General features: G+C 43.6%; 45 protein-coding genes and 1 tRNA gene (1 of these 46 running past the window's edge). 35 read left to right on the top strand and 11 right to left on the bottom strand.

Features of this window, described 5'->3' with window-relative positions:
• On the top strand, positions 1–2,201 hold the 3' portion of the coding sequence (locus tag NL646_RS19470; protein WP_253664589.1) for a hypothetical protein. Its footprint begins 586 nt before the window's first position; 2,201 of the gene's 2,787 nt are visible here — the last part of the coding sequence; its start codon lies beyond the left edge, outside the window; the stop codon is at positions 2,199–2,201.
• On the top strand, positions 2,198–2,722 hold the full coding sequence (locus tag NL646_RS19465; protein WP_253664588.1) for a hypothetical protein: 525 nt from the start codon (positions 2,198–2,200) through the stop codon (positions 2,720–2,722). The genes NL646_RS19470 and NL646_RS19465 overlap by 4 nt, the downstream gene beginning before the upstream one ends.
• 76 nt (positions 2,723–2,798) lie before the next feature.
• Here the strand turns inward: NL646_RS19465 and NL646_RS19460 are convergent, their stop codons facing one another.
• Together NL646_RS19460 and NL646_RS19455 are read right to left on the bottom strand one after the other, a co-directional pair.
• On the bottom strand, positions 2,799–3,134 hold the full coding sequence (locus NL646_RS19460; protein ID WP_253664587.1) for a helix-turn-helix transcriptional regulator: 336 nt from the start codon (positions 3,132–3,134) through the stop codon (positions 2,799–2,801).
• Between the two features lie 85 nt (positions 3,135–3,219).
• Positions 3,220–3,918, bottom strand: coding sequence for a hypothetical protein (locus NL646_RS19455; protein ID WP_253664586.1), 699 nt, complete (start codon positions 3,916–3,918; stop codon positions 3,220–3,222).
• Positions 3,919–4,179: 261 nt separating this feature from the next.
• On the opposite strand from NL646_RS19455, the gene NL646_RS19450 reads away from it, so the two are divergent.
• The 6 genes from NL646_RS19450 to NL646_RS19425 all read left to right on the top strand — a co-directional run bounded on the left by NL646_RS19450 (position 4,180) and on the right by NL646_RS19425 (position 14,403).
• Entirely contained in the window at positions 4,180–4,431 is a 252-nt protein-coding gene (locus NL646_RS19450; protein WP_253664585.1) for a hypothetical protein, read from the top strand.
• A 688-nt stretch (positions 4,432–5,119) separates the two neighbouring features.
• Positions 5,120–6,043: a DUF4007 family protein gene (locus NL646_RS19445; protein WP_253664584.1), complete on the top strand. Its 924-nt coding sequence runs from the start codon at positions 5,120–5,122 to the stop codon at positions 6,041–6,043.
• On the top strand, positions 6,033–9,302 hold the full coding sequence (locus NL646_RS19440; RefSeq protein ID WP_253664583.1) for a hypothetical protein: 3,270 nt from the start codon (positions 6,033–6,035) through the stop codon (positions 9,300–9,302). The genes NL646_RS19445 and NL646_RS19440 overlap by 11 nt, the downstream gene beginning before the upstream one ends.
• Positions 9,289–10,125, top strand: coding sequence for a phosphoadenosine phosphosulfate reductase family protein (locus NL646_RS19435; RefSeq protein WP_253664582.1), 837 nt, complete (start codon positions 9,289–9,291; stop codon positions 10,123–10,125). The genes NL646_RS19440 and NL646_RS19435 overlap by 14 nt, the downstream gene beginning before the upstream one ends.
• A gap of 27 nt (positions 10,126–10,152) precedes the next feature.
• Positions 10,153–12,489, top strand: a complete 2,337-nt coding sequence (locus tag NL646_RS19430; protein ID WP_253664581.1) for a sensor histidine kinase — start codon at positions 10,153–10,155, stop codon at positions 12,487–12,489.
• 12 nt (positions 12,490–12,501) lie between these two features.
• The gene (locus NL646_RS19425) at positions 12,502–14,403 is read left to right on the top strand and encodes a hypothetical protein (RefSeq protein WP_253664580.1); all 1,902 of its coding nucleotides are present in this window, start codon (positions 12,502–12,504) and stop codon (positions 14,401–14,403) included.
• A 115-nt stretch (positions 14,404–14,518) separates the two neighbouring features.
• On the opposite strand, the gene NL646_RS19420 is transcribed toward NL646_RS19425, so the two are convergent.
• On the bottom strand, positions 14,519–15,406 hold the full coding sequence (locus tag NL646_RS19420) for a LysR family transcriptional regulator (protein ID WP_253664579.1): 888 nt from the start codon (positions 15,404–15,406) through the stop codon (positions 14,519–14,521).
• Between the two features lie 125 nt (positions 15,407–15,531).
• On the opposite strand from NL646_RS19420, the gene NL646_RS19415 reads away from it, so the two are divergent.
• From NL646_RS19415 to NL646_RS19390, 6 genes are read left to right on the top strand one after another with little or no spacing between them, the layout of a single operon-like run.
• On the top strand, positions 15,532–16,332 hold the full coding sequence (locus NL646_RS19415) for a TIGR01459 family HAD-type hydrolase (RefSeq protein WP_253664578.1): 801 nt from the start codon (positions 15,532–15,534) through the stop codon (positions 16,330–16,332).
• Complete coding sequence (locus NL646_RS19410) at positions 16,329–17,456, top strand: hypothetical protein (RefSeq protein WP_253664577.1); 1,128 nt, start codon at positions 16,329–16,331, stop codon at positions 17,454–17,456. The genes NL646_RS19415 and NL646_RS19410 overlap by 4 nt, the downstream gene beginning before the upstream one ends.
• Complete coding sequence (locus NL646_RS19405) at positions 17,449–18,825, top strand: pyridoxal phosphate-dependent aminotransferase (RefSeq protein ID WP_253664576.1); 1,377 nt, start codon at positions 17,449–17,451, stop codon at positions 18,823–18,825. Before NL646_RS19410 ends, NL646_RS19405 begins: the two co-directional genes overlap by 8 nt.
• Positions 18,826–18,830: 5 nt before the next feature.
• Positions 18,831–20,039, top strand: coding sequence for an acetyl-CoA carboxylase biotin carboxylase subunit family protein (locus NL646_RS19400; protein ID WP_253664575.1), 1,209 nt, complete (start codon positions 18,831–18,833; stop codon positions 20,037–20,039).
• Positions 20,032–21,186: an ATP-grasp domain-containing protein gene (locus tag NL646_RS19395; protein ID WP_253664574.1), complete on the top strand. Its 1,155-nt coding sequence runs from the start codon at positions 20,032–20,034 to the stop codon at positions 21,184–21,186. Before NL646_RS19400 ends, NL646_RS19395 begins: the two co-directional genes overlap by 8 nt.
• Before the next feature lie 15 nt (positions 21,187–21,201).
• Complete coding sequence (locus NL646_RS19390) at positions 21,202–22,440, top strand: MFS transporter (protein WP_367618108.1); 1,239 nt, start codon at positions 21,202–21,204, stop codon at positions 22,438–22,440.
• 241 nt (positions 22,441–22,681) lie between these two features.
• Here NL646_RS19390 and NL646_RS19385 read toward each other — a convergent pair whose 3' ends face one another.
• Positions 22,682–23,146 (bottom strand): tRNA (cytidine(34)-2'-O)-methyltransferase, encoded by a 465-nt coding sequence (locus tag NL646_RS19385; protein ID WP_253664572.1) that lies wholly within the window; start codon positions 23,144–23,146, stop codon positions 22,682–22,684.
• 174 nt (positions 23,147–23,320) lie between these two features.
• Between NL646_RS19385 and NL646_RS19380 the strand changes: the two genes are divergently transcribed.
• On the top strand, positions 23,321–23,761 hold the full coding sequence (locus NL646_RS19380; protein ID WP_253664600.1) for a tRNA (cytidine(34)-2'-O)-methyltransferase: 441 nt from the start codon (positions 23,321–23,323) through the stop codon (positions 23,759–23,761).
• 69 nt (positions 23,762–23,830) lie between these two features.
• Here the strand turns inward: NL646_RS19380 and NL646_RS19375 are convergent, their stop codons facing one another.
• Positions 23,831–24,349 (bottom strand): FxsA family protein, encoded by a 519-nt coding sequence (locus tag NL646_RS19375; RefSeq protein ID WP_140130261.1) that lies wholly within the window; start codon positions 24,347–24,349, stop codon positions 23,831–23,833.
• Positions 24,350–24,808: 459 nt separating this feature from the next.
• On the opposite strand from NL646_RS19375, the gene aspA reads away from it, so the two are divergent.
• The 4 genes from aspA to NL646_RS19355 all read left to right on the top strand — a co-directional run bounded on the left by aspA (position 24,809) and on the right by NL646_RS19355 (position 30,569).
• Positions 24,809–26,260, top strand: a complete 1,452-nt coding sequence (aspA, locus tag NL646_RS19370; RefSeq protein ID WP_005460458.1) for an aspartate ammonia-lyase — start codon at positions 24,809–24,811, stop codon at positions 26,258–26,260.
• A gap of 175 nt (positions 26,261–26,435) precedes the next feature.
• The gene (locus NL646_RS19365; RefSeq protein WP_005457503.1) at positions 26,436–27,743 is read left to right on the top strand and encodes an anaerobic C4-dicarboxylate transporter; all 1,308 of its coding nucleotides are present in this window, start codon (positions 26,436–26,438) and stop codon (positions 27,741–27,743) included.
• Positions 27,744–27,903: 160 nt separating this feature from the next.
• Entirely contained in the window at positions 27,904–29,745 is a 1,842-nt protein-coding gene (locus NL646_RS19360; protein WP_030000089.1) for a protein-disulfide reductase DsbD, read from the top strand.
• A gap of 194 nt (positions 29,746–29,939) precedes the next feature.
• Positions 29,940–30,569, top strand: coding sequence for a response regulator transcription factor (locus tag NL646_RS19355; protein ID WP_017449376.1), 630 nt, complete (start codon positions 29,940–29,942; stop codon positions 30,567–30,569).
• 3 nt (positions 30,570–30,572) lie between these two features.
• Here NL646_RS19355 and NL646_RS19350 read toward each other — a convergent pair whose 3' ends face one another.
• The gene (locus NL646_RS19350; protein ID WP_169608549.1) at positions 30,573–32,318 is read right to left on the bottom strand and encodes a potassium/proton antiporter; all 1,746 of its coding nucleotides are present in this window, start codon (positions 32,316–32,318) and stop codon (positions 30,573–30,575) included.
• Between the two features lie 446 nt (positions 32,319–32,764).
• On the opposite strand from NL646_RS19350, the gene NL646_RS19345 reads away from it, so the two are divergent.
• The 5 genes from NL646_RS19345 (at position 32,765) to NL646_RS19325 (ending at position 37,316) form a co-directional block, all read left to right on the top strand.
• Positions 32,765–33,028: a DUF4212 domain-containing protein gene (locus NL646_RS19345; protein ID WP_005458022.1), complete on the top strand. Its 264-nt coding sequence runs from the start codon at positions 32,765–32,767 to the stop codon at positions 33,026–33,028.
• Between the two features lie 12 nt (positions 33,029–33,040).
• Entirely contained in the window at positions 33,041–34,768 is a 1,728-nt protein-coding gene (locus tag NL646_RS19340) for a sodium:solute symporter family protein (protein WP_140170231.1), read from the top strand.
• 107 nt (positions 34,769–34,875) lie between these two features.
• Positions 34,876–35,358 carry a hypothetical protein gene (locus tag NL646_RS19335; RefSeq protein ID WP_005458018.1) on the top strand — a complete coding sequence of 161 codons (483 nt, stop codon included), beginning with the start codon at positions 34,876–34,878 and terminating at the stop codon, positions 35,356–35,358.
• 177 nt (positions 35,359–35,535) lie between these two features.
• Positions 35,536–35,913, top strand: coding sequence for a hypothetical protein (locus tag NL646_RS19330; protein WP_005458016.1), 378 nt, complete (start codon positions 35,536–35,538; stop codon positions 35,911–35,913).
• A 17-nt stretch (positions 35,914–35,930) separates the two neighbouring features.
• Complete coding sequence (locus tag NL646_RS19325; RefSeq protein WP_021449804.1) at positions 35,931–37,316, top strand: lyase family protein; 1,386 nt, start codon at positions 35,931–35,933, stop codon at positions 37,314–37,316.
• Between the two features lie 87 nt (positions 37,317–37,403).
• Here NL646_RS19325 and NL646_RS19320 read toward each other — a convergent pair whose 3' ends face one another.
• Together NL646_RS19320 and NL646_RS19315 are read right to left on the bottom strand one after the other, a co-directional pair.
• The gene (locus NL646_RS19320; RefSeq protein ID WP_193263389.1) at positions 37,404–40,835 is read right to left on the bottom strand and encodes a PAS domain-containing hybrid sensor histidine kinase/response regulator; all 3,432 of its coding nucleotides are present in this window, start codon (positions 40,833–40,835) and stop codon (positions 37,404–37,406) included.
• A gap of 121 nt (positions 40,836–40,956) precedes the next feature.
• A complete protein-coding gene (locus NL646_RS19315; protein ID WP_253664571.1) occupies positions 40,957–42,147 on the bottom strand; it encodes a 3-phenylpropionate MFS transporter in 1,191 nt (396 codons plus the stop codon).
• 229 nt (positions 42,148–42,376) lie between these two features.
• Here NL646_RS19315 and NL646_RS19310 point away from each other — a divergent pair, with 229 nt between their 5' ends.
• The 9 genes from NL646_RS19310 to fis all read left to right on the top strand — a co-directional run bounded on the left by NL646_RS19310 (position 42,377) and on the right by fis (position 52,133).
• Positions 42,377–44,203, top strand: coding sequence for a DUF294 nucleotidyltransferase-like domain-containing protein (locus NL646_RS19310; protein WP_253664570.1), 1,827 nt, complete (start codon positions 42,377–42,379; stop codon positions 44,201–44,203).
• A 32-nt stretch (positions 44,204–44,235) separates the two neighbouring features.
• On the top strand, positions 44,236–44,865 hold the full coding sequence (locus tag NL646_RS19305) for a 3'-5' exonuclease (protein WP_021449808.1): 630 nt from the start codon (positions 44,236–44,238) through the stop codon (positions 44,863–44,865).
• Positions 44,866–45,102: 237 nt separating this feature from the next.
• Positions 45,103–47,055: an acetate--CoA ligase gene (gene acs / locus NL646_RS19300; protein WP_005458005.1), complete on the top strand. Its 1,953-nt coding sequence runs from the start codon at positions 45,103–45,105 to the stop codon at positions 47,053–47,055.
• Positions 47,056–47,359: 304 nt separating this feature from the next.
• Positions 47,360–47,809, top strand: coding sequence for a type II 3-dehydroquinate dehydratase (gene aroQ, locus NL646_RS19295; protein ID WP_253664569.1), 450 nt, complete (start codon positions 47,360–47,362; stop codon positions 47,807–47,809).
• A gap of 61 nt (positions 47,810–47,870) precedes the next feature.
• Positions 47,871–48,329, top strand: a complete 459-nt coding sequence (gene accB / locus NL646_RS19290) for an acetyl-CoA carboxylase biotin carboxyl carrier protein (protein WP_005459553.1) — start codon at positions 47,871–47,873, stop codon at positions 48,327–48,329.
• A 14-nt stretch (positions 48,330–48,343) separates the two neighbouring features.
• Positions 48,344–49,687 carry an acetyl-CoA carboxylase biotin carboxylase subunit gene (gene accC / locus NL646_RS19285; protein WP_005459551.1) on the top strand — a complete coding sequence of 448 codons (1,344 nt, stop codon included), beginning with the start codon at positions 48,344–48,346 and terminating at the stop codon, positions 49,685–49,687.
• Between the two features lie 130 nt (positions 49,688–49,817).
• A complete protein-coding gene (gene prmA, locus NL646_RS19280; RefSeq protein WP_005459549.1) occupies positions 49,818–50,705 on the top strand; it encodes a 50S ribosomal protein L11 methyltransferase in 888 nt (295 codons plus the stop codon).
• Positions 50,706–50,844: 139 nt separating this feature from the next.
• The gene (dusB, locus tag NL646_RS19275; protein WP_005496441.1) at positions 50,845–51,813 is read left to right on the top strand and encodes a tRNA dihydrouridine synthase DusB; all 969 of its coding nucleotides are present in this window, start codon (positions 50,845–50,847) and stop codon (positions 51,811–51,813) included.
• Between the two features lie 23 nt (positions 51,814–51,836).
• Positions 51,837–52,133, top strand: a complete 297-nt coding sequence (gene fis, locus NL646_RS19270; RefSeq protein ID WP_000462885.1) for a DNA-binding transcriptional regulator Fis — start codon at positions 51,837–51,839, stop codon at positions 52,131–52,133.
• A gap of 127 nt (positions 52,134–52,260) precedes the next feature.
• On the opposite strand, the gene NL646_RS19265 is transcribed toward fis, so the two are convergent.
• Positions 52,261–53,418 carry an MFS transporter gene (locus tag NL646_RS19265; RefSeq protein ID WP_029833000.1) on the bottom strand — a complete coding sequence of 386 codons (1,158 nt, stop codon included), beginning with the start codon at positions 53,416–53,418 and terminating at the stop codon, positions 52,261–52,263.
• On the bottom strand, positions 53,415–54,980 hold the full coding sequence (locus NL646_RS19260; RefSeq protein WP_253664568.1) for an ABC-F family ATP-binding cassette domain-containing protein: 1,566 nt from the start codon (positions 54,978–54,980) through the stop codon (positions 53,415–53,417). The genes NL646_RS19265 and NL646_RS19260 overlap by 4 nt, the downstream gene beginning before the upstream one ends.
• Before the next feature lie 490 nt (positions 54,981–55,470).
• Between NL646_RS19260 and NL646_RS19255 the strand changes: the two genes are divergently transcribed.
• Entirely contained in the window at positions 55,471–56,460 is a 990-nt protein-coding gene (locus NL646_RS19255) for a sensor domain-containing diguanylate cyclase (RefSeq protein ID WP_021453592.1), read from the top strand.
• Between the two features lie 701 nt (positions 56,461–57,161).
• Positions 57,162–57,317: a transposase gene (locus tag NL646_RS19250; RefSeq protein WP_140254110.1), complete on the top strand. Its 156-nt coding sequence runs from the start codon at positions 57,162–57,164 to the stop codon at positions 57,315–57,317.
• A 239-nt stretch (positions 57,318–57,556) separates the two neighbouring features.
• On the opposite strand, the gene NL646_RS19245 is transcribed toward NL646_RS19250, so the two are convergent.
• Positions 57,557–57,633: transfer RNA gene (locus NL646_RS19245), tRNA-Asp, on the bottom strand.
• Positions 57,634–57,671: the final 38 nt, after the last annotated feature.

Here is a 57,671-nt window from a genome sequence, read left to right as displayed (position 1 = left end):
GCTGGAAAGAAACAATTAATACAATGTCTGATGGTGAGTTAACATATGCTGATTGGAAACAGGGAGGGACTCTAAACCGCTTAACACTCGATTATGGTCGTTACTACATTGACCATTGCTATACATTTTTCTCTCAACATATTTCCTTGGCAACAGCACTTAAACTCACCTTAGACGACATGGAAACCATAGCCCACTTAGCTAATGTCAGTTTAGAATCTGCAAAGCTAACCGTTCATCATTTTCTACAGAATAAAAAAATCCATCAAATTCCGCGTGGAATAACCCACAAAAGCAACTCAAGGCGTCACCTCGGAGATGAAACTCTACTTCGAATTCAAGCTGCTACGAAAAAAGTTTTTGCTCAACACCTTAGGCCATTAAAAGCCAAAGAAGCATTATTAAAAACTTCCGAAATCCAAGCACTAGCAAAACATCTAAGACTCGATATAACCAACGAAAATGAAATGGACTGGTTACGACACGTTGTAGCGATATACTTAACTGACTTAGATAAGAAACACAACTATTATTCAGATGAGCTTAGGTTATTGCATCAAAAATGGTTGTCTAGCGTAGTAGCTCCCCGTCTTGGTTTAGAGGAAAATCTCTATCCTCTGCAAGAATGGATAAACAACCGGTGGGAAAAACACAACAAAGAGGTTAATGTTGAACCACCTTCGATTGATTGGTTTATCCGTCTAGGCTTGACAATAAAAGAAGCTTACAAGTCTACGTATCTAAACAAGTTTATTCGATTGGTTGGAGATGCTGGCTTAACTTACGTTGTAGCCCTAACAGGTTGGCGAGAGTCAGAATTCGGCTGGTCGCTACAAGATATCCATACAGTCCGAAATCTAGATGGACTCGATCAGCACACCTGTCCCTGGAGGCATACCGTTAAGTGGAAAGTACCTAAAGTCTATGGTGAAGCAAAGATAAATCGAGAAATTACCCAAACCACCTATAACACAGCACAACAGTTAGCATTGCTGGTAAGGGCCGATATGAATAGGCCATGTCTGTATCCAACTCGATTTAAGTTAATAAAAAAATCAGACGCTTCGGGGGATTTTGTTAAACATCGCGTAAGATCCATGTGGCATCACTTCGTCGACTACTACCCTTCGTTTATCCAGTTAGATAAGTCAGAAACCTACGAACGACTCCGAACGCGAGCACAACAATATATCTTAACCATTGAAGAACAAAAGCAATTTCAACAACTAGGAGAAGAAAGAGCACAAGAAAACTGGCGTCACCTTCAACAAGACAAGTTACTTATTGAAGCACGACGTAGAGCCCGCAGGGAACGAGATCGAGTTGTGTTCTTCTTAACTTACTCCGATCGAAAAAAAGTATTGGAACGTTATTGTGCTGGCGACTTAACAGAAGATATACACCAGTTGATAGATGAAAACCTTTCAGAAACAACCAAAGCAGACATTCTTATCAGGGGCCAAACGGACAAATTCTCAGCGTTGTACACAAAGGAGGTAATAAACGAGATAATAGATGGCTGCCTGTACCCTACACCACATGCATTACGCCATATCTGGGCTGAGGCCGTGTACCGCCGATTCGATGGGGATGCAGGTTGGATGATACGTTCGCACTTCAAACATGTCAGCCAAGCCATGTGGCTTGCTTATATTCGTGATAAGGAGACTCGACGCCAACATGACACTGTGAAACGACGCGTTATAAGTTCCTTACTTCAAAACCATTTAAGTAGAGCCGGACAAGGTTTTGCAGGCAAGTTAGACACATTATTACGAAGAGTATTTGCCAAGAGCCACGTGACATCTGCGGAACACCTAGATAAATTGATTGCACGATTTTCTTTGGAAGAAATTCAAGACATCAAAGCTAATCCATGGGGCTTCTGTATTTTACTCAAGCGCAATCAGCAACGCGCAAAATGCGCTTATGAGGGAGTACCTCAACGTCACAACGCTTGCCCTGGACTTTGCCTTGGCTGTGTGAACAATCTGACTCAGGAAGGTAACATACCGGGAATCCTACTTGGTATAGCCAATGATGTTAAACTCCTACAAACACCAAGAGTTCCAAGGGCATGGCGTGAACCTGCCATACGGACCGTCAAAAATGCCCTTAGCCACCTAAAACGCTTAGACGTAGCGCCAAAAGTTATTGAATCCCTAATATGGAGCCTAAATACTGAGGAGAATGCAATATGAGCCTCGATTTACTAACACAACAATCCCAATATGAGAGCACACAAGCATCAGAAGAACTACCTCATTGGGTATCATCAGGCAATAAATCTATTAAAGCTTGGCGTGCACTACAGTCACTAAGCGCACAACGACAAGAATATATCAAAACACATAGAAAGCTATCAGATTTCGCCAAATCAAGCTTATGGCAAATTAGGGTCAGCGATGTTGCTAATATTATTGATGTAAAGCCCGCAACTCTAGACCCAACCAAAGGCTCAAAATGGGCGGCCGGCTTTCGCGATATGTTAAACGAAGTCAATAACAAATTATTGCGAGAGAAAGAAAAAAGGCTTACGAACTATCTTAATAACAAGGCCAAAGGAAACGCTAGGAAGACTCACGATGAATTACTAAAAAAATGCCAGAGGCTAGAAAAAGAGTTAGCAACTGAAAGGCGAAGGAACTTCGCACAAATATGGGCCAACCGCGTTTCTGAACTTCCCCTTTCAGTCAGACAAATATTGGGACTGAATGACTAGTACTAGAGTGCGCCCGTTAATAATACGTACGATTATTAACACTCTAGAGACGCTTAAAAGAAAACAGGACTATAGATTATCTCTTGCTGCCTTCGTTGCCTTGTAGCATTAACTGAATAACCACCTCCAGAACTCTCAACTTATCAGCGTCCGACAGCTTGTGCAAATTTATAACCAGCTCAGCTGTTATTTCATCTTCACAAAAAAAGTAGCTTAAAGGCACACCTAGCTCATCAGCGATAAGCTTGAGAGTTTTAACATCAGGAGTGTGACGAGCCTTTTCGTATTGGTTCATTCGTGCACTTGCTGAACTTTCATCCATACCTATGCGCACCCCCAAAGCTTTTTGGGAAAGGTTTGCTTTTTTACGAGCATGCTTAAGGCGTATTGGGATTGGATTATTGAATGACACTTGATGTTCATACTAAAGACTCGACTGGCTAAGATTGTCTTAGTTTTACTCTTTTCTGTATACTAAGCAATTCTTAGTTTTATTTCTAAATGCAGTTGATAGCCCTCTCGGCTTCTTCCCTCGTACAACCATCAATCTTTATGAGACAGCGAATTGCTGATTCAATATTTATGGTTTCAGTTGTATATAAGTGTGTAAAGGTCGGTGCTCTATTTGAGGTTTGTAACTTGGTTTTGAACTCTGCTTCACTCAATTTTAACTGTTGAGGTGACAGCTCATTTAAGTTTGATTGAGCCAAAACTATTTCTGCTATATCTAATTGATGATATTTAAACTCTTCAAGAAAAGCGTTATGCATCTCAAGCAAAGATTCGTAAGCCCCTATGAGAATAGCGATATCCATCAAAACTCTATAACTGTCTATGGCTGACTTTCGAGTAGATCTTGATAAAAAAGTCGATAGTTTGGAACACTCGTAACCCGAGTGAGCATAAGCGAGGGCCAATTCAAAATTATTGCTATTGAGATAAGCTCTAGCCATATGGGGGTAAATTAGTGACACCAAAGTTACGTTACATACACTCGCCTCAAAGGACTTCATTTCTGAAATAAGTTCTGAATATCTACTTTGAACATTGCCATTAGTAAACGGATTTTCTGAGCTCATATCAAAATCTGTGCTTAGATGGTCTGCTTTTTGGTAAAGCTCAAGTACTCTACGGTTTTCTACGTTAGATAGCTCCAACATGTATACGTTGAATTGATCTAACTTAAAGTCGGTCATTAGGTGGAATCTCTCTTTCGACAACTAGACAGTCAAATACTAAGATATACTTAGTATAATAAAAACCGGAGGACTAAGAAAACCTTACTCGATATAAGTACGAATAAATTAATAACTTATATAAATAACCAACAGAACACCCATTTACTTTCACAAGTCTATGAAAGTTCAAACTAGAAGCAACACTCAATGTGACTGATGATTGTCGCCATAGGATTAATTCAAACTTGTATTTAAGACTAGAGCAAAAGGAGAGCCTTGATGCGTGACCCAAAACGTATAGAAATGACGCTTTCACTGTTACGTGAGCTTTGGGGAAGCAATGCTGACCTTAGGTTCAATCAGTTGATATATAACCTTCAACGAGAGTTTTCATTTGAAAACGAGGGCAAAGGAAAAGTAACAGAAATCTCGCAAGAGGGATGTCAAAGTGTTGCTTATGATCTATTTAACGTAGAAGACGATACATTCATTCAATTTCTAGAAGCTAAACTAACAAAAAAGCAATATTAAGTTCAGGAGTAGTATATTGCTTATTGAGCGATTGGAGTCACACAGCTTCAGTCAAAACTATATGAACTAGCTCTGGATAAAACTGATGTATGAGGTAACGTTTTAGAAGATTGGAAATGAATGAAAACTACGCCTACTGCTACCAAACTAGATGAATTTCATATCATTTTTTCAAAATTTATGTAACAAGCATTTATCAAATGTAATTTTTGCACCGTTTATCACGCAGACTGCATGACGCAACTTGCGTGACAAACATTCTTACAGTGGTAACCAAGGCCGAGTGTTATTTAAGCAAAAAGGTCAACCCCAAAAGCAACCACTTATGATCAAACAGTTCTTTGTTGTATGGCTTATCCAATATTTCTGCTAGAAAAGCGCCTATGACACCCAATAGCACTAAGTTGAAGTTTATCCTGTAACTTATCATTGAGTCATGAGCGTAGCCGCAAAATCGAAAATGGCTTAGAGCTTTTTAGGTTCTAAATACGCTACAGGTAATCAGCTAGTTTTAATATTTAAAATCCTTCCTAACGAACAAGTGCTCATTCCAACTGAGGAGACGATCTAATTTTTAACTCACCTCACTCTTACTGGATACTCCTATCCAGTACTCACTTTAATGATGAATGTCTATACAGTATACTACGCCAATGCACTGGCGAATTACATCCAGTATGAGGTATTTATGTACAGCGTTCTCGACCAAAACAAATACAGCCTAACGTTCAGTGGGCACGAAACTTTTCCGTTACGACAAACATGGATAAAGAAAGTCATCGACATGTCAGTTAATGGATTGATTGAAAAGAAAAAGTTCTCAGATCCGCAGCAATTCGCTGAGTTAGGCGTGGGGAAAAACATGTTAGCTTCAATGAAGTATTGGGCTTTAGCATGTGACGTAATGACGGAATATGATAACTCTCATTTTAAATTGACTGCACTATCAGACAAAGTCTTCTCAGATAGTGGACTGGACCCGTATTCAGAGTCAGTTACGACAACATGGCTACTACATTGGGTTCTAGCAAGTACAGGATATAAAGCCACTAGTATTTACTATGTGTTTAATCGATTAAATGCAAGTAAATTTAAAAAGAGTGATGTAAGGGAAGAGCTTGTCAGGTTGATTGACTCGAAAGGTAAAAAGGTTTCTTTAAGCAGCTTGTCAAAAGATTTGGATGTAGTTTTCCGTAGTTATGCATTAAAACTAGGCGGCTCGGAACGTTATCAAGAAGACTTTGCGGAGCCTGTATTTAGTGAGTTGGGACTGATAAATCAAGATGAAGATGGCGTGTTCTCATTCAATAGAGGCCCTAAAGAATCACTGAATAATCACCTATTTACATACTCATTATTGTGTTTTTGGAACGCTTTAGAAAGTAGTTCGAATACCTTATCTTTGGACTTAATAACATATGCAGAGAGTTCTCCTGGGCGAGTGTTCAAGTTGGATGAAAATTCTGTAGCTGAACGATTGTTATCTATCGAAGAGCTAACACAAGGCCAATTAATTTGGTCAGATTCAGCTGGCATAAAGCAGATTTTGCGCACCAACGCTGACTTCGAAGAGTTAAAGGCTGCACTACTGGAGAAAGCTTATGAGTCATAATACTGTCCTAGGTCAATTTGTGAATATCGCACCCTATTATCAAAAGTCCATACGATTGACTGACGATCTAAAAAATACGGATGCATTAGGTGGGTACGTTTGCTTAGAAACTGCTAAAAAGCTTCTATTCACAATGTCTCAGCAGATTATTAACTCTAACCAGAGAGCATTTACGTGGACAGGCCCTTTTGGTAGCGGCAAGTCGAGTTTAGCTTTAGCTTTAGCGAAATTACTGGGAAGTGAAGAAGTTCACAACAACATCACCCAACTTTCGTTAGTCGATGGTTTTCAGGAAGCTTTTCCCAAAGATAAAAAGGGATGGCTAGTTATACCCGTTGTTGGAAGTCGAAACAATTCATTATCTGTAATATCTCAAGCGGTTGAAGCTCATACGGGCACTATCATTACGTCGCAAGAGAATTTATTTTCTTCACTTGAAAACCTATCAAAGTCTAACGACGGCCTCTTAATAATCATTGATGAGATGGGGAAGTTGTTAGAAGGTGCGGAGAAAAATGGGGATGATATCTATTTCTTCCAAGAGCTTGCTGAGTTCGTTTCTAGAGCCAAAGAACGCATTGTTTTAGTGGGTATATTGCATCAGTCATTTAGGCAATACGCTAAGCATCAAAACTTTTCAGAAAAAATTCAACATGAGTGGGAAAAGGTTCAAGGCAGATTTTCTGATATACCATTGGTAACAAGCTCTGATGAAACTATTGAACTGATCGGTAAGGCGATTAAATGCGATTCTTCTGTAAGTAAAGAAGCCTATCGTATCTGTTATGATGTTGCTAACTGCATAAAAACAAAGCGTTACTCAATAAGTGATGATTTCCATCAATTATTGCAAGAATGCTGGCCGATTCATCCCGTAACCGCAATGATGCTTGGACCAGCATCAAAAAAGCAATATGGACAAAATGAGCGCAGTGTATTTGGGTTCTTAAGCTCAATGGAAACCTTTGGTTTTCAGTCTTTCCTGAATCGAGCAGAAGCAACCTCATTTGAATCTTATACTCCAGATATGTATTGGGGATACCTGAAAGAGAACCTAGAACCTTCTATTATCGCCTCCATGGATAGCCAACGATGGGTATTAGCGAATAATTCTGTAGAAAGGGCGATACAAAATGGAAAAGAACTGCATGTTTCTCTGACTAAAAGTATTGCGGTTATAGACTTGTTTAAAAATGGTACCGGTCTTTGTGCTAGTACCTCAATTTTAAAAACCTTATACCCAGCCTATTCTCACGATGAAATCCACAATGCTCTCAATGAATTAGAGAGCTGGAAAGTCATTATTTTTCGACGATTTAATGATGCATGGTCTGTATTTGAAGGAAGTGACTTTGACTTCAACAAAGCCCTTAAAAGCGAGCTAGCAAAAGGTCACCTAGACCTAGATAATGCTGAAAAGCACATCCGCCTACACCCTGTAGTGGCTAAAAAACATCTTCATCTTACTGGAGCATTAAGATGGATGAAGATATCAGCTGTTGATAGTTCAGCACTTAAGGGAAAGATATCATCATTTAAACCAAACCAGAGCGAGTTTGGACAGTTTCTACTTCTCTTGGATCAAGATGAACTTCCAGAAGCAGCTATCAGCTTACTAGCGAATGATGATAGCAATAGCGTAATTGGTATTCCTCATAACAGAGCTGAAATTTACGATTTGATCCAAGAGATTTCAGCTTTGGATAAAATCGAGTCTCACCAAGAGTTAAGCGGTGACTCCATTGCGCGTAAAGAACTATTAGAAAGACGCCGAGTTTCAGTCGAAAGGATAAAGCACGCTGTATCAATTTCGGTGGTTAATGCGAAGTGGTATTACTCCAAAGCTATCAATGGAGAGTACTATAATAATATTTCTCAACTTTGTTCAAACATTGCAGACAGAGTGTATTTTCATGCACCTAGAATATCTAGTGAGTTGATCAATAGAGATATCCTATCAAGCAATAGTGTCAAGGCTCGAAAAGCGCTGTTATATAAAATGCTAGAATCAGAAACCATTGAAGACTTAGGGATAGATGGTTATCCAGCAGAGAAAGGGCTCTATTTGACCTGTTTGAAAGCTACTCAGATTCATCAGTTCGATTCTCGAAGTAACTCTTGGTCATTTTCACAGCCTGCGCCAACAGATAGCAATATTGCTTTTTTGTGGGAAGCGGCAATGAATCTTATCAACTCTGTTGAAGGAAAATTAAATATCTCCAGGATTTATGAGCTTTGGCGAACCCCCCCGTTCGGTGTAAAAGAAGGATTACTTCCATTACTATTTTGGGCATTTTACTTAGCAAATAAATCAAAGTTAGGTTTATACAAAGATCAGTACTATTTACCTAACGTAGATGAAGTCTCTCTTGATGAGAGCCTGCAAAACATATCTAGGTTTGAGCTACAAGGTGTCGAGATTACTAAGGAAAGAAAACTCTTTCTAGAAGGAGTATCTTCCGTACTAAATAGCTTAAATTTTAAAATTGCAGAACAAGCGTCTCCCCTTGAAGCTGCTAGAGTATTAGTTTCACTAGTTCGTCGTCTGCCTAGCTGGACACTGAGTTCAAGGAAGTTTGCTAAAGAAACATTGAAACTTAGGGATGAAATCAGGAGAGCATCAGACCCTCACAAAGTAATTTTTCATGATATTGCTTCTATCTATGGGACGGAAAACATAGATAAACTACTATCAAAATTGCATAACTCCTTGGATGAATTGATTAATGCCTATCCAAAACTACTGCATGAGTTATCAGATTTATTACTTAGAGAACTAGATGAGAGCAATATTAAACGCCTCAATGAAAGAGCTTTAGTTATAAAGGATAAAGCTTCAACTATGGCTGAAAACGCCTTCATTGCTCGAATGTCTAATTTCGATGGTTCTCAATTTGCCTTAAAAGATGTATTAGGTCTTATTGTGGAGAAAAAAACTGAAGATTGGACTGACTTTGATGTAACCACGGCAAAAAACCGGATTGCCGAGTTTTCCAAACAGTTTAGAAAGCTAGAGACAGTAGCTCATATCCATGGTTTAGATAATCAGCGTGAATCAGTAGCCATCATCTATACAACCCCTCGTAAAGGCCTGATAGAGACCAGCATAGAACTTGACAACAAAAGACAGTCAGAGCTAGCTGTCATGGGAACGGATATGCTAAGAAGCTTCAAAGCATCGAAGTTACATAGGCATGAACAACTGTCTGTACTTATTTCTGCATTAGAGCAACTTGACGAGGTAAATGATGGCGCATAAGTATGTCTTGGGGCTTTCTGGTGGTAAAGATAGCGCGGCATTAGCAATCTTTATGAAACATGAACATCCAGAGTTGGATATAGAATATTTCTTTACCGATACAGGGAAAGAACTTCCAGAGGTTTATGAATACCTTAATAAGTTAGAGGGTTTTTTAGGAAAACCAATCCTTCGATTGAACGAAGAACGAGGTTTCGATTTCTGGCTGGAACAATATGGCAATTACCTCCCTTCAGCTCAGACTAGATGGTGTACTCGCCAGTTAAAGTTATTGCCATTTAAAAACTGGGTGAACTCGATGCTTAGAGAGGGTCATATAGTTCACAGTTTGGTGGCTATTCGTTCTGATGAAGAGCATCGTGATGGATATAGCAGTCATCATGAGAATTTACATATACACTTCCCATTCAGAGAGGCTGGCTATACAAGAAATGATGTCTTTCAACTTTTGAATGACTCACCTCTTGGCATACCTAAGTATTATGAGTGGCGTTCAAGAAGCGGTTGTACGTTTTGCTTTTTTCAACAAAAAATTGAGTGGGTTAACCTCAAAGAGCGTCATCCTGAAGCATTTGAGGAAGCTAAACGATACGAGAAAAAAGCCAAAGAATGCAATTCACCTTTCCTCTGGTCTCAAGGCGAATCACTAGAGGATCTTGAACAGCCACAAAGAATCATTCAGATAAAATCTGATTTTGAAGCTAGAAAGCTGAGAGAAAAGAACAATAGGCCAGTCAACGCATTGCATGTCGGTTTAGAAGATATTGACGAACTGTATTTTTCCGATGAGGGAAATGGTGCCTGCAATATTTGTCATAAATAAGGTTAGGGGCTAAAGAGAGCACTTATAATGAGTAAAATTCCTGGTTTTAGAATTGCAGCTAGAGCGTTAAGACAGCTTGGAGCAGAGCTGATCACTTCTGATGAGATAGCGCTAAATGAGTTAATAAAAAATGCTTTAGATGCCAAGTCTAAACAAGTTTCTATAAAAATCTGTAACCCATTTAAGAAATCTAGAAGCAACTTTATCTTTGATATAGAGAAACTGAGCAAAGATGAGTTATTAGAAAAAGTTAAGAATAACTTTTTAGATGACTATGAATATGAAGGTATCATTGAAGCTCTCGAGAAAAAGCTTGAAAGCTGTGAGCCAGCCCAATTCTCAAATATTATTCATCAACTATATGATGAGGTGTGCTCTATTTCAATTGAAGACGATGGGGTGGGAATGGATGCTGACAAGCTACAAAACTCTTTCTTAGTGATTGGAACTCCAACAAAATGGATTGAAAAACAAGCCGAATCTGATAGTGAACTTCTTGGCGAAAAAGGGGTTGGACGGCTCTCCATGATGAGGTTAGGTAGATACTCCAGAGTGAAGTCTGCAGTAGAAGGAGATAGCCATGAAAACCAAATAGATTTTGACTGGAAGAAGTTTGATGACCCTAAACTGTTTTTAGACCAAGTAGAAATACCTGTCACCCTTGGAAGCTCAAAGATCAAAGAGGAGCATGGCACACAGATTTTAATCAAAGGTATTTACGGCCATTGGAACGAAGATAAGATATCTGACTTTATACACTCTTATATTAGACGTCTTCAAAATCCATTTGGAAAAAAGTCTAGGTTTCCTATCCTTATATACCTAAATGGAAAGCGACAGCCTGTTGAAAGGATCTATCCATGGTTTAAAAAAGCAGCGAACTTCAGTGCTAATGTAAAACTTACGATTAGTGATGAAAAACCATATTCGTTAAGATCAGAACTAATATGGAGAGGGACATCTAGCCCAGAAATCAGGGAATGGTCAGAGCAAGATTTGCTAAGATTATTAGGTGAAAATAATACACCTTTGGATATCTCAAAACTACAAGAGCTTGGTAGTATTGGGCTTGATCTACTGTGGTTTAATCGAAGCGACTTAAAAGGCCCTAATATTGACCACTCTCCAGCCCAAATTAAGGAAGAGCTAAATCTCTGGTGCGGTGGATACGCTATTTACAGGGATAACTTCAGAATAGGAATGACAGGAAGCTTAGAAGATGACTGGCTTAAGGTTGATACCGGTTCTCTAAAGTCACAGGGATTTTCATTTAACCGCTATCAAACTGTTGGGGCATTGTCTATAACTCAAAAAGAAAACCCTAAGTTACTCGACTCTGCAAACCGTGAAAAACTCATAAATTGTGAACATCTAGATTTATTGAAGAAACTATTAACAAACGTTGTAAACCCAGAATTAAAATCACATATAGGCGTCTTTAAAGATAACAAAACCAAGACATTGGCCCAAGAGGCGACTGCCGAAGAGACAATGAAAGACGCTAAAGCTAGACTAAAGAAAGCTCAGAAAAGAGCAGCGGAGCTGAAAAAGGTTGTCCCTAAAGACAAACATAATATAGTGTCTGAAATTGATCATACTCTAAAAACACAATATGAAAATCTGAGAAATTATGAAAGAGCTATAAAGTTAGCTACAGATCAACGCATCGAAGTCCTCGAGTTAGCAGGGCTAGGTATGGTCGTAGAAAAAGTAGTACATGAACTCTCTCGCTTAACAGAAAAAACTGTAGACAACTTAAAAGTTTTGGAAAAGAACAGTCCTGATCAGGATATGTCGGGTGTGATTTCTATTATTCGTGAACAAATTAATGTCACAAATAAAAGAATCAGAACTGTTGATGCGTTGAGTCCATCAGGAAGAAATAGAAAGGAAATATTTAATTTATCCAGAGCGATACAAGATGTTATCGATGGCTTCTCTGGTAGGTTAAAACGTCATAATATCAATATTTACTTTACTGTAGATGATGAATATGAGAACAAAGATTTCAAAGTCCATATGGTAAAAGGGCTAGTTGCGCTAGTATTAGAAAACCTATTGGCTAACTCTATTTACTGGCTTCAACAAGGGCTTGTTTCTGGTGAAAAAGATAGAAATATATTTATCAACCTAGACACAAAATCATATGTTCTTTCTGTCAAAGATAATGGCCCAGGAATAGAACCCTCTGTTAAAAAGGATATCTTTAGAGCCTATTACTCAAACCGACCTGAGGGCAAAGGCTTGGGATTATTCATCTGCAATGAAGTTGCAGAGTATCATGAGTGTTCTGTGTACCTTGACCCCCAGGAAGATGTTGATGGAAGGCTAAGACGCTTTATTTTAGAGCTACCAGAAAAATAGAAACATACTAGTATGAAAAATATAATAATTATTGATGATGATATTTTTACAAAATTCTCCGATTTACCTCATTGTGAGTTTTTTAAGTTACTTTCAGATGAAGACAGCGAGGAGTTCAAAAACACTCATGAGTATTTAATTCAGACTAAGGGCAATGAATACTCAGATATAGAGAAAGCTATTGATTTCATACAATCAAACCGCTTTATAGAAGAAACTTTCTTAGATACAGGTTACGCTGAACTTTTCAATACAGAAGATCATACTAAAACACTTTTTGAACAAGCTGAAATGGAAATAAAAGATAGATCTAAGGCTTTCCAACCTTTCCTAGATTGCTTTAGTGATAATCAGAAGTTCACTGTAAATAAAAGAAATGATCGCCCTGTAAATGCAAGGGATCTAAAAGGCTACGATATAATCATCATGGACATGTACATGGGTGATGATTATGACAATGACACCGAGGGATTTGCTAAATATCTAGGGGAAATTTTTTCTGAAAATAATACCCCTGGTATTTTTTTAATTTCTTCAAGAGATGAACTAGAGGACTTAAAGAAAACCTTCAGAAAAGAAGCTAAAATCAGTTCTTTAAGCTTTTCAATACTCAATAAAGAAATCGATCTAAGTAAACCAAGTGCGTCTACTCAAATCCAACTAGCATATTCACAAATGTGTAAGGTTGGTAATGCAAGTCTTGCGATTAGAGAGTTGTCAAAAGCGCTTGAAAGTGCCATATCGGACTCCACTAGTACGCTTCTCGAACAACTATGGTCTCTAGACTACCCATACATACATCAAATGCATGCATGCACTTCCAATGAGAACGTTCCCTTTACAGATCATTTGCTGTCAGTACTATCAAACAAACTACAATTTAGCTTAGAGTCAAATAAGCATCTAATTGATAAAGTGGAAAATTTAGAAAGAAATATACAAAGTAACAATGAAAAGTACTGTAGTTACTCTAAGGAATCACCTATCGCAATGCATGACTTTGAGGCTTCAAGCTACTTTACTGGAACAAGGTTTAGTCTTCAAAGTATCTCCTTACGCTTACTGAGTGAAATAAACAATAACCCAACAGAAATTCCTTACAAAATCCCTTTCGGATTGGTGTTAGTAAAAGCAAATTATAAGAATGAACAGGAGCCAATAATATTCGAAGATGGGGCAGATGTTTTACTCAACTGTACACAACAGTGTGACTTAAGCAGGAATATAATTAAGAACGGAATAAATCTAATTCTGATACAGGGTAAGTTATCGAGAACACCTTCTCAAGATCGTTACTCTTTACCACTTCCAACTGATTTAGATTCAGAAAATCAGCGTTGGTGGATAAATATTGACGAAAGAAAAATAGTGGCAAAGCCTCTTTATGAATTAATAAGATATTTAGCCTTTAACTCATATACTCCTATTTCTACTGCTCGAGAAAGTGTAGTTCGTCAAATTAGAGCTCTAGCATTTGATAACATGTCTAGAAATGAAGCTTCTGTAAAATCTGGACATAATGATCTATTTTCAGTCAAACTAATTAAGCATAAAGTCGGCAGTGAATATGAAGTTATAAAATATAAGGATTCACTTGATCAAGACAAGCCTGTATTACTGTACAAATTTCCAGATGGTACCAAGTCAAAAACATACCACTTGCTAGATCAAGAACATGTAGAGGTCATAAGTTGGGTTAACTCGCATTGCCCAGAAATTTCAAAAAAATTATCAGAAATAGAGGGTAAGGATGATCTCGAGGCAATTTTTAAAAACAAGCTACCAAGACTAGGAAAGAAATATTCTACACCTATTGCTAACTTCTACGTTTCTGACGACCCGAAAATTGTTGATAAAGCAGTTACTCAGCAAATTCCTTTTGCTATTCAATTTTCAATAATACCGGAAAAATAAATACTAATAATGCATATTTCGGAGCATCCTGAGCAACTATTCGGGATCCTCCGTTCCAATTTCAATACTGATTAAAAGTGCCTTCCCTGAGATACTTCACAATAGGCAACCGCTTTTAATCAAGCTCTCTCTTAAGCCAACCAATAAATTCATCTATTTTCTCAATTCTTGGTGAAAGTTTAGAGTAAGTAAGATAATGGTTTACACCAGGTCTTAAATCAATATCGAAAGGCTTAACGAGTAACCCACGCTGAACCAAATCCGTCGTTGATGATTCAGTTGCTAAACAAGCCCCATGCCCTGCCACCACAGTATTTACAGCCAAATCAATAGATGATACGTCAAGCCATTTGTTTGGAATGTAGATATTCTCATCATCAACTCCTGCATTTTTAAACCATCGGTGCCATTGCTCTTCACCAAGTGATGCGCTGTAAACTAACCAGCACTTAGATAAGTCTATTGGCGATTTGATGTTTAGATCACTTTGAATCATTGGAGAACAAAAAGGGTAAACTGGCTCACTAGTAATCAAAGCTTCGTGTTTATCATTTGACAGATTTGAAGATTGTGATTGCCTAATGTCAATATCAGCTTTGATAGAAGGATCACTACCTTGACTAAGCAGATGGATATGAGTCTTGGGAAACTCAACGGAAAATCTCCACAATCGAGGCATCAGCCAAATTGCAAAAGAGGGACTAGCTTGTACAAACATGGGGCTCCCTGAATTGGCCTTTTCAATGTGTTCTAGCCCCACTTCCAACGAAGAAAGGCCTTGACGAGAGTGTTCAAATAATAATCTTCCAATATCCGTTAAAGCCATCTTCCCCGATCGCTTCTCGAACAATTTGCAGTTGAGAGCTTGCTCAAGTTTACGAATCATCTGACTCACAGCCGCCTGACTTACACAAAGTTCCTCGCTTGCCTGGCTGTAACTACCTAACCTTGCTGCTGCATCGAAATAGTAAATTGCATTAATGACCCTAAACAACTTTGTCATAACTTAAACTTATACCATGGTAAATAATAATTGCTATGCTGCAAGAGTACATTGTCATAACATCGATTAACAAGGTGATTACACCAAAAAACAAATAAAAATCTTATATAAGCTAGGTCTAAAACATGACAATTAATGACGTCAAGCAAATCAAACTAGGTGGGATACCTCAATATGACACATATCTAGTGGATGTATGGGGAGTTATTTATGATGGCCACAAATTGATTGCATCTGGAATTAAATTACTCGATGAATTAATGAAATATGGAGAAGTTATACTACTCAGCAATACTTCGCGTACTGCTACTGAACTTACTCATATGTTAGAAAGTAAAGGGATGGACACATCAGATCTTAGCGGAGTAATTACTTCAGGAACACTTGCCCAAAAAGAGATAAAAGCTTTCATAAAGCAAAATGACAGCAGCTCATTTTATCATATTGGCTCTATTGAACCATCTAAATGGTTACACGAACTACCAGCAAAAATGAGTGACAATATTGACACATCTGACATTGTCATTTGCTCCAACCTCCTCACAGATACTGAAGAAAAACTTATACAATTAACCAATCAAATTAAAGAAAAGTCTCTACCTGTTTTCATAACCAATCCTGATAAAAAGGTATTTATTAGCGGAGAGATTCATATGTCAGCTGGAGTTATGACAGATTATTGCGAAAGCAACGATATAAAGGTATCTGTTTATGGAAAGCCAGAAACTAGCATATTTCTGCATGCGATAGAAAGCATTGGAGCAAAGAAGCAAACGACTTGTATGGTAGGCGACTCACTTAACACTGACATACTTGGCGCTAATCAATGCGGAATAGATTCAATTTTAGTCCAAAGTAACAGCTCTATTTCACAAACAGAACCATTAACAGATAAAAACCAACCAACATATCGAGTTTTCCTATGACAATGAAAAAAATATTAATTATTGGATCTGGCAACTTGGCATCAATGGTTGGTCAACAATTAGCATGGCGAAACAACGACCTAGAAGTCATCTTTGGTGCAAGAAATGTAGCTGAAGCGCACCTATTAGTTAATAGCATTAAATTTACATCCTCTAATTTAGGCAATACAAATCTACATGTTCGAGCGATTCATTTGGATCTTTACAATGTAGAAGAAAGCTCAGTTACGATAGATGAAATCAAACCCGATCTAATCTTCAATACTGCGACTGATCAAGCGTACTGGGTTGCATCAGAGCTTCCCTCTAAAATATTTCAGGAAATTGCGAAGGCAGGAATAGGACCATGGACCGCATGTCACGCAGCTCCCGTCGTAGCGTTGATGGAAGCTTGCAACTTATCCTTATACAAGGGACTCGTTGTTAACGCTGCATTTCCTGATGCTGTTAATCCTCTTTTGCAGCACTCTACATACGCACCAGCAATAGGTATAGGAAACGTTGCAAATATAGTTCAGCCTATTCGACATGCGGTTAGTAGTATGACTAACAACTCTATATCCGATATTGATATAAGAATGATTGCACATCATGTAGTAGGAAATACTATTCCGTCAACAGGACATACTAATGGAGCTCCTTTCCATATCGAAGTTTCTTCTAATGGTAAGGTAATTTCAAACATAAACTTTGATGCAATTTTTGCACATATCCAGACTTCATTAAAACGAAAACGCGGAAAAGAGGGTATGTGGGTTACGTCTAGTTCAGCAGTAAGCGTGCTAGAGGGACTTATATCTGATGAAGGTTACATTCAAACACACGCACCTGGGGTCAATGGTCTTGTAGGTGGTTATCCGGTAAAAATCACTAACGGGAAGGTAGAGTTAGATTTACCTGAACATATGACATTATCAGATGCTAAAGCCATTAATGAACAAGGGCAAAATTACGATGGCATCCAATCAATTGAACAAGGCTACTTGAAGGTTACAGACTTTTCACAAGACATATTTCGTAGATTCTTAAATATTGACTTACAAGGCTTCCACCTCAATGAAGCTCGTGAAGTATCGCAAGAAATACTAGCCAAATATAAAGAAGTGAAGGTCAAGTATGCATAATAACCTTTTATTTCAATATGAAAATGCTAAACGTGTACTTTCTGGTAATGATTTAAGTGGAAAAAAATCATTTTCTAGCATGTTTGATAAAGATGTTATTTCGCTGTCTCATGGAGATGGGACTCGACGTCCCCATCCTAGCATTATATGCGCGGGAGTGATGTCTCTACTCGATCATAACCACTCTCCAGATGACTATCATGTAATGACGGAGAACACCAAACTGGTGGATTGGGTAATTAATGATTTTTTGGACGATCAGATACCACCAGAGTTAGCAAGCAACGTACTATTTGCCAACGGCTCTACAAGCATATTCGATTCAATATTCACCTTATTAAGCCAAAAAAATAAGAAAGCATTAGTTCCATCATCATTTTATCATAATCTAATAAAATGGTCTGATCTCTATGGTGTACCTTTAATATGTGATTACACTTCACCTTCCAATGACTACAAAATAACGTCAGATAACATAGAAAATCAGATAAAGAATAATGATATAGATGTACTATTTCTGTTTAATCCAACACAAACAGGTGCCATATACACGGAGAAGGAGTTAAGTCAGATAGCCGAAACTTCTATTAAACACAACCTTATGGTTTTTGTTGACAGTGTTTTTGCTGGGACTGAATTTATTCCTAATACAAGAACCCCTCAATTGGGCCAGTTCTACGCAGGTTACCCAAACAATCTTGTAACGATTAAAAGCGCCTCAAAAGTGTTGAACCTTGCAAACCAAAGAGTTGGCTGGGCTTGCGGAGGAAGGGAAATCATCCAAAGGCTTAAAGATATATCTAGTTCAAAGAACCCCTCTATGAACAATGTATCTCTGGAGATGGTTCGGCATGGCTTAGAGCACTGTAGAAGCTATATAAAAGAGAACAACGCCGAATGCGCATACCGAGCATCATTGATTGAAAGTTTGATCTTTGATGTAAACAACGCATTAGGGGAGGAGTTGGTCTTTATCGGACATAAACCTGTCGCAGGACACGGGATTTTGTTGGACTTTGATAACTTAGCATCCAAGAAAGGTAACCAAGTTACTGGAGTTCAGTTTTGTGAGCATCTATTACGTGATCAAAAGCTTTCTCTATCACCTGCAGACTCTCTTGGTTTCAATGGCTGTAAGGCCAGAATTGCTTTTTCGTCAGTGGGACTCAAACAAACCTATATACATAAAGACACTGAGCTTATGTATATCATCAGCGCTCTAACAAAAGGTTCCTCCGAAGGCTTAGATTCACTATTCAAGTTACCTCCTAGCGAAAACTATTTTTCCCGAGGTAGAGAACTCTTGATAGATGCCCTAACCCAAAATCTAACTAATGGCATAAAGTCATTTATAACCAATCGAGCATAAATAATATGAACGTTATTATAGTTGAGAGTAACTTAGCTGGTAATGGAACAATTGCTTTGAAGCAAGCTAAACAGTTGGGTTACCGCACGATATTTGTCTGTAAAGATCCTGCTGAGTATAATTCAGTAGAGCTTAATCCAATTTTGGTTGCGGATGAAGTTGCTGTTATAGATACCTATGATATTACAAAGTTATTGGCATGGGTTGCGACTCAAGCCGATATCAAAGCAGTACTAGCGTTTGATGACTTCCGAGTCATTCAAGCAGGTATTATGGCTGAATATTTAGGTCTACCTTATCACCCTAGTGTAAAAAGCTTATTAACAGTACGAGATAAGAGCTTATTTAGACAAAATCTGTCGGGGACGGCATATGAAATACCTCATGAGATTTATCATTCAAATTCACCATCATTTAATTACCCTATTGTACTTAAACCAGTGGACGAAAGCGGGAGCGTTGGGGTAAAAGTCTGCTTAAATCCTGAAGAGCTATACGATGGCATCGCCCGCATTAACAACTTAAGCAAAGTTAATGGACGAGGTTTTTCAGTAACTAAATCTGTATTGCTAGAAAAATACATATCTGGTCAAGAATATAGTGCAGAGCTAACATTTGATGCAACCATAGAACAATGGATACTCATTGGGATTGTAAAAAAAATCACTACACCACCACCATTTTGTGTAGAGCTGGCCCACATATTTCCATATTCACTCAATGAACCTACTGATATTGAAGTAAAAAAACATATATGTCGTGCCCTTACCCATTTAGGCCTCACTAATACTTATGTTCATGTTGAGTTCAAAATATCTGAAGGGCAAGTCTATCTCATTGAAATTAACCCTAGACCTCCAGGCGGCATGATTTCAGATTTGATTGAGAGCATGTATGGCATTCCCCCGTCAGCACTGATGGTAGCATCTCATCTAGGGCTACCAATTCCGGAACCGACTGCTAAGAGTGATGGTGTGTGTGCCGTGGCATTTATCACATCAGCCGAACCCAAGTCGATAAAGAGTATTAAAGTAACTCACCCTTCAGAACTTATTAAGCATGCGACTGTTTACAACCTTCCTCGAACGGTTGATGGATTGCGTAGCGGAGAAGATCGACTAGGTTATATTCAACTCAAGGCAGGCTCATTAGAAGAAGTAGAAAGTGTAGTGATAGAACTATTAGAAGGTACAGGAGTAGAAATCTGTGAATAAAGCCATTTGTATTATTGGTAGCGGGAAAGAAGTAGTTGATAGAGCTAAAACACATGGGTTAAAGATCCTATTAGTTCAGTCTAATAAATTATGCCCATTAGAACCACAAAAGTTCGCAGATCTAGTTCTTATTTGCGACTTTGAATTAGACGATTCAGTAGATCAAGTTGTTAGATTGTGTAGAGATTCTGGTATTTCTAAGGCCTTAACATTATCTGAACATGCATCTTGTTTTACAGCTAAAGTGAATGACAAGCTAAATGAAACAAATACTTATTATGAACAGTATCGCTTTTTTAGTAACAAACTCAATATGCGAAGAAAACTGGAAGATACTCCACTCAACCAAGTAGCATTCATGGAGGTCAAAGATAAAAAAGATCTAATTACAGCAGCAGATAAGCTTGGCATGCCAATGATTTTAAAGCCAGCCTATGGTGTAGGAAGTCGAAATATACATCTGATTAGATCACATGAAGACGTTATGAACATACTTGATCTGGATGAAGCATACATTGCGGAGGCTTTTATTATTGGTTCTGAGTTTTCACTAGAATGCTTCTCTAAAGAAGGTATACATACGCTTCATGCAGTGACAGAGAAAGGTTTGTTCGAAGACTCTCCAAGTATGTTTGTTGAACGTAATCACCTTATAACGAAAAAGAATAATACGGGCAAGTTATACCAAGAACTACAATTGTTTGTTGACCAATTACTTAGCCATGCTGGATACAAAAATGGCCCAAGCCATATTGAAGTAAAAGTGGATGGTAATAACAGAATATCACTTATTGAAGCTCACTCTCGGGTTGGTGGAGATTCAATCCCAGAGTTAGTAGCTTTGTCGACCAATATTGACCTATATAATTTCTCGATACTAAGCCATATGGATTACGACTTTGACAATTCAAGGAAAAAAGTGGAACGTGAAAGCGCAATAGCATTTTTTCCACTCCCCCCTGTAGGCAAAGTCCTTAAAGGCATCCAGAAGTTGTATTGTAATCCATATGTCAGACATATAAAAGAACCCAATAATACTCATTCGACGTCAGATGTAATAAGAAAGTCTAGTGATCGAAATGGGTACGTAATTTATTGCATTAGAGATGGTATTGAACAAATAGACATTATGAGAGACATCCGATAGGAGAATACCTTTAAAATGAGTCGGTCCAATTATATTTTGTTAATAGTCATGTTTATATCTTGTATAACTATGTTCTCTTATTATCCATTTTTGGTGACATACTTAAATACAAGTACTTATATTGGCAGTGATAATGTTGGTTTGTTAATGATGATAGGAGTAATATCTGGAAGCTTACTGTCATTATTTAGTTTGCTGACATTAAAAGTAAAAGATCAATCTATAGGGTTGATCTTTTCACTTACGATGTTCTCTCTATCCCTTTTTATAATGGGTTTTATTAGTACATTTGATTTATATATCATTATATTGGCAGGAGTGTCTCTATCTATTTTCATTTATCGATATGCGATAGGTTTGTATTTTACTTATTCTCGTTCTCTACAGATAAACTGCCTATCAACTCAGAGCCAAAAGTCACTGTTATTTACGAGAATAAAGTTAGTAAATAGCATAGGGGGAGCGATAGGCCCATTGATAGGTCAGTACATTATTAATAATTATGGCCATGATTATCTATTCTTTACTACAAGTTCTTTATTTGCACTCTGTGCATTGATTGTACTGATCTTAAGGTTGTCAATTCCATCGAGGGAAGTTAAAAACTCAACGATAAGCAATACTCGAAAAAATCCAAAAAGCTTTCTAGCTACCGTAACAACTGAGTTAATCAATAATCCTAAGTTCCGATACTTAACGCTTGGAGCAATGTTACACTTCACATTTGAAGCTCAACTTTATACATTTATTTCGCTAAATATAGAGAGAACTGGAATACCAAATAGTATAGGACTGATATTTTCACTCAATGCAATTGTATTAATTACAATAGCTATACTCGCGGGATACTTTTTGAAAAAAATATCTACGTATGAACTTTCTAGACACTTGATATTTATTGGTTCATCTATGTCTTGCTTAGCTATAATACTTTCAATGCAAGCTACAAATATGACATGGCTTGTCATAATTGTCATACTTTTTTCAATTGGCGAGTTCATTACACCTCAAACTTGCTTAGACATAATCACAGACATTGATAAACCTGTTACTCAGCGTCTAGCGGTATATAATTTCTTCACATCATCTTTGGGCATGGGACTCGGTTTTTTTATAGGAGGGGCGTTATTTTCTCAAGCAAACGCTCTACTGTCGACTATAGTCTGGATAACAATTCTTATGGGAATAGCCACCTGTTTTTACACAAGTGGACAACATAAGGAAATAAGTGAAGTAAATACTGAGAATCAATAACGGAATTGAGAAATACAAGGTTCTATACTTTAGGAACGGTACCCACTTGTTCTGGAGCTCTTATTTAAAAGCAACAAAAAATGATCACGTGGGTAGGTCAATTCTACCTCAGTAATCATGTCTGTAAGGTTTTAAAATTTAAACTTTTTAAGCCAATGACCAATGAATGCTTAATCGAGCGAGCTATATCAACAAAAGAGGTCCCTACTGGATAGATAACAGTTAGTGCACTTTCCTAAGTCTACTTACCCTTGGTGAAGCCAACCTGGCGCCACGCTTCATAACTAACAACAGCTACAGCATTAGACAAATTCATGCTCCTAGCATCAGGTAACATGGGGATGCGAATACGTTGTTCTTCAGATATTTCATTACGAATATCATCTGGTAAACCCGACGTTTCGGAGCCAAACAAAAGGACATCACCTTCAACATAACAGGGGTTATCATGTGGGCGGGAGCCTTTCGTCGTAAGAGCAAATATACGCTTCCCCTCCATTGCTTTTTTAAAAGCAGAGTAGTTAGGGTGTACAGTCACTCTTGCAAGGTCTCTGTAGTCGAGAGCTGCACGTCGTAGTTTCTTCTCTTCAAGATCAAAACCAAGTGGTTCGATCAGGTGTAAATGGCAACCGTTATTACTAACTAACCGAATAATATTACCAGCGTTAGCAGCTATTTTTGGTGAATACAAAGCAATATGAAACATAATATTAATAATGACAATGGATTAGTGATAGCGCTTAAACTTACGCCAATTGTGTGTTCAATTATACACTTTTTTTCTTAGGTGGCTTTCTTTAGGAAATGATTAGCTACTAAAAACCTGTTCTAAAGATACTTTTTAATTTAAACCTAAAAATATTAACATATTTAGGTAGCAATAATTCCTGACATCATTCGACTTTGTGCCAACTGCGGTGCAAACCTGCATTTGATTGAACCGCTGGGTTTCGATCTGGAAGAGAAAAAAGTCCGCCGCGCAGGATTGGATTATCACGATTTGGCTCGCGTAACGCGTCATAAGAACTATCAAGCATTCTTGGAATATCTCGATAAAGAAAAGCAAGGCAATTACCGTCTGTTTGCTTGCACCACCAAAACCACAGGTCACCACGTTGATGCGCAATACCAAGCAGGTGATGTGTTGATGTTTGGTCCTGAAACTCGCGGCCTACCAGCAGAGATCATTGAAGGCTTGCCAATGGAACAGCGTATTCGCATCCCAATGATGCCAGACGCGCGCAGCCTGAACCTTTCGAATGCCGTTGCGATCATTGCTTTTGAAGCCTGGCGTCAAATGGGCTTTGAAGGGGCGTTGTAAGCTCAACGAATTCCAGACACAAAAAAGGGCGCGGAATGCGCCCTTTTTTTTCTTGATTCACTGATTCAATCAGTTGAGCTTGTTACGATCATCGTCGTCTTTACGCTCGTATTCACCTTCGAAGGTGTTGCCGTTGTCCGAGCGAGAATCGAACGGGTCACGATGAAATGGATCTTGCTCAAATGGCCCTTGGTTTGAGAAACCACCTTGGAAGCCACCACTATGCATGGTTTTGACGACCATCTTGCTCATCAAGTATTTCGCAATCGCGGCACGCGGCGCAGGCAGCAATACCACCATACCCAACGCGTCGGTCATAAAGCCGGGTGTCAGCAATAGCACACCGGCAACCGCTAGCATCACACCTTCAAAAATTTGCTGTGCTGGAATTTCGCCTTGTTCAAGACGGCCCTGAACAGACATCAAGGTTTGAATACCTTGGCTGCGCACTAATGACGCGCCGACAAATGCCGTGATCAGCACTAATGCGATGGTTGGCCAGAGACCTAAAAAGCCCCCCACCTGAATAAATAAGCCAATTTCAATGATTGGGACGAAAATAAACGCCAATAATAAGATAGGAAACACACGCCCTCCTTTGTTTAATTCAGTGTAATGGTAAAAGCCAAGTAACCTCAAACGAATCGTTGTAAAAAAGCGTGTTCATACTCATGGCTTTTTTATTCAGGCGAACACACAGGCAAACTTTGCGAAAACACGCTATACATTTATGCGTTGCATTTGTGCGCATACCGATTTTTTCGTGCTTGAAAAGTGCCAATTTCGAACTCTAAAAAACCATGTTTGTCGAGGAAAATTGAATACCCACAAAGGGTTATTAATAACCCGTTCATACTTTGCAAATTATTGACTCATGAAAAGCGAAAAAGGTGATCTAGTTACTATTTTTATGCGCTAGGTGCAGTATGATGTGCCACATAAGTCAGGACGGATTTTCCAGCCAAAAATTCTGATGAATGGATTCTAGATTGCAGAAATGGCTAATAAATAACTTTATTATCAGAATTATCATCTAAGGATCCTGCTATGGCTACCCTATCTGATGCTCCAAAAACAGCAAACCAAGCCACTCGTATTGAAGAAGATCTATTAGGTCAACGTCATGTCCCTGCTGATGCGTACTACGGCATTCATACCCTACGTGCGATCGAAAACTTCAACATCTCTAACGTAACTATTTCTGACGTACCTGAGTTCGTACGCGGCATGGTGATGACGAAGAAAGCAGCGGCGTTGGCGAACAAAGAACTTGGCGCCATTCCTAAAGAAGTTGCTAACTACATCCTAGAAGCGTGTGATTTGATCCTAGAAACAGGCAAGTGTATGGATCAGTTCCCTTCAGACGTATTCCAAGGCGGCGCGGGTACTTCCGTTAACATGAACACTAACGAAGTTATCGCGAACGTTGCACTTGAACTGATGGGCAAAGAAAAAGGCCAATACGAGTTCATCAACCCGAACGACCACGTTAACAAGAGCCAATCTACTAACTGTGCGTACCCAACTGGTTTCCGTATCGCGGTTTACAACAGCGTACACAAACTAATGGAAGCGATTGAATACCTAAAAGGCGCATTCGATCTTAAAGCAACTGAATTCAAAGACGTATTGAAGATGGGTCGTACTCAGCTTCAAGACGCAGTACCAATGACAGTTGGTCAAGAGTTCCACGCTTGGGCTGTAACGCTAAACGAAGAGATTCGTGCTCTAGATTACACATCTAAACTCCTACTAGAAATCAACCTAGGTGCAACCGCAATCGGTACTGGTCTTAACACACCAACTGGTTACCAAGCTCTAGCAGTGAAACACCTAGCGGAAGTAACTGGCCTTGACGTTGTACCTGCAGAAGACCTAATCGAAGCGACTTCTGACTGTGGTGCATACGTAATGACTCACGGCGCGCTAAAACGTCTAGCAGTGAAACTATCGAAGATCTGTAACGACCTTCGTCTACTTTCTTCTGGTCCTCGCGCAGGTCTAAACGAGTTGAACCTACCTGAAATGCAAGCAGGTTCTTCAATCATGCCAGCGAAAGTAAACCCAGTTATCCCAGAAGTAGTAAACCAAGTTTGCTTCAAAGTTCTAGGTAACGACAACACGGTTTCTTTCGCAGCAGAAGGCGGTCAGCTACAGCTAAACGTAATGGAACCGGTTATCGCACAAAGCATGTTTGAGTCTATCTCTCTACTACACAATGCGTGTGTGAACCTACGTGATAAATGTATCGACGGCATCACTGTAAACAAAGAAATCTGTGAGAACTACGTTTACAACTCAATCGGTATCGTAACTTACCTAAACCCATACATTGGCCACCACGAAGGTGACATTGTCGGTAAGATTTGTGCAGAAACTGGTAAGAGTGTTCGTGAAGTCGTACTTGAGCGCGGCCTGCTAACTGCAGAAGAACTTGATGAAATCTTAACAGTTGAAAACTTCATGCATCCTACTTACAAAGCGAAACGCTACGAGTAAGCATTGAAGCTAAGGGGGGCCATCCAGGCCCCTTTTTTAGGCTTTTTCACGGTAACCACATTTTTAATAAGCTTTTATTGCCGTAGGCCGCTGGGTTCTGATTCTCTGAACATTTACTCCTGTTCCTGAGTGTTCAAAAAATCAGAATCAAATAAAAAACTAAAGAGGTATCAATATGGTCATGGTCGAACTCTTCGTGGTTCTGCTCTTCATCTATTTGGGGGCAAGAATCGGCGGTATCGGCATTGGTTTTGCCGGTGGTGCTGGGGTCATTGCGTTGTCTTTGATCTTGGGTGTCCCGACAAGCCAAGCGTACATTCCTGTTGACGTAATTTTGATCATCATGTCTGTAATCACGGCTATCGCAGCAATGCAAGTGGCTGGTGGTTTGGATTGGATGGTACAAGTTGCGGAAGACTTTTTGCGTAAACATCCTGAGCGCATCACCTTTTATGCGCCAATCGTAACATTCCTAATGACACTAATGGCTGGTACAGGTCACACAGCATTCTCTACTCTACCGGTTATTGCAGAAGTAGCGAAAGGCCAAGGCGTTCGTCCTTCTCGTCCACTGTCTATCGCGGTTGTGGCATCGCAAATCGCTATCACAGCGTCGCCAATTTCAGCAGCAGTTGTGGCGTTTGCTGCAATGTTGCATCCGTTTGGTGTGGATTACCTAACGCTACTTGCGATCTGTATTCCAACCACGTTCATCGCTTGTATGATCGGTGCATTCGTTGCGAACTTCATGGGCTGTGAGCTAAAAGACGATCCTGAATACCAAGAGCGTCTAGAGAAAGGCCTAATCAAGCTAAACACAGAAGCAAAACGCGAAATCCTACCAACTGCGAAAAAAGCGACGTTCATCTTCCTTGGCGCTATCGCTTTCGTCGTATGCTACGCAGCGGCTATCTCTGGTTCAGTGGGTCTAATCGAGAACCCAGCACTGGGTCGTAACGAAGCAATCATGACAGTAATGCTGGCAGCAGCCGCGGCGATCGTAATGAGCTGTAAAATTGATGCTGGCAAAATCCCAGCAGCAGCGACATTCCGTTCTGGTATGACCGCGTGTGTGTGTGTTCTTGGTGTGGCATGGCTGGGCTCTACGTTCGTTAACGCGCACGTTGATGGCATCAAAGAAGTGGCTGGTGCACTACTAGCTGACTACCCATGGATGCTAGCACTTGTTCTATTCTTCGCGTCTATGCTGCTTTACTCTCAAGGTGCAACTACCGTTGCGCTTATGCCTGCAGCACTTGCAATCGGTGTAGCGCCACTAACAGCGGTTGCGTCTTTCGCAGCAGTAAGTGCGCTATTCGTACTACCAACTTACCCAACGCTACTAGCTGCGGTTGAGATGGATGACACGGGTTCAACTCGTATCGGTAAGTACGTATTTAACCACCCGTTCTTCGTTCCAGGCGTGGTCACCATCGCATCAGCGGTAGCACTTGGCTTCGCATTCGGTGGTCTACTGATCTAGTAGAAACAGAGTCTTACTCGGGGAGCTTCGGCTCCCTTTTTTCTTTTCTGCGCCTTGAGTATTGCTTAACAAATCTTCACTTGGATGAAACTTATTAACTCGCCTGCGGGTCTGATTGAGTTACACTAACGGCAATTATCTAAGATGAATTGAACCTTTTATGCGCGCATTACTTTCCGTTTTACTCTTAGGGCTCATTACCTTTTCCACTCCGTCTTTAGCTTTATTTGGCAAAGACCAGTTTAACAATAGCCAGAACAACAGCTTTGGTAGCAGCAACGACAGCTTTGTTCCGGTCGACCAAGCGTTCCCGTTTAACTTCTACCAACAAGACGACAAATTGATGCTCGATTGGCAGGTACGAGACGGCTACTACCTGTATCAAGAGCGCTTGTCTGTGTCTGGTGAAAACATCTCTCTTGGCGAACTGCAAATGGAAAACGGCACGCCACATAAAGATGAATTTTTCGGTGATGTGCATATCTACACCACGCCTTTATTTGTGAATGTACCGCTTGATGAGTGGCAAGAAGGTGCACGCGTGATCGTGCAATATCAAGGCTGTGCAAAGGCTGGATTCTGCTACCCGCCAGAAACTCGCATCATTCCAATAGACGCTTTTACGGCTTCCATTGCTGATTCCGCAGTCGCAACAAAACCAACGCAATCGACAGCAAACAACAACCAAACAAGCGCGACATCACCAACGGCGAGCACGTCAGTGTCATCAAACAACACTCCAGCACCAGTCACTGAGCAAGACAGCCTCGCGGCGAACCTTGCTGACAATTGGTGGACTCCGCTGCTGTTTTTAGCTCTTGGTGTAGGCTTAGCGTTTACGCCATGTGTTCTGCCAATGTACCCAATTTTGACCAGCATCGTACTTGGCAGCGGGAAACTCAGCCAACGCCGCGCTCTGGGTTTATCCCTAGTTTACGTGCAAGGCATGGCGCTGACTTACACTCTTCTCGGCTTAGTGGTGGCATCAGCAGGCATGCAGTTCCAAGCAGCGATGCAACACCCATATGTGTTGATTGGTTTGAGTATCTTATTCGTCACGTTGGCACTCTCCATGTTTGGTGTGTACACCCTGCAATTGCCAAGCAGTGTACAAACGTGGCTAAACAACCTGAGTAACAAACAGCAAGGCGGCAGCAGCGCAGGCGTATTCGCGATGGGTGCGATCTCAGGTCTGGTGTGCTCACCGTGTACCACAGCACCTCTGTCGGGCGCACTACTCTACGTTGCACAAAGTGGTGACTTGCTGACTGGTGGTATTGCGCTTTACGCACTGGCGATGGGTATGGGTATTCCGCTGATTCTCGTGGCGGTATTTGGCAACAAACTGCTGCCAAAAGCTGGCGGTTGGATGGACCGCGTGAAGACACTATTTGGTTTCATTCTGCTGGCAGCTCCAATCTTCTTGCTTGAGCGTATCTTGCCAGAAATGTGGTCGACGGCGTTGTGGTCTGCGCTCGGTATCGCGGCATTTGGTTGGTTGTATCACATCAAAAACAGCTTGGAGTTTGGTGGCTGGAAGCAAAGCGCAATTGGCATTATTGCCGTCCTCGGTTTGTTCGCCTCCGCGCAACCAGCACTGAATTATTGGTTTGGCAATAACGAAACCCAAGCACAGCAAACAACGGTTAGCTTTACTCGCATTGCTAATGTGGCCGAGCTTGAAGAGCAACTGGCGCTAGCGAAAGCAGCAGGTAAACCTGTCATGCTCGACTTCTACGCCGACTGGTGTGTAGCGTGTAAAGAGTTTGAGAAGTACACCTTCCACGATCCAAAAGTCGAAGCTAAGCTGCAAGACTTTGTGTTACTGCAAGCGGATGTCACCAAAAACCAAGTGCAAGATATTGAGCTACTCAAACACATGAACGTACTGGGTTTGCCGACCATCGAATTCTGGGATGCGAAAGGCGAACACGTTTCAAACGCTCGTTTAACTGGCTTTATGCAAGCCGAGCCTTTCTTAGAGCACATCAATCGATTCTGATATCACATCATTCAAACGCCAGCGATTTTCGCTGGCGTTTTTTGTTGCACAGATTTGAATGAGAAAAATGCGGCTATATGCAATTTTCCTAATAAAAGTCGATTTGGTTCAGACTTTTAGCGAATAAATATTGTCCACCTTCTCAAAGCTGGACAATAATTCATTTAACGAAATAGTCAAAAGTGTTTAACGTCATGGATTCGACCTACACCATCATCATCGCCGATGATCACCCTCTCTTCCGTAATGCATTGTTCCAATCGGTACACATGGCTGTCAGTGGTGCCAATCTGCTTGAAGCAGACTCTCTTGATGCCCTGCTTGCATTACTCTCCAAAGAGGAAGAGCCGGATTTGGTGCTGTTGGATCTCAAAATGCCTGGGGCTAATGGAATGTCAGGGCTTATCCACTTAAGAGCGGAATACCCAGATTTGCCTATCGTCGTGGTATCCGCCAGCGAAGAGCCAACGGTGGTGAGTCAAGTGAAGAGCCATGGTGCGTTTGGCTTTATTCCGAAATCGAGTGATATGCGTGAACTGGTCAATGCACTCAACCAAGTGCTCAATGGCGACCCATACTTCCCTGAAGGGCTGATCACCAATAACGCAGCGTGTAATGATTTAGCAGAGAAGATTGCCGCGCTAACGCCACAGCAATACAAAGTGTTGGGGATGTTGTCTGATGGCTTGCTGAACAAACAAATCGCTTACGAGTTGAATGTATCAGAAGCCACCATCAAAGCACACATGACGGCGATTTTCCGCAAGCTCGGCGTGAAGAACCGCACGCAAGCCGTCATCATGTTAACGGAAATGAATGATTAGGACTTAGTCCTCCTCTTCCCCTTCCTCTTCTTCATTGGGTAAACGTAAACCAACCTTAGTCACTTGGTGATCCACCACGTCCGCGATTACCCATTGCAATCCTTGCCATTCAAACTGGTCGCCCAAAACAGGCGTGCTACCCAGCTGTTCTTCAACAATATTGCTCAAGGTTTTATCTTGCAGTTCATCGCCCAAATTCAAACCGTACATCATCGCCACGTCGGCCAGCTTCACTTCAATATCTAAGAAGAAATCACCAAAGAAACGAGTCAGAGAGGCTTTCTCCGGCGCTTCACTGAACAACAAGCTCAGTGCAGCTAAGTCTTTCTCTTGAGCCAATACACATAGGGTATCGTCTTCTTCCAACCTGGTACTGCCCGATGGGTGAAGCAGTTCTTGATTACGGAAAACAGCCGCAATGCGCGTGCCCTCAGGCATCGACAAACTACGCAGCGGTTCGCCAATGCACCATTTATCCGCTTTCAATCGGTAGATAAACAGTTCCCACTCACTGGTTGGGTAAATCTCCACACCAGTGCGAGAGATTGGCTCAGGCTTTGGTGGCAACTCAACCTTGGCAAGCGACATCGCTTTGGTCAGCGTACCGCCCTGAACGATCAGCGATACCATAACCACGAAGAAGGCCAAGTTGAAGTACAGCTGCGCGTCTGGCAAACCAGCCATCATAGGGAATACCGCAAGAATGATTGGCACCGCGCCACGCAAACCAACCCAAGAGACAAACCACTTTTCACGTGGCGTGAAGCTCTTAAATGGCAGCAGTCCAATCCACACGGAAATAGGACGGGCAAACAAAATCATACCAAACGCAAGCGCCAAGCCTGGCACCGCAATACTCAGCAAGTTCGACGGCGTAACCAACAAACCAAGCACGAGGAACATGCCAATTTGCGCTAGCCACGTCATACCATCTAATACATGCAGAATCGAATGACGGCTGCGCGTTGGACGGTTACCCAGCAATAAACCCACGACGTAAATCGACAAAATACCGCTGCCGCCTAACGAGTTCGACAACGCGAAAATGATCAAGCCGCCGCTGACGGTCAAAATCGAGTACAAGCCATCCGGCAGTTGATTGCGATTGATGACTTTCCACAAGACCCAGCCACCAGCAAAACCAAGAAGCGCACCGATACCAAACTGCTTAACAAAACTGAGCGCTAAAAAGCCGGCGCTTAACTCCGTTCCCGTACTAGAAAGAATCGCAATTAACGTAACGGTCAAGAACACCGCCATTGGGTCGTTGGTGCCCGATTCAATTTCTAACGTCGAGCCAACACGTTCGTTCAGACTGCGCCCTTTCAATAAAGAGAAGACCGCGGCCGCATCCGTTGAACCGACAATCGCGCCAACCAAGATACCTTGCAATAAATCCAAATCGAACAACCAGGTCGCCATCAAGCCAGTTAACAATGTCGTGATGGCTACGCCTATGGTTGCCAACGACACCGAAGGCCACAAGGCGACCCGAAAACTGGCGACTCGCGTTCGCATCCCGCCATCCAAAAGAATGATGGCGAGCGCTAAGTTACTGACTAAATAAGCGATGGAATAATTATCAAATAAGATTCCGCCAAGGCCATCTTCCCCAGCCAACATACCTACCGCAAGAAATACGAGAAGGATTGGAATCCCCAATTTTGAGGACACGGGGCTTAAAAGAACGCTCAGTGCAATCAGTAATGCACCAATCAGAAAAAAGCTGTTAATGGTGTCTGCGTCCATTCTCACCCTCCCTAAATGAAAAGCTACAAACAATCTCAACGAGTAAGCATATAAGTTCCTAAATCACCTCAACTTTAAGATGTAAGCGCGATGAGTTAAGCACAGGCTTTATTGTGCCTCAAAACCGTGCTCCGGTACGAAAACTTTATGTAAACAAATCACTTGAGAAGGTTGAATCTAGGTATAGATTCGGTGAAATCAATGAAGAAAAGATTAACCAATGCAACATATTGAAAATTTTATGCATCAAATCATTAGACCTTAGGCTAATTTAACACCTTTTTAACATCATCAAATCTTATCGATTTCGCCGTAAACGCCCATTATTCGGTCGTTTTTCCTTTTTTACGCCCCGACTAAAGTTGAAAAGAGTTATTGCCAACACCTTGCTAATGTACATTGTGAAACATTTTATTAACAACAATACCAATCGTAAGGAGACGGCAATGGCATTTGAAAGCGAAGAAAGAGCCAAAGCCTATTGGGACAAAAACGTGAAGCTCATGATCGGTCTAATGGTCATCTGGTTCGTCGTGTCTTTCGGCTGCGGCATTTTATTTGTCGACGTACTTAATCAATTTCAATTAGGTGGATACAAACTTGGTTTCTGGTTTGCTCAGCAGGGCTCCATCTATGCCTTCCTAGGTATTATTTTCTACTACGCGTGGAGAATGCGCCAAATCGACCGTGAATTCGGCGTGGATGAGTAAGGAGTCACTCAGATGGATTTGAAAACTATCACTTATCTGGTTGTTGGTGCGACGTTTGTCCTCTACATCGGTATTGCGATTTGGGCACGCGCTGGATCAACCAAAGAGTTCTACGTCGCGGGCGGTGGTGTAAACCCTATCGCTAACGGCATGGCAACCGCAGCAGATTGGATGTCTGCGGCATCGTTTATCTCGATGGCGGGTCTGATTGCCTTCATGGGTTACGGCGGCAGCGTATTCCTAATGGGCTGGACTGGTGGTTACGTGCTGCTTGCACTGTTGCTTGCCCCTTACCTACGTAAGTTCGGTAAATTTACCGTGCCTGAGTTTGTCGGCGAGCGTTTCTACTCCAAGACAGCGCGTATCGTAGCCGTAGTGTGTCTGATTATCGCGTCGGTCACTTATGTTATCGGTCAGATGAAAGGCGTTGGCGTTGCGTTTGGTCGCTTCCTTGAGGTGGATTACTCAACCGGTCTACTGATTGGTATGTGTATTGTATTTATGTACGCCGTTCTTGGTGGCATGAAAGGCATCACTTACACGCAGATTGCTCAGTATTGCGTACTCATTTTGGCTTACACTATTCCTGCAATCTTTATCTCTCTGCAGCTTACCGGCAATCCAATTCCACAAATAGGGCTCGGCAGTACCATGGCCGGCACCGATGTCTATCTGTTGGATCGGCTAGACCAAGTGGTGACGGAGCTCGGCTTTAGTGAGTACACCACTCAAGTCCGCGGTGACACGCTAAACATGTTCGTTTACACCATGTCACTGATGATAGGTACTGCGGGTCTGCCACACGTAATCATCCGTTTCTTCACTGTACCGAAGGTGCGTGATGCACGTACCTCTGCAGGTTGGGCACTTGTGTTCATCGCTATCCTATACACAACTGCTCCAGCAGTATCAGCAATGGCACGCCTAAACCTAATGGATACCGTTAATCCTGCGCCGGGCCAACACTTGGCTTATGACGAACGTCCTACTTGGTTCAAAAACTGGGAGAAAACGGGTCTGCTAGGCTTTGATGATAAGAACGGTGATGGCAACATCAACTACACATCAGATGCTGCAACTAACGAACTGAAAGTTGATAACGACATCATGGTACTGGCTAACCCTGAGATCGCGAAACTACCTAACTGGGTTATCGCACTGGTCGCAGCGGGTGGTCTAGCGGCGGCACTATCAACCGCAGCGGGTCTATTGCTGGCGATTTCGTCCGCGATTTCCCACGACTTAATCAAAGGGGTAATTAACCCGAATATCTCAGAGAAGAAAGAGCTGCTTGCGAGTCGAATCTCGATGGCGGTAGCCATTGCAGTCGCAGGTTACTTGGGTCTGCATCCACCGGGCTTTGCGGCAGGTACGGTAGCACTGGCCTTTGGTCTGGCGGCGTCCTCCATCTTCCCGGCTCTGATGATGGGTATCTTCAGTAAGAACATCAACAAAGAAGGTGCTATCGCGGGTATGGTTGCCGGTATCAGTATCACTCTGTTCTACGTGTTCCAACACAAAGGTATCCTATTCATCGCAGATTGGACTTACCTAGAAAGCTGGGGCAGCAACTGGTTCCTAGGCATTGAGCCAAACGCATTTGGTGCGATTGGTGCCTTATTCAACTTCATCGTCGCGTTCGCTGTATCGAAAGTAACAGCAGAAACACCACAAGAAGTGAAAGACCTAGTCGAACACGTTCGCGTACCGGTAGGTGCTGGTAGCGCAGTGGATCACTAAAATATAACCAAAACCACAAAGCCCCGTTTGGAACCTGCCGTCCGGGGCTTTTTTATTCTCACTTTTCAGTTACCATATTCGCAGTATGTCGTTGCAAGGAAGCCAAGATGTTCAAAAACAAGCACTTTATTCTCGCCCTGTTAATCGCGCCCATCCTTTCTATCATTGCCTACTTTGGTACCGATATGGCACTGAGCGAAAAGCCTCATGCCGCTAAAGAAGGGGAAACTTACAAGCTCGCGAGTAAGTCCAACTGCCGTTACACCAGTGGCCTATGTGACATGGAAAATGGCGATTTTAAAGTTAAGTTCCGTTCTGAAAAACTGACAAAAGATAGCCTAGAACTGTCTCTCAACGCTGCCTATCCGCTGGAAGGCGTCAAGCTGTCCGTAGTCGATGACCAACAACAGAACGCTCAGCCGATTGATATGACACGCGCCGATCAAGCTGGCCAAAACTGGTACATCACTCTGCCGAAGCCAACCTCCGCAGAGAGCTGGTTACGAGTCGTTATCCAAGCCGAAGGCACGCTTTACTACGGCGAAACACAAACAGCATTTGTGAAATACGAAACCTTGTTTACTGAGTAACATTACGCTGCTTATCCTTCTAAACAACGGATAAGCTTTGCTGCGGGATGAAAACCCAACCATTTCTGCCGATGCGACTGCGTCGGCTTTTTTATATCTAGCCTTGCCGAAAATAGAGGGTTGCTAATTTATTTTTAATTGATAATAATTATCATTATCTAATCAATTGAGGCAGATATGAAACGCAGAAAGGACATATTCAACGCCTTCTTCAAAGCGCAAGATCGCTTCCAACTTGCCGCGCCAAGTGGCTTTGAGCCCGACGTCATTCATGACTATATTCATTGGGGTATGGTGTTGTCATCCAGCTATGAGCATGAAGCAGAAGACGAAAACTTACTCTTGTGCGAACTGTTTTTGCGCCAAGTGTATTTCCACCTTCTCGAAGCGATTCAAGACCCAACTCGCACTCGTACATTTCGCCGAGTCTGCCTTGATTCGGTTCACACGCCCTTATTCTGCCTCAAACGTTACTACTATCAGTTTGAACATGGCGACGTAAAGTTTCTCCAATTACAACAACAATTACGCCTCATTCAGACTTCTCTTGATTAAACGAAAGGAACCCTACTATGACCACCGAATTTCGTATTGAAACCGACAGCATGGGCGAAGTAAAAGTCCCGGCGAATGCCTTGTATCAAGCGCAAACTCAGCGCGCTATCGATAACTTCGCATTCAGCCAGCACACCATGCCAAGCGGTTTCATCCAAGCTTTAGCCCACATCAAACAGACGGCAGCACTGACCAACGCACAACTAGGGTTACTAGAAGGTGATATTGCTAATGCGATTGCAGACGCTGCGCAAGCCATTATTGATGGGCAACATCTCGATCAGTTCCCTATCGACCTATTCCAAACCGGTTCTGGGACAAGCTCCAACATGAACGCTAATGAAGTGATTGCCACGCTCGCGTCTGAATTGCTTGGCGGCAACGTCAACCCGAATGACCACGTTAACATGGGTCAAAGCAGTAACGATGTGGTGCCGACGGCGATTCAAGTCAGCTCAGCACTTGCTATTGAACACAAGTTGTTGCCTGCACTGGCTCATCTTAGCCAAAGCCTAGAAACCAAGAAGCAAGCTTTGCAAGGCGTGGTAAAAACAGGCCGAACCCATTTGATGGACGCCATGCCAATCACTTTCGCGCAAGAGCTGGGCGGCTGGCAATTCCAGATTGAACACGCTAAACAAGCCATTGAACAAACACTGCCGATGGTGAAAGCCCTTGCTCAAGGCGGCACTGCCGTTGGCACAGGGATCAACGCCGATCCGCGTTTTGCCTCTCTGTTTGCAGACAACCTCACTCAGTCCACTCGAGTCACCTTTACTTCAAGCGACAATTTCTTCTTCAACCTCAGCAGCCAGGATGCGATCGTCGCACTGTCTGGACAGCTCAAAACAGCAGCAGTTGCGATCATGAAGATCGCAAACGATCTTCGCTGGATGAACTCTGGCCCATTGGCTGGCTTGGGTGAAATCGAACTGCAAGGCTTACAGCCGGGTTCATCAATCATGCCGGGCAAAGTAAACCCGGTTATTCCTGAAGCCGCAGCCATGGCGTCAGCGCAAGTGATTGGCAACGATGCAACCATCACCATCGCGGGTCAGTCTGGCAACTTCCAGTTGAATGTTATGCTACCCGTGATTGCACATAATATTTTGGAGAGCATTGAGCTCGTTGCGAACAGTGCGACCGCCCTTGCCGATAAGGCGATTGCGACCTTTGACGTTCGACAAGATAACCTCGATATTGCTTTAGCCAAGAATCCGATTTTAGTCACCGCACTAAATCCGGTGATCGGGTATTTGAAAGCGGCAGAAGTAGCGAAAAAAGCCTACAAACAAGGACGAGCCATCATTGATGTGGCCGAAGAGGAAACGGATTTAGACCGCGAAACGCTTGAAAGGCTACTTAATCCAGCCAAATTGACTCAAGGTGGCGTGGCTGAGTAAAGCACTGCTTTGAATATCTGCAGAATACAAAGAGACCTCTCATCGGAGGTCTCTTACTATCTGGCTCATGCGTTCAACTTACCGAAGCTACGCGACTCGATTGAGCACCGAGCGCAATTTAAGTGGCTTAACTGGTTTGGCAATAAAGCTGAAACCGTTCGCTTTGATGCCTTCCATCATATCGTCAGTACGGTCAGCACTGATGATCACCCCTTCAAAACGATTCCCTAGACGCAAACGACACTGTTGCAACACTTCTAACCCCGTACGTCCGTTATCCAATCGATAATCAGAGAAAATGACGTCTGGCACCCAATCGCCTTCGAGCGCTTGTAAGCTTTCGACGAGATCCGTCGCAACCCGTATGTCACACCCCCAACGAGAGAGCAGATTTTCCATTCCGACCAAAATGTCAGGTTCGTTATCGACACACAAAATTCGCAAGTGGCACAACTCAGATTGAGGACTGGTATCGACTTTCGCAGGGTGTGGCTGAACGTGATGAGCCTTATCCAACGTTATTGAGAACACGCTGCCTTTGCCAAACCACGAACGCATTGAAATTTCGTGCCCCAACACCTGCGCAATCCCTTTGGAAATCGCCAAGCCTAATCCCAAACCTTGATCGGAGCGCACTTGCGTTCCGCGATTAAACTCCTCGAAAATTTCCTGCTGTTTTTCTTCCTCGATGCCCATGCCGTTATCCCACACATCAATGCGAACACGTCCTTGAACTCGGCGCACTCCCAGAGCGACTTTACCATTTGGGCTGTAACGGAAGGCATTGGTGAGGAAATTCTGTACCACACGACGCAGTAATTTAGGGTCCGATTTCACCATTAGAGAAGATGGGATCATAGTGAACTCGATCCCCTGTTGTTTAGCCAATGCGCTGAATTCCGCATTGAGGTTCGCCAGAACATCGTTGACCGCGAAGCCATGCACATTGACTTCCAACTTACCCGATTCCAAACGCGAAATATCCAGCAAATCTCCGATCAAATCTTCCGCCGCGCCTAACGCACTTTCGATGTGTGCCGACAACTTGCGGGTTTCGCTGTCTTTGGCTACTTCAGAAAGTGAAGACGCAAACAAACGGGCGGCATTGAGCGGCTGCATCAAGTCGTGACTCACGGCCGCTAAAAAACGCGATTTCGATTTCGATTCCAAATCCGAACGCTGCGTCGCTGCCACCAACTGCTTGTTGAGTTGCTCCAACTCTCTAGTGCGCGCGCGTACTCGTTCTTCTAACGTTTCATTGGCGTCTTTCAGCGCTTGCTCGGCATCGCGGAATACGGTGATGTCCGTAAAGCTCATTACAAAACCACCGCCGGGCATCGGGTTGCCCTGCACTTCAATCACTCGTCCATCAGGACGCACACGGGAAGAGGTATGTCGCGTGCCTTGCTCAAGATGATACACGCGGCGGCGTACGTGGTCTTCTGGATCGCCGGGGCCACACAAACCTTGCTCAGCATTGTGGCGAATCACATCAGCAATCGGTCTGCCAACTTGAATTAATCCGGGTGGGAATACAAACAGCTCTAGGTAACGCTGGTTCCACGCCACCAGCCGCAGTTGTTTGTCGACCACCGCAATCCCTTGGCCGATATGTTCTATCGCCCCTTGGAGTAACCCGCGGCTAAAGTCGTACAGCTCGGAAGCTTCATCAACAATGGTTGCGACTTCTTCAAGCTGCATATTCCTGCCTTGCAACGCAGAAGTGAGTACTAACTTAGCGGAAGAGGCACCAAACACCCCAGCCAATACGCGTTCAGTGTGACGAATCAACGAAGACGGCGCTTGTTGGTTCGGTAACAACTCCTCTCGCTGCTGGCTCCAATAGGCTTGGAAAGCCACTTTCACCCGAGTGCGGCCAACAAAGCGCGAGGCAAGCATTTCCAGCTCAGCCACGGTAACACGACTTTGATACAAGCTGATGTTTTCGCTTTCAGGCAGCGGTGTTCCGACAAAAGACGCCGACTGTAAGCGCTCACTTAGGCTTGGACGCGTCGCCAGAGACACCGCGACAAAACACACCGCGTTCGCCACCACACTCATGATCATGCCCCAATCCGAAATTGCAATGTCGAAGCCCGACAGCATCTCTGGCGGCGTGATTAACCAAATCAAAAAGTTGTTGCTGGCATTACCAGCCAACATGTCGGTTTGGCTCATTAAGGTAATCAACCAAATCGTAAAACCGACCGCGAGGCCAACATAAACGCCTTTCTTGTTACCCTGACGCCAATACATACCGCCAATCAATGCAGGGGCAAACTGGGTAATGGCTGCAAACGAGAGAAAACCTATCGCAGAGAGTGAGTGGATACTATCTAAGGCCTGATAAAATCCCCATGCACCAATCAACAAAATCAGAATTAGAGCGCGGCGAATACGCAACAAAAGCTCCGAGAAATGGTGATGGTTGCGCTGCGCCAAGCGCATTCGGCGTAATATCAGCGGCATCACTAAGTCGTTCGATACCATGATCGCCAAAGCAATGGTTGATACAATCACCATACCGCTCGCCGCCGAGGTACCGCCCAAAAACGCCAGTAGCGCAATCTCGCTTGCCCCCACCGCCATCGGCACACTGATCACGTAAGTATCGGCAGATGTTCCGCTCAATAACCCTTGCCCGACCCACGCGATTGGCAACACAAATACGCCCATCAAAATCAGATACAGCGGGAACAACCAACGCGCGACATGCAAGTCTTGCGCACGTTCATTTTCCACCACCATGGTGTGAAACTGGCGCGGCAAACAGACAATTGCCAACATGGTCAGCACAGTATGAATCAATAAGGTTGGAATGTTTGGCGACTGGTAGGTTTCAGAAGCCACTTCAATCAGGCTCAAGTTTTCCGTGCTCATCGCCAGCCAGACAATGAAAATCCCCACCACCAAAAACGCCAGCAATTTGATGATGGATTCGAACGCGATCGCCATCATCATCCCACGGTGATGCTCGGTGTTATCAATATGGCGAGTACCAAACAACATGGTAAAAATGGCCAGTGCCACCACCACAAACCAAGACACGCTGTCATTCTGATAACCAAAATCGGTCGCCAATTCCGGGGCGATGATCTCCAACCCCATGGTGATGCCACGTAACTGCAAGGCGATATAAGGTAAGATCCCTGCCACCGCAATCAATGTGACGACCACCGCCAAACCTTGCGATTTTCCGTAACGGGCACCAATAAAATCAGCGATGGAAGTGATGTGTTCGCGCTTCGCGATCAGAATGAGTCGAGCCAGAACCCGCCATCCGATGGTAAACACCAAAATCGGCGCGATATAGATGGGCAAGAAAGACCAAGGATTGCTGCTCGCCTGTCCGACCGTGCCGTAGAAGGTCCACGAGGTACAGTACACCGCAATCGAGAGGCTATAAATCCACGGTCGCCAACGGGCGAGCCAGCGCTTCTGTATGTCTCCGTACCACGCGATTATAAATAGGGCTCCCAAGTACGCCAAAGAAACGGGAACCACCAGCCATCCTTGCATCCGATATCCTTTCTAGCTTTTCTTACAGAAAATAAAAAACCTCTCCTTGAGGGAGAGGTTTCATTTAACACTGCTTTCACAATGGAGACAAAGATTAGTTTTTAACCTTTGTCACAGAAGTCTAATTCTGTGTTTCAAGTGCCTTTTCAGACACATCCACCACGTTGTGGCTAGGCTCTTGAGGGTCCAATTTGATGAACAGCGCCAATAGGCCCATTGCCGCCATGCCCCAGAACACCAGCGCGCCCCAGTGCTCGTAACCCCAACCACTGAGCACCGTCATCAGCGCGATAAATGCGCCAAGCGGGATCGCGTTGTATAGCGCTTGCAACGCCACCATTTTGTTCTCTTCAGAGTTTTGGATGTATTGAATGGCCGCAATGTGCGCCGTCGCGAATGTCACACCGTGCAGAAGTTGCACGATAACCAACGCAACGATAGACGTTGTTGCAGCGGTCATGCCCCAACGCATCATCACACCACAAGCTGCGACAATAAACAGCGTGCGCAGCGCCCAACCAGCAAACAGACGCTTGCTCAATGCAAACACAGCCACTTCTGCCGCAACGCCTAGACTCCACAAGTAGCCGATCACGTCTTCTGAGTGACCCGCCGCTTTCCAGTGAATGGCACTAAAGCCGTAGTACGCCGCATGGCTACCTTGGATAAGTGACACCAAAACCAAGAACTTCACCACTGATTTATCGGTAAGCAGTGCGGATAATTTCGGACGTTCAGCATGCTGGTCACCGCGAGTGACAGGCATTGGATTGATGCTACGCATCGCGAAAAGCAATGAAAAGAACACCCCCACCATCGCGGTGTACAGAATCATATCCGAGCCAAATTCTGCGACAAGGAAACCCACCACCGTTGAACCCGCAATGAAGGCTATAGACCCCCACAAACGCGTGCGACCGTAATCCAACATTTTCAAGCGAGCGTAGTAGTTTGCCATCGCGTCTGATAGCGGTACTACCGGACCACAACACAAGTTAAACAACACCGTTGCCAATGCCATGAGCCAAAAACTGCCGCCCGTAAAAAAGTGGAAACCAACAAAAATGAGGGCAGCAAAGCTCAACCAACGCAACGTTGGCATTAGATGTTCAACTCGGTGTACACGAGGGGTAATGATGAGGTTAGCCACGCAGCGTGTCGCCAAACCTAAACCAACCAGTAAACCAATGTCCGTGGAAGAAACACCCTGTTCTTTAAACCACAACGACCAAAATGGCAGGTAAACGCCATACGCAAAAAAGAATCCGAGAAAGTACTGGGAAATCCAGCCATACGGAGAAGGTTTCAACATTACTAATATCCTAAAACGGGAACACCATCGCTCGAACCGTGGATTATGGATCGCTATGCGTATTAGAAAAAGGGAAGAATAGGCAACTTACCGTTTCCTCGATGTCATTCTGACTTTTGATGCGCCAAATTCGCCCATCAATGTCCAGCGGTTTAGACCAAAGTCGTCTGGCTTACGGCAAGAAATTTGTCAGACTTATACTGTGTTCCTCCCAATTTTAGGTGTCTCCATGCCTGACAAATTTAATATGCAATCTCCCCCGTTCGATCGTCTGACCGATGCTCAGCAAACTCGGCTACGCTCGTCCTTAGATGTGGCGTACTATCGAACTCGAGATGTCATTTTGTCTAGCGGGCAGACCAACCCTCACTTGCACATATTGATCAAAGGCGCAGTCGAAGAACGTTCCAAAGACCAATCCGAAGTGTTCGCTCACTACGCTAATGACGACATGTTTGATGTGCGTTCACTGTTTGAAGAATGCGTTCGACATCAATACATCGCGCTGGAAGACACCCTTTCGTACTTGCTGCCAAAAGACGTTTTTCTCGAGCTTTATAACGAGAATGGCCAGTTCGCAGCTTACTTCGACAACAACTTATCCAAACGACAAGAACTCATCGAAGCCGCGCAGCAACAGCAAAACTTGGCCGAATTCATTCTGGCCAAAGTCGATAACAGCATTTATCATCCGCCGATGATCCTCGCGCCAGAAACGCCAATCAACGAGGTAACTCGAACTCTAAAAGATAACGGCATCGATGCTGCATTGGTTCAGCTCCATGACGACGACCCGCGATTGGAAAAATGGCCGTCAGCTCACTCGTACGCCATCGTGACTCGTACCAACATGCTGCACTCGGTTATGTTGGATAATTGCGCCGTGGACACACCTGTAGGTGAGATCGCAACTTTCCCTGTCTACCATGTTGATGACGGGGATTTTCTGTTTAACGCCATGATCACCATGACACGTAATCGCATGAAGCGTTTGATGGTCTGCGAAGGCAATCGCGCGGTGGGCATGCTCGACATGACACAAATTCTCAGCGCGTTCTCGACGCATTCCCACGTGTTAACACTCAGCATTGCACGAGCAAGCAGCGTAGAAGAACTGGCGTTGGCCTCAAACCGTCAACGTCAACTGGTAGAAAGCTTGCTGAGAAACGGCATCCGCACTCGCTTCATCATGGAGCTCATCTCTGCGGTAAACGAACAAATTATCGAAAAAGCCTTTGAACTGGTGGTGCCACCCGCTTTGCACGACCACTGTTGTTTGATCGTGCTGGGCTCAGAAGGGCGTGGCGAGCAAATTCTTAAAACCGACCAAGACAACGCGCTCATTATTGAAGACGGGCTAGAATGGCCGCATTGCGAACAAGTGATGCAATCATTTACCCATACTCTGCAGCAGCTTGGTTACCCACTCTGCCCCGGAAAAGTGATGGTCAACAACCCGAAATGGGTCAAAACACAGCAAGAGTGGATCCACACCTTAGATCATTGGATTGCGAAGGCGGAGCCTGAACCAATCATGGACTTGGCGATTTTCAGTGACGCACATGCAGTAGCAGGGAATCGAGAGCTTCTCACCCCAATAGCAAATCACCTCAGAGACAGCATGAAAGATCGCATGCTGGTTTTGTCGGATTTCACGCGCCCTGCTTTGCAATTTTCTGTGCCCCTTACTCTGTTTGGCAACGTAAAAAGTGCCAAGGATGGCTTGGATATCAAACGTGGTGGCATCTTCCCTATCGTGCATGGTATTCGCACCTTGTCGTTGGAATATGCGATTGAAGAAAAAAACACCTTTGAACGCATCGAAGCACTAAGAAAAAAACGCATCTTAGAACCTGAGACCGCAGACAACTTAAACGAAGCGTTGAAGCTGTTCTTTAAGATTCGCCTTAATCAGCAATTGAGTAAACAAGAAACACTTAACAACATTGATATCAAACAGTTAGACCGAACCGAGCGTGACTTGCTGCGTCATAGCTTGCATGTGGTGAAGAAGTTTAAGCAGTTCTTGGGCTTCCACTATCAAATCCGCGATTAAGCGCTTACACAAGTCAAAATGAGGCGTAGAGGATGAACTGGTTACAACGCAAATATTGGCATTACAAACTGAAAGGCTCGCCTTATCAGTCGCTGTTTTGTGCGCCACACAAAACCGAGTTTGTGTCTCTAGATTGTGAGACCACCAGCCTTGATCCAAACCGTGCTGAGTTGGTCACCATCGCAGCAACCAAGATCATCGACAACCGCATCCTCACCAGTCAGCCTTTTGAAGTACGCTTACGTGCACCCCAATCGTTAGATTCTGGGTCAGTGAAAATTCATAAAATTCGCCACCAAGATCTGGCTGATGGTATCAGCGAGAAAGAAGCGTTGCTGAAACTGCTCACGTTCATCGGCAACCGTCCTTTAGTCGGATATCACATTCGCTATGACAAAAAAATTCTCGACCTTGCCTGCCAAAGGCAACTCGGCTTCCCACTGCCAAACCCATTGATTGAAGTCAGCCAGATTTATCACGACAAATTAGAACGGCATTTACCCAATGCCTACTTCGACTTAAGTCTGGATGCGATTTGCAAGCACCTTGAACTGCCCATTCAAGATAAACACGACGCGCTGCAAGATGCGATTTCTGCCGCCTTGGTTTTTGTGCGCCTCACCAAAGGCGATCTGCCAAATCTCACCGCGCCATACACATAAATCCTGTTGACCTAGCTCCCATAATTACTTTTATTTCAAGCATTTTCCGGCACACCCCTCTGTCTCATCCTAAAGTCTAATTGTGGAAATACGCGCTGTGACTGACAGTTATAGGCACAACGTCGTTCTAGGACGACTGAGTATTTAAGAACCAAAAGACAGCCCTACAAAAATACATATTCAGAATCTTAAGTAGATTGGTGTAAGGCCGAGAATTAAGGCACAAGGAGAGAAGCCATGAGCGAAGCCCACGTTTATCCGGTAAAAGAAAATATTAAAACTCATACACACGCGGATAATGATACCTACCTAGCCATGTATCAGCAGTCGGTCACCGATCCAGAGGGCTTCTGGAACGAGCACGGCAAAATCGTTGATTGGATCAAACCTTTCACCAAAGTAAAAAGCACCTCATTCGACACCGGCCACGTTGACATTCGCTGGTTTGAAGATGGCACACTGAACGTATCTGCAAACTGTATCGACCGTCATCTCGCAGAACACGGCGACGACGTAGCGATCATCTGGGAAGGCGATGATCCAGCAGACGACAAAACGCTGACTTTCAACGAACTGCACAAAGAAGTGTGCAAGTTCTCTAACGCATTAAAAGACCAAGGCGTGCGCAAAGGCGACGTGGTGTGTTTATACATGCCAATGGTGCCAGAAGCAGCTATCGCTATGCTGGCGTGTACACGCATCGGCGCGGTGCATACCGTGGTGTTTGGTGGTTTCTCACCAGAAGCACTGTCTGGTCGTATCATCGACTCTGACGCGAAAGTTGTGATCACTGCGGACGAAGGTGTGCGCGGTGGACGTGCCGTTCCGCTGAAAAAGAACGTGGACGAAGCACTCACTAATCCAGAAGTAAAAACCATCAGCAAGGTTGTGGTACTAAAACGCACAGGCGGCAATGTAGATTGGCATGAGCATCGTGACGTTTGGTGGCACGAAGCAACCGCAAAAGTATCTGATGTTTGTCCACCAGAAGAGATGAAAGCCGAAGACCCACTGTTCATCCTTTACACATCTGGCTCGACAGGCAAACCAAAAGGCGTACTTCACACCACAGGTGGCTACCTTGTTTATGCGGCCATGACGTTTAAATACGTCTTCGATTACCAACCAGGTGAAACCTTCTGGTGTACCGCAGACGTAGGCTGGATTACTGGCCACACGTACCTTATCTACGGACCACTTGCGAACGGCGCGAAAACAATCCTGTTCGAAGGTGTACCAAACTACCCGAACACAAGCCGTATGAGCGAAGTGGTCGATAAGCATCAAGTGAACATTCTGTACACCGCACCAACAGCTATTCGTGCGCTGATGGCAAAAGGCAACGAAGCGGTTGCTGGCACGTCTCGCTCAAGCCTTCGCATCATGGGCTCAGTGGGCGAACCAATCAACCCAGAGGCATGGGAGTGGTACTACAAAACGATCGGTAACGAAAATTCACCTATCGTCGACACTTGGTGGCAAACGGAAACCGGCGGCATCTTGATCGCTCCACTTCCGGGCGCGACAGATCTCAAACCAGGTTCAGCAACTCGCCCATTCTTCGGCGTACAACCTGCGCTGGTTGATAACATGGGTAATATCCTTGAAGACACCGTGGCTGAAGGTAACTTGGTAATTCTTGATTCATGGCCAGGTCAGATGCGTACGGTTTACGGCGACCATGAACGCTTCGAACAAACCTACTTCTCAACCTTTAAGGGTATGTACTTCACCAGTGACGGCGCGCGTCGCGACGAAGACGGCTACTACTGGATCACTGGCCGCGTCGATGACGTACTGAACGTGTCTGGACACCGTATGGGCACCGCTGAAATTGAATCTGCGCTAGTCGCGCATCATAAAATTGCCGAAGCCGCGATTGTTGGTATTCCACACGACATCAAAGGCCAAGCGATCTACGCCTACATCACGCTCAACGATGGCGAGTTCCCATCCGCAGAGTTGCACAAAGAAGTGAAAGATTGGGTGCGTAAAGAGATTGGTCCAATTGCAACGCCTGACGTACTGCACTGGACAGACTCTCTACCAAAGACTCGTTCAGGTAAGATCATGCGTCGTATTCTGCGTAAGATTGCGACAGGTGATACAAGCAACCTAGGCGATACTTCAACGCTTGCCGATCCAAGTGTAGTAGACAAACTCATCGCCGAAAAAGCAGAACTGGTATAAGCTCGCCAGCCTGCTTTAAACAGTGAACGAAAACCGTCATCTTTGCATGGCGGTTTTTTGCTTTTGGGCGCAAATTAACCACAACATAGATATGGTGATTATGTTGTTTTTGTTAACTTGGTTACAGAAACGAAGCGGGCAATTGGGAGATTAGACCAGTAAATTGCTGCTAATTGCTATGAATTAGCTATAATCTTGGTCGATTTTTTAAAATTTGCTCGGTTTTAACAAAAAAATCGTGCTGAATTATCGTATATTTGGGAATATAAACGTTCCACTCACGATAAGGGAAGATAGCAACATAATGTCTGCAAAGTCACGGATTCTTGTTCTAAACGGACCAAATCTTAACCTATTAGGTCTGCGTGAACCGACACACTATGGTAACAACACCCTAGCACAAATTGTGGACGCTTTGACTGAACAAGCGCACAACGCAGGGGTGGAACTGGAACACCTACAATCAAATCGTGAGTACGAACTGATTGAAGCCATTCATGCCGCTTACGGCAAGATTGATTTCATCATCATCAATCCAGCTGCTTTCACTCACGCCAGTGTAGCACTGCGAGATGCATTACTTGGCGTGGCCATCCCATTTATCGAGGTGCACCTATCGAACGTGCATGCACGTGAGCCGTTTCGTCATCACTCTTACCTGTCTGATAAGGCAGAAGGCGTGATCTGCGGTTTAGGCGCACAAGGTTATGAATTCGCTCTGTCTGCCGCGATTAACAAGCTACAGGCAAAGTAACCCTAACACTCTGCAACCCCACAGGGGTTGTCTTAATCACAAGATAAAAGAGAAAGAAAAGATGGATATTCGTAAAATCAAGAAGCTAATCGAGTTAGTTGAAGAGTCTGGCATTGCTGAGCTAGAGATTTCTGAAGGTGAAGAGTCAGTACGCATCAGTCGTCACGGCACAGCAGCTCCAGCACCAGTTCACTACGCAGCGGCTCCAGTAGCAGCACCTGCTCCAGTAGCAGCACCTGTAGCAGACGCGCCAGCAGCTGAAGCTCCAGCAGCAGCGGTACCTGCAGGTCACCAAGTTCTTTCTCCAATGGTTGGTACTTTCTACCGCTCTCCAAGTCCTGATGCGAAATCATTCGTAGAAGTGGGCCAAAAAGTTAACGCTGGCGACACGCTATGTATCGTTGAAGCAATGAAGATGATGAACCAAATCGAAGCGGACAAATCTGGCGTTGTTACTGCAATCCTAGTTGAAGACGGCCAACCAGTTGAATTCGACCAACCTCTAGTTGTAATCGAATAAGCGAGGCTTGCCTTATGCTAGACAAAGTAGTCATCGCGAACCGAGGTGAAATTGCACTTCGTATTCTTCGCGCTTGTAAAGAACTAGGTATTAAGACCGTTGCTGTTCACTCAACAGCTGACCGCGATCTTAAGCACGTACTACTTGCAGATGAAACCGTGTGTATCGGCCCTGCTCGTGGTATCGACAGCTACCTAAACATCCCACGCATCATTTCTGCAGCAGAAGTAACTGGCGCGGTAGCTATCCACCCAGGTTACGGCTTCTTGTCAGAAAACGCTGACTTCGCAGAGCAAGTTGAGCGCAGTGGTTTCATCTTCGTTGGTCCAAAAGCGGACACTATCCGCATGATGGGCGACAAAGTATCAGCGATCACCGCAATGAAAAAAGCGGGCGTTCCATGTGTACCTGGCTCAGACGGTCCACTAGATAACGACGAAGACAAGAACAAAGCTCACGCTAAGCGTATCGGCTACCCTGTTATCATCAAAGCATCTGGCGGCGGCGGCGGTCGTGGTATGCGCGTAGTTCGTGCAGAAAAAGACCTCGTTCAAGCTATTGCTATGACTCGTGCAGAAGCAAAAGCAGCATTCAACAACGACATAGTTTACATGGAGAAATTCCTAGAAAACCCACGTCACGTTGAAGTACAAGTTATTGCTGATGGTCAAGGCGGTGCAATCCACCTAGGTGAACGTGACTGTTCTATGCAGCGTCGTCACCAAAAAGTAGTGGAAGAAGCTCCAGCTCCTGGCATCACTGAAGAGATGCGTAAGTACATCGGCGAACGTTGTACTCGTGCATGTGTTGAAATCGGTTACCGCGGCGCAGGTACATTCGAATTCCTATACGAGAACGGTGAATTCTACTTCATCGAAATGAACACTCGTATTCAGGTAGAACACCCAGTAACAGAAATGGTTACCGGTATCGACCTAATCAAAGAACAGCTTCGCGTAGCAGCAGGTCAACCACTGTCATTCACTCAAGATGACATCAAGATCCGCGGCCATGCGATTGAGTGTCGTATCAACGCAGAAGACCCAGAGCGCTTCCTACCATCTCCAGGTAAGATTCAACGCTTCCACGCGCCAGGCGGCATGGGTGTTCGTTGGGAATCGCACATCTACTCTGGTTACACAGTACCACCTCACTACGACTCAATGATCGGTAAGCTGATCACTTACGGTGAAAACCGTGACGTAGCGATTGCACGTATGAAAAATGCACTGGGTGAGATGATCATCGAAGGCATTAAAACTAACGTGCCACTGCAAGTGTCAATCATGAATGATGAAAACTTCCAACACGGCGGTGCGAACATTCACTACCTAGAGAAGAAACTAGGCCTACAATAAGCCTCAGCGAACCTCTAAATAAATGCCCACATCTGTGGGCATTTTTGTTTTGTATAAAGTCTATACTCAAACAAATCGCAGAGTTCTGGTAAACTCTGCGCCACTTCATTCACTTTAAGAGCAAAAACAAATGCCTTGGATTCAAATCAAACTCAACGCGACCAATGAAAACGCCGAGCAAATCGGCGACATGCTAATGGAAGAGACTGGTGCGCTGTCTGTAACTTTCTTAGACGCGCAGGATACACCTGTATTCGAACCTCTACCTGGCGAGACTCGCTTATGGGGCGATACTGACATTCTGGCACTGTACGATGCAGAAGCCGATACCAACTTCATCATCGACCAAATCAAAGCAAGCAATATGCTAGCAGAAAATTTTGCTTACAAAGTTGAACAGCTTGAAGACAAAGACTGGGAACGCGAGTGGATGGAAAACTTCCACCCAATGAAATTTGGTGAGCGCCTATGGATTTGCCCAAGCTGGCGTGAAGTGCCAGAACCAGACGCTGTCAACGTAATGCTGGATCCAGGTCTTGCATTCGGTACTGGTACTCACCCAACAACCGCACTTTGTCTTGAGTGGCTAGAAAGCATGGACTTAAGCGGTAAAACCGTTATCGACTTCGGCTGTGGCTCAGGCATTCTTGCGATCGCAGCGATCAAACTGGGTGCAGAAAAAGTTATCGGGATCGACATTGATCCTCAAGCGCTACTTGCATCAAAAGACAACGCAGAGCGTAACGGCGTTGCCGACAAACTAGAAGTATACCTTCCTCAAAACCAACCAGAAGGTCTGATTGCAGACGTGGTTGTTGCTAACATTCTTGCTGGCCCACTACGTGAACTTGCACCAATCATTAAAGGCCTAGTTAAGCCAAATGGCGCCCTAGCAATGTCTGGTGTTTTGGACACGCAAGCGGAAGATGTTGCAAGCTATTACCGTGATGAGCTTCACATTGACCCTATCGTTGAGCAAAGCGAATGGTGTCGCATCTCTGGTCGTAAGCAAGGCTAGACAAGGTTTTCAGGGCTAATTGTTTGAAATTCATACAATTTACAAAAACAATTTGTAAATGCTCAAATATTAGTCTTTTCACGCAGTGAAAAAATGCGTAAAATGCGCGCCCTTGCTGGCACAGAACTGTGATGACGTTTTGAAAATCGGAAACTACCAACTTAAGAACAATCTAATCGTAGCCCCTATGGCTGGTGTAACGGATAGACCGTTCCGCGAGTTGTGTCTTCGTTATGGTGCGGGCATGGCCGTCAGTGAAATGATGTCCGCCAACCCAAAACTATGGAAAACGTCGAAGTCGAAACAGCGCATGGTACATGAAGGCGAATCGGGCATTCGCTCTGTACAAATTGCCGGTTCCGATCCACAGCTTATGGCAGATGCAGCTCAATTCAGTGTTGAAAACGGTGCGCAAATCATCGACATCAACATGGGCTGCCCGGCAAAAAAAGTGAATAAGAAGCTGGCGGGCTCTGCACTGCTTCAATACCCAACCATTATCGAAGAGATTTTGAAAGCGGTAGTGAATGCGGTAGACGTTCCTGTAACGTTAAAGACCCGAACAGGCTGGGATACAGACAACAAAAACTGTGTCCAAATCGCTAAATTAGCCGAAGACTGCGGCATACAAGCTCTTGCTCTGCATGGCAGAACAAAAGCGTGTATGTACAAAGGTGAGGCCGAATACGACAGCATTAAAGCGGTAAAAGAGGCGATTTCAATTCCGGTTATCGCGAACGGTGATATCGATAGCCCGGAGAAAGCCAAATTTGTACTGGAGTACACCGGTGCGGACGCTTTAATGATTGGACGCCCTGCCCAGGGTCGTCCTTGGATTTTCCAGGAAATCCATCACTATTTGGAAAACGGCACCACAATGGATGAGCTTCCCACTCAGGAAGTGAAAGCCATTATGCTTGGTCATGTGAATGCTCTTCATGAATTTTATGGCGAGTATTTAGGTCCACGTATCGCGCGTAAGCACGTAGGTTGGTATCTGAAAGAACATGAACAGGCGAGTGAGTTTCGCCGTACCTTCAACGCTATCGACGCAGCTCCGCTGCAAATTGAAGCGCTAGAAGGTTATTTTGATAACGTTGCATCATAATTAAGAGAAGAGCTAGACCGAATATGTTCGAACAAAATCTGACTTCAGAAGCATTAACAGTAACTACAGTAACGTCACAAGACCAGATTACTCAAAAGCCTTTACGTGACTCTGTTAAAGCGTCTCTTAAAAACTACCTTGCTCAACTAAATGGCCAGGAAGTAACAGAACTATACGAATTAGTTCTAGCTGAAGTTGAACAGCCACTATTAGATACTATCATGCAGTACACTCGCGGTAACCAAACTCGCGCAGCAACTATGATGGGTATCAACCGCGGTACTCTTCGCAAGAAACTTAAGAAATACGGCATGAACTAAGACCGGATTTCAAAAGTATTTGGAACAAGCCGTTACCTTTGGGTAGCGGCTTTTCTTTATCTACTGATCTAAAAATATTAGTGAAGAAACACGCGTGACACTTTCGCATCACGCGATTCACACTCTTTTATGAGTAGCGCTGGAGTTGCTCCGTTTCCTGAATGGGCTTCAATGCTGCGATAGCGAAGCCAAAGAGTAATACGGCCAATACAGCGACCCATTCACTCCCTACATCATAGGCAAATCCAGCAAGCGCAGACCAAATTGCGACGCCAAAGTGCATCATGCTCATCGCAGATGACATTAGAACTCCTCGATATTCATCCGATAAGCTCGCTATATAAGCCTGTAGAGCCGGAGAGCCTATACCGCCTGCCAACGACCAAATTGCCAATATGGGAAGATAGGCCACGAATTGGCTCGCACCACACGCAAATACCCAGATGCTACATGGCATGCACACCACAAGCGCAATACGCATTACAGCTCGCCCACTTCCAAGGCGATGAGAAGCTCGAGTCGTGAGTAGATTTCCAAGAACACTCACGATTCCTAAAGCTGCGTACATCATGCCAATCCAACTTATCGACACTCCCGCGACATCTCGCATATTGAGCCCAATGAGATTGAACACACCAATACCACCACCTAAGCCAAAACACATAGCAGCAATCGCACCCAACGCTCCAGGAAGGCGAAATGCCTCTATAACGGGAGGTAATGTCATTAACCGCTCGTTCTGATCGTGAGGCTCTCTCATGCATCCCCAAACTAAGGCCCCAACAGCAAGTGCCGCCATCCCTAAAATGATAAAAGCAGCTCGCCATGATAAGAGTTGAGTGATCAGTGCGCCGATAGCAGGGCTGGTTATCATGCCTAATGTCAATCCAGCTTGCACCATCACAATCTGCCGCATCGAGCGCCCACCTTTTTCATCACCAGCCAACGCAAATGCGATTGGCAGCATTCCTGCGCTAGCAATGCCTGTAACAACACGAGTGACTAAAGCCCATTCAAACTGGCTAACCAAGCCAGTCAGAATCGAGGAGATGCCAAAAACGAAACAAGCAGGCAGCATAAGGCGAAGACGCCCTACTCGATCCGACCAACGCCCTAAATAAGGCGCACAAAACGCAATCGCTAGACTATACGCCGTAATAAAGAGTGTCACCTGGCTCGGTGGAACACCAAGATCACCTCCGATAGGTTCTAAAATTGAGCCAAGCAGCAATTCGTCAGCACCTACCAGAAATGCAATAAGGAACAACGCTATCGACTGAATCATGCTTCAACCTCCGCTTGCAAAGAAATCTCCGCTAAGGTCGCGATATCGACGATTCTGTCTGGCCAATCTTGGATAAATGCCTTCTCGTGTGAAACCAAGATGACACTGCCCGCAAAACGTTGTAGCGCCTGCTTCAACGCATCTTTACTGCTGGTATCAAGATGCGTAGTTGGCTCATCGAGAATGAGTACATTGCAGCCTCGTGTTGCTAAACAACAAAGCTTAACGCGAGTTTGCTCTCCACCACTCAACGCCTCTAAGCGACGTTGTGCTTTATCACCCTTTATCCCGAAGCGTGCTAACAGCTTACGAGCCGATTTACTATTGATTGAAGAATCGACCGCACACACCTCTTGCTCCGGTGTATGATCCGGATGACGCCAAGATAGGTCTTGAGCGAAGTAACCGATCTTAAGACCTTGTGCAAACGTCATTTCACCAGAGAGTGGAAGCACCTCCCCCATTAGCGTTTTGAGCAATGTCGACTTCCCTACGCCATTAAAGCCCTCAATCACCAACTTGTCTCCTCGCGCGACAGTGATATCAATCGGTGACAGTAAAGGCGTTTGATAACCAATGCTCAACGCTTCGGCGCTAACAACACTTTGATGTCCAATAGGCGCATAAGAAAAATCAAATTCAGTCACAGCATCTGTTTTATGCAACTGAACCCTTTCAATTTTATCCAATTGCTTCTTACGTCCCTTCGCAATGCTCGCATTCACACCTGCGCCATTTTTCGCAATAAACTGTTCCAGTTTCTTAATCTCAGCTTGCTGTGCGTGGTACTCTTTTTCCAACAGCGAATTGTTGTGTCGCTTTTGCGCCATTGCTTTGTGGTATGAGCCGGTGTATTTCTGGATTTTTTGATAGTCGATATCACAGATACAGGTAGTAACCGCATTCAGGAAACTCACATCATGAGACACCAATAGTACGGTTCCTACATAAGCATTGAGATAATTCTTCAACCACTCAATATGAGTTGCATCAAGATAGTTAGTCGGCTCATCTAACAATAAGACGTCTGGTTCACGCAACAATAAGCGCGCTAATAAAACCTTACGGCGTTGCCCACCACTTAACGCACTCATTAGAGTATCCAGTCCCAACTGCTGTATACCAAGCCCTGCGGATACACTTTCAATTTGGGCATGTAAGGCGTAAAAGCCTTGGGCTTCCAATTCCGTTTGTAACTTAGCAACTCGGCGAAGCAAAGAAGGCGATGCAGATTCAGCCATCTCTTGATACAAAGAAAATAATTCACGTTCAGCTTCAAACAACTCATTAAATGCCGATTGTAAACATCCTCTAATCGTTTGAGTTTTATCTACCACAAGATGTTGATCAAGATAGCCAATCTCTAAGTTTGGCTGCCAATGAATATCTCCCTCATCGGCAGAAACTTCACCAACAAGCAACTTTAACAACGTACTTTTTCCTACTCCGTTTACACCGGTGATTCCTACATGCTCTCCAGCATGAATAGTAAAGTGGGAATGGCTATATAGGTGATGATCAACAACCTGATAGGACATATTTTTAACGTGTAACACACTCATGTTTTTTACCAAATAAAAAGGGCCGGTACTTACATACCGGCCCCTATTTCAACTATGGGTAACTTCATATCTGATTTCAAACTTCAGATACAAAAAAGCCGGTGATGATGTATCACCGGCGGTCTCTTGTCTTTACTCAGATGTAATACAACCTACGCATTTTCCAGCTTAGCTGTGCACGTATTTCCACATCTGATGAAGATAATTTATGACTCCGAGCAACACTTCATCGCGTTTTATGCACGGAGTTCAGCCTTCTTACGAAGTTTTTAAACAAGAGATATAACATGAATTTTTTGTCTCAAAAATATACAGGCAAGAGCCTACACCCGCACGAAACAAAGTGCTATAAAAATTTCACTCAAACAGCTCAAAAGCTAACACACACAGATTAGCTGAATCGATAAACCATTATGTGATCCATATTGATTGTGTCATCAATACAAACCTATATAATCGGCTACTTGCCGAGAAGAAGGAAAGTAACCACATGATTTATAAAGAAAGGGAAACATGGTTAGAAGCCATTTTAAACACCCTACCGGATCATGTGTTTATCCTAGACGAAAGCGGGCGCTATATTGAAAGCTTTGGTGGTACCCACCACTCCAAAACGTTCAACGCAGAACGCTACACTGGCTTACAGCTTAGCGATGTCCTTTCCCCAACCAAAGCAGATGAACTCATGGGGTTTATTTTTGACGTTATGCAAGATAACGAAACGAAAGTCGTGAAATACAACCTTTCTCTGCATGACCACCTACTCCTGCCTATAGAAGAGCTAGAAGCGTTGGAAAATCCAGAAGAAATGTGGTTTGAGGCGATTATCAAACCAGTTAACGCTCCTGAAAATGCAAACAAACTGGTGATCTGGTCTGTACGTGATATCACCAAGACTCATTTGCTAGAACAACGCCTTAAACAATTATCAGAAACTGATGCACTTACTGGTCTTCTCAACCGTCGGGCGTTTATCTCCAATTTAGATAATGCGATCATTCAACATACAAAACGTTCTAAAACACTTTCATGCTTGATGATCGATATTGATCACTTCAAAGATATTAATGATAGAGTTGGCCATTTTTCTGGTGATCATGTTATCACTCGCATTGCTCACGTTTGCCAAGGAGTCATTCGTGGCAGCGACTTTATAGGTCGATTGGGAGGAGAAGAGTTCGCAGTAATCTTAACAGATACGAATGCGATTCAAGCGTATGAAGTAGCTGAACGCATCCGCCAAGCTATACAAGCAACGATCTGTCATGTCGATGACGTTGAAATTACGACCACTGTTAGTATTGGTGTAGCAGAGTTGAATTCACAACAATCCAACGCAAAAAAGCTTCTAATCGAGGCCGATAAAGCGATGTACTATTCAAAGCACTCAGGACGCAATCAAGTCACCCTAGCTTACGAAAACCTGCCAGATCTTAAGCTTTATCAAGCCGGTCACTTAAAAATACAAAGGGTTTCTTAAATATAAGTTCCCCCTTTCTGACCACAATAACATCGCTAAAAACTCACCTATCTAAAAGCCTTATAACTATTAGTAAAAAATGCTCTATATGTGTTCGCTATTTATCGACCTAAACCACCATCATTCCATCCTTAATATCGACTTTAAAAAGCTCGCAAGTCAGCAAAAATCCATTCAGATAAAAATGAGACTGCTGGCCCTTGCTCATTTCAAATGATGGAGATTCACGCACACAAATCGCCAAGTTTCTCAAAGTAAGCCGGACCAGTGTCAATAAGTTGGTCCAAAGCTTTCTTGAAGAACGGCAAGAAAAGCCAAGCATAAGAAGAGCCCCCTTATTCTATCTATTTCCTGCTCGACCACATGGGCTTTTCATAGATAACTTCCAGCTCAAACACCCCAAACAATATCAACAAACACAAGAGGATTTGAAAAAATCAAAATCGAAACGATCCTTAAGATCCCAGAACATATAGCTTTAGAGTGTGTTGATGTCTGGTTTCAGGACAAAGCCAGATTTGGGCAACAAAACACTACAACACGCTTATGGACTGAAAAAGCAACTCACCCAAGAGCCGTGAAGCAATAACAATTTGTGTATGTTTATATGTTCGGTTCAGTCTGTCGCAGAAGAGGAATTGGTGAGGCTATCATTGTCCCTTGGGTTAATAAAGACATCTGATAGAGCACTTAAAAAAATATTGGCAGTCACGGAGGAGGGACGTCACGTCGTCGTTGTAATGGATGGTGCAGGATGGCATACAGAAGAAATTGCCCATGACTTTAAGAATGTCAGTGTCATCAAACTTTCACCCGATACTCCAGAGCTAAACCCTATCGAACAAGTATGGCGTTGATTGAGGCAACGCTATTTAGCCAACCAATCTTTTACGGATTACGACGACATCACCTTCAAAGTCTACGATGCATAGAATCGGTTTTGAATTGATCCAAAAGAGTCTCCAAAATATGCTCGAGAAGATGGATAGACCTGACCAGTTAATTTTCCAGATTGGTATGACTTCTCTTGGAAGGGAAAATGACAGACTCTAAAACGACAAAAGCCCTGCTATTTCTAGCAGGGCTTTCAAATAAGTGGCGGAGCGGACGGGACTCGAACCCGCGACCCCCGGCGTGACAGGCCGGTATTCTAACCAACTGAACTACCGCTCCGCACTGGTTAGACCTAAGTCTAAATTTAAAGCCTGGCG

It is taken from the genome of Vibrio sp. Y20_XG_PY13, assembly GCF_024181925.1.
Taxonomy (GTDB): Bacteria; Pseudomonadota; Gammaproteobacteria; order Enterobacterales; family Vibrionaceae; genus Vibrio; species Vibrio parahaemolyticus.
The sequence above is the reverse complement of the archived record's forward strand: the minus strand, read 5'-3'. Positions and strand labels throughout refer to the sequence as shown.

What these genes read in the sequence shown, in the direction of transcription:
- NL646_RS19390 (WP_367618108.1), top strand. Translation starts at nt 21,202, where the DNA reads ATGAGTCGGTCCAATTATATTTTGTTAATAGTCATGTTTATATCTTGT.
- NL646_RS19260 (WP_253664568.1), bottom strand. Translation starts at nt 54,980, where the DNA reads ATGAGTGTGTTACACGTTAAAAATATGTCCTATCAGGTTGTTGATCAT.
- NL646_RS19345 (WP_005458022.1), top strand. Translation starts at nt 32,765, where the DNA reads ATGGCATTTGAAAGCGAAGAAAGAGCCAAAGCCTATTGGGACAAAAAC.
- prmA (WP_005459549.1), top strand. Translation starts at nt 49,818, where the DNA reads ATGCCTTGGATTCAAATCAAACTCAACGCGACCAATGAAAACGCCGAG.
- NL646_RS19350 (WP_169608549.1), bottom strand. Translation starts at nt 32,318, where the DNA reads ATGGACGCAGACACCATTAACAGCTTTTTTCTGATTGGTGCATTACTG.
- NL646_RS19355 (WP_017449376.1), top strand. Translation starts at nt 29,940, where the DNA reads ATGGATTCGACCTACACCATCATCATCGCCGATGATCACCCTCTCTTC.
- NL646_RS19465 (WP_253664588.1), top strand. Translation starts at nt 2,198, where the DNA reads ATGAGCCTCGATTTACTAACACAACAATCCCAATATGAGAGCACACAA.
- NL646_RS19385 (WP_253664572.1), bottom strand. Translation starts at nt 23,146, where the DNA reads ATGTTTCATATTGCTTTGTATTCACCAAAAATAGCTGCTAACGCTGGT.
- NL646_RS19320 (WP_193263389.1), bottom strand. Translation starts at nt 40,835, where the DNA reads ATGCAAGGATGGCTGGTGGTTCCCGTTTCTTTGGCGTACTTGGGAGCC.
- fis (WP_000462885.1), top strand. Translation starts at nt 51,837, where the DNA reads ATGTTCGAACAAAATCTGACTTCAGAAGCATTAACAGTAACTACAGTA.
- NL646_RS19255 (WP_021453592.1), top strand. Translation starts at nt 55,471, where the DNA reads ATGATTTATAAAGAAAGGGAAACATGGTTAGAAGCCATTTTAAACACC.
- NL646_RS19420 (WP_253664579.1), bottom strand. Translation starts at nt 15,406, where the DNA reads ATGACAAAGTTGTTTAGGGTCATTAATGCAATTTACTATTTCGATGCA.
- NL646_RS19445 (WP_253664584.1), top strand. Translation starts at nt 5,120, where the DNA reads ATGTACAGCGTTCTCGACCAAAACAAATACAGCCTAACGTTCAGTGGG.
- NL646_RS19435 (WP_253664582.1), top strand. Translation starts at nt 9,289, where the DNA reads ATGATGGCGCATAAGTATGTCTTGGGGCTTTCTGGTGGTAAAGATAGC.
- NL646_RS19365 (WP_005457503.1), top strand. Translation starts at nt 26,436, where the DNA reads ATGGTCATGGTCGAACTCTTCGTGGTTCTGCTCTTCATCTATTTGGGG.
- NL646_RS19430 (WP_253664581.1), top strand. Translation starts at nt 10,153, where the DNA reads ATGAGTAAAATTCCTGGTTTTAGAATTGCAGCTAGAGCGTTAAGACAG.
- NL646_RS19305 (WP_021449808.1), top strand. Translation starts at nt 44,236, where the DNA reads ATGAACTGGTTACAACGCAAATATTGGCATTACAAACTGAAAGGCTCG.
- NL646_RS19415 (WP_253664578.1), top strand. Translation starts at nt 15,532, where the DNA reads ATGACAATTAATGACGTCAAGCAAATCAAACTAGGTGGGATACCTCAA.
- NL646_RS19440 (WP_253664583.1), top strand. Translation starts at nt 6,033, where the DNA reads ATGAGTCATAATACTGTCCTAGGTCAATTTGTGAATATCGCACCCTAT.
- NL646_RS19330 (WP_005458016.1), top strand. Translation starts at nt 35,536, where the DNA reads ATGAAACGCAGAAAGGACATATTCAACGCCTTCTTCAAAGCGCAAGAT.
- NL646_RS19455 (WP_253664586.1), bottom strand. Translation starts at nt 3,918, where the DNA reads ATGACCGACTTTAAGTTAGATCAATTCAACGTATACATGTTGGAGCTA.
- NL646_RS19405 (WP_253664576.1), top strand. Translation starts at nt 17,449, where the DNA reads ATGCATAATAACCTTTTATTTCAATATGAAAATGCTAAACGTGTACTT.
- NL646_RS19310 (WP_253664570.1), top strand. Translation starts at nt 42,377, where the DNA reads ATGCCTGACAAATTTAATATGCAATCTCCCCCGTTCGATCGTCTGACC.
- NL646_RS19335 (WP_005458018.1), top strand. Translation starts at nt 34,876, where the DNA reads ATGTTCAAAAACAAGCACTTTATTCTCGCCCTGTTAATCGCGCCCATC.
- NL646_RS19315 (WP_253664571.1), bottom strand. Translation starts at nt 42,147, where the DNA reads ATGTTGAAACCTTCTCCGTATGGCTGGATTTCCCAGTACTTTCTCGGA.
- NL646_RS19360 (WP_030000089.1), top strand. Translation starts at nt 27,904, where the DNA reads ATGCGCGCATTACTTTCCGTTTTACTCTTAGGGCTCATTACCTTTTCC.
- NL646_RS19410 (WP_253664577.1), top strand. Translation starts at nt 16,329, where the DNA reads ATGACAATGAAAAAAATATTAATTATTGGATCTGGCAACTTGGCATCA.
- NL646_RS19400 (WP_253664575.1), top strand. Translation starts at nt 18,831, where the DNA reads ATGAACGTTATTATAGTTGAGAGTAACTTAGCTGGTAATGGAACAATT.
- NL646_RS19340 (WP_140170231.1), top strand. Translation starts at nt 33,041, where the DNA reads ATGGATTTGAAAACTATCACTTATCTGGTTGTTGGTGCGACGTTTGTC.
- NL646_RS19265 (WP_029833000.1), bottom strand. Translation starts at nt 53,418, where the DNA reads ATGATTCAGTCGATAGCGTTGTTCCTTATTGCATTTCTGGTAGGTGCT.
- aspA (WP_005460458.1), top strand. Translation starts at nt 24,809, where the DNA reads ATGGCTACCCTATCTGATGCTCCAAAAACAGCAAACCAAGCCACTCGT.
- aroQ (WP_253664569.1), top strand. Translation starts at nt 47,360, where the DNA reads ATGTCTGCAAAGTCACGGATTCTTGTTCTAAACGGACCAAATCTTAAC.
- acs (WP_005458005.1), top strand. Translation starts at nt 45,103, where the DNA reads ATGAGCGAAGCCCACGTTTATCCGGTAAAAGAAAATATTAAAACTCAT.
- NL646_RS19425 (WP_253664580.1), top strand. Translation starts at nt 12,502, where the DNA reads ATGAAAAATATAATAATTATTGATGATGATATTTTTACAAAATTCTCC.
- NL646_RS19450 (WP_253664585.1), top strand. Translation starts at nt 4,180, where the DNA reads ATGCGTGACCCAAAACGTATAGAAATGACGCTTTCACTGTTACGTGAG.
- accB (WP_005459553.1), top strand. Translation starts at nt 47,871, where the DNA reads ATGGATATTCGTAAAATCAAGAAGCTAATCGAGTTAGTTGAAGAGTCT.
- accC (WP_005459551.1), top strand. Translation starts at nt 48,344, where the DNA reads ATGCTAGACAAAGTAGTCATCGCGAACCGAGGTGAAATTGCACTTCGT.
- NL646_RS19325 (WP_021449804.1), top strand. Translation starts at nt 35,931, where the DNA reads ATGACCACCGAATTTCGTATTGAAACCGACAGCATGGGCGAAGTAAAA.